Origin of the sequence: Clostridium muellerianum, assembly GCF_012926525.1 — a bacterium.
Classification (GTDB): Bacteria; Bacillota; Clostridia; order Clostridiales; family Clostridiaceae; genus Clostridium_AM; species Clostridium_AM muellerianum.
In genome coordinates, this window is record NZ_JABBNI010000016.1 from 1 (window position 1) to 57,671 (window position 57,671).

At 29.4% G+C, this 57,671-nt stretch carries 45 protein-coding genes, 1 pseudogene and 1 riboswitch (1 of these 47 running past the window's edge); of the genes and pseudogenes, 17 read left to right on the plus strand and 29 right to left on the minus strand.

The window, feature by feature from the left end:
* The first annotated feature begins 66 nt into the window (after positions 1 to 66).
* The 5 genes from HBE96_RS09505 (at position 67) to HBE96_RS09525 (ending at position 7,617) form a co-directional block, all read left to right on the plus strand.
* Complete coding sequence (locus HBE96_RS09505; protein ID WP_169297540.1) at positions 67 to 1,719, plus strand: BlaR1 family beta-lactam sensor/signal transducer; 1,653 nt, start codon at positions 67 to 69, stop codon at positions 1,717 to 1,719.
* 369 nt (positions 1,720 to 2,088) lie between these two features.
* On the plus strand, positions 2,089 to 2,250 hold the full coding sequence (gene rd, locus HBE96_RS09510) for a rubredoxin (RefSeq protein WP_169297541.1): 162 nt from the start codon (positions 2,089 to 2,091) through the stop codon (positions 2,248 to 2,250).
* Between the two features lie 430 nt (positions 2,251 to 2,680).
* Positions 2,681 to 4,381 carry a molecular chaperone HscC gene (locus tag HBE96_RS09515; protein WP_169297542.1) on the plus strand — a complete coding sequence of 567 codons (1,701 nt, stop codon included), beginning with the start codon at positions 2,681 to 2,683 and terminating at the stop codon, positions 4,379 to 4,381.
* Position 4,382: 1 nt separating this feature from the next.
* Entirely contained in the window at positions 4,383 to 6,959 is a 2,577-nt protein-coding gene (locus tag HBE96_RS09520; RefSeq protein ID WP_169297543.1) for a J domain-containing protein, read from the plus strand.
* Positions 6,943 to 7,617, plus strand: coding sequence for a DUF1266 domain-containing protein (locus HBE96_RS09525; protein ID WP_169297544.1), 675 nt, complete (start codon positions 6,943 to 6,945; stop codon positions 7,615 to 7,617). Before HBE96_RS09520 ends, HBE96_RS09525 begins: the two co-directional genes overlap by 17 nt.
* Positions 7,618 to 7,720: 103 nt before the next feature.
* Here HBE96_RS09525 and HBE96_RS09530 read toward each other — a convergent pair whose 3' ends face one another.
* From HBE96_RS09530 to HBE96_RS09560, 7 genes are all read right to left on the minus strand, one after another.
* The gene (locus HBE96_RS09530; RefSeq protein ID WP_206154879.1) at positions 7,721 to 8,071 is read right to left on the minus strand and encodes a PqqD family protein; all 351 of its coding nucleotides are present in this window, start codon (positions 8,069 to 8,071) and stop codon (positions 7,721 to 7,723) included.
* The gene (locus HBE96_RS09535; RefSeq protein WP_169297545.1) at positions 8,061 to 9,980 is read right to left on the minus strand and encodes an OPT/YSL family transporter; all 1,920 of its coding nucleotides are present in this window, start codon (positions 9,978 to 9,980) and stop codon (positions 8,061 to 8,063) included. The genes HBE96_RS09530 and HBE96_RS09535 overlap by 11 nt, the downstream gene beginning before the upstream one ends.
* Positions 9,981 to 10,425: 445 nt before the next feature.
* Positions 10,426 to 10,776: a PqqD family protein gene (locus tag HBE96_RS09540; protein WP_169297546.1), complete on the minus strand. Its 351-nt coding sequence runs from the start codon at positions 10,774 to 10,776 to the stop codon at positions 10,426 to 10,428.
* Complete coding sequence (locus HBE96_RS09545; RefSeq protein ID WP_169297547.1) at positions 10,766 to 12,685, minus strand: OPT family oligopeptide transporter; 1,920 nt, start codon at positions 12,683 to 12,685, stop codon at positions 10,766 to 10,768. Before HBE96_RS09545 ends, HBE96_RS09540 begins: the two co-directional genes overlap by 11 nt.
* A 406-nt stretch (positions 12,686 to 13,091) precedes the next feature.
* Complete coding sequence (locus HBE96_RS09550) at positions 13,092 to 13,442, minus strand: PqqD family protein (RefSeq protein WP_169297548.1); 351 nt, start codon at positions 13,440 to 13,442, stop codon at positions 13,092 to 13,094.
* Positions 13,432 to 15,351, minus strand: coding sequence for an OPT/YSL family transporter (locus HBE96_RS09555; RefSeq protein WP_169297549.1), 1,920 nt, complete (start codon positions 15,349 to 15,351; stop codon positions 13,432 to 13,434). Before HBE96_RS09555 ends, HBE96_RS09550 begins: the two co-directional genes overlap by 11 nt.
* Before the next feature lie 146 nt (positions 15,352 to 15,497).
* The gene (locus tag HBE96_RS09560; RefSeq protein ID WP_169297550.1) at positions 15,498 to 16,448 is read right to left on the minus strand and encodes an ROK family protein; all 951 of its coding nucleotides are present in this window, start codon (positions 16,446 to 16,448) and stop codon (positions 15,498 to 15,500) included.
* Positions 16,449 to 16,762: 314 nt separating this feature from the next.
* Between HBE96_RS09560 and HBE96_RS09565 the strand changes: the two genes are divergently transcribed.
* A complete protein-coding gene (locus HBE96_RS09565) occupies positions 16,763 to 17,755 on the plus strand; it encodes a DUF5050 domain-containing protein (protein WP_169297551.1) in 993 nt (330 codons plus the stop codon).
* A 768-nt stretch (positions 17,756 to 18,523) separates the two neighbouring features.
* Here HBE96_RS09565 and HBE96_RS09570 read toward each other — a convergent pair.
* The 3 genes and pseudogenes from HBE96_RS09570 to HBE96_RS09580 form a co-directional block, all read right to left on the minus strand.
* The gene (locus HBE96_RS09570; protein ID WP_169297552.1) at positions 18,524 to 19,120 is read right to left on the minus strand and encodes a dienelactone hydrolase family protein; all 597 of its coding nucleotides are present in this window, start codon (positions 19,118 to 19,120) and stop codon (positions 18,524 to 18,526) included.
* Positions 19,121 to 19,325: 205 nt separating this feature from the next.
* Positions 19,326 to 20,708: an MATE family efflux transporter gene (locus tag HBE96_RS09575; protein ID WP_169297553.1), complete on the minus strand. Its 1,383-nt coding sequence runs from the start codon at positions 20,706 to 20,708 to the stop codon at positions 19,326 to 19,328.
* Between the two features lie 260 nt (positions 20,709 to 20,968).
* Positions 20,969 to 21,325: pseudogene (locus tag HBE96_RS09580) on the minus strand (LysR substrate-binding domain-containing protein); the annotation flags it as partial.
* A 35-nt stretch (positions 21,326 to 21,360) separates the two neighbouring features.
* Between HBE96_RS09580 and HBE96_RS09585 the strand changes: the two are divergent.
* Positions 21,361 to 21,741, plus strand: coding sequence for an FAD-dependent oxidoreductase (locus HBE96_RS09585; RefSeq protein WP_169297554.1), 381 nt, complete (start codon positions 21,361 to 21,363; stop codon positions 21,739 to 21,741).
* Between the two features lie 458 nt (positions 21,742 to 22,199).
* Here HBE96_RS09585 and HBE96_RS09590 read toward each other — a convergent pair whose 3' ends face one another.
* Positions 22,200 to 23,348 carry a methyl-accepting chemotaxis protein gene (locus tag HBE96_RS09590; RefSeq protein ID WP_169297555.1) on the minus strand — a complete coding sequence of 383 codons (1,149 nt, stop codon included), beginning with the start codon at positions 23,346 to 23,348 and terminating at the stop codon, positions 22,200 to 22,202.
* Positions 23,349 to 23,775: 427 nt separating this feature from the next.
* Here HBE96_RS09590 and HBE96_RS09595 point away from each other — a divergent pair, with 427 nt between their 5' ends.
* From HBE96_RS09595 to HBE96_RS25975, 3 genes are all read left to right on the plus strand, one after another.
* Entirely contained in the window at positions 23,776 to 24,816 is a 1,041-nt protein-coding gene (locus HBE96_RS09595; protein ID WP_169297556.1) for a M42 family metallopeptidase, read from the plus strand.
* A 268-nt stretch (positions 24,817 to 25,084) separates the two neighbouring features.
* Positions 25,085 to 25,591, plus strand: coding sequence for a hypothetical protein (locus HBE96_RS09600; protein WP_169297557.1), 507 nt, complete (start codon positions 25,085 to 25,087; stop codon positions 25,589 to 25,591).
* 322 nt (positions 25,592 to 25,913) lie between these two features.
* On the plus strand, positions 25,914 to 26,447 hold the full coding sequence (locus HBE96_RS25975) for a hypothetical protein (protein ID WP_206154880.1): 534 nt from the start codon (positions 25,914 to 25,916) through the stop codon (positions 26,445 to 26,447).
* Positions 26,448 to 26,544: 97 nt separating this feature from the next.
* Here the strand turns inward: HBE96_RS25975 and thiM are convergent, their stop codons facing one another.
* The 7 genes from thiM to HBE96_RS09640 all read right to left on the minus strand — a co-directional run bounded on the left by thiM (position 26,545) and on the right by HBE96_RS09640 (position 36,715).
* Positions 26,545 to 27,366, minus strand: coding sequence for a hydroxyethylthiazole kinase (thiM, locus tag HBE96_RS09610; RefSeq protein ID WP_169297615.1), 822 nt, complete (start codon positions 27,364 to 27,366; stop codon positions 26,545 to 26,547).
* A complete protein-coding gene (gene thiW / locus HBE96_RS09615; RefSeq protein WP_169297558.1) occupies positions 27,344 to 27,913 on the minus strand; it encodes an energy coupling factor transporter S component ThiW in 570 nt (189 codons plus the stop codon). Before thiW ends, thiM begins: the two co-directional genes overlap by 23 nt.
* A gap of 307 nt (positions 27,914 to 28,220) precedes the next feature.
* Positions 28,221 to 28,327, minus strand: a riboswitch (TPP riboswitch).
* A 305-nt stretch (positions 28,328 to 28,632) separates the two neighbouring features.
* Positions 28,633 to 29,676, minus strand: coding sequence for a glycosyl hydrolase family 18 protein (locus HBE96_RS09620; RefSeq protein WP_169297559.1), 1,044 nt, complete (start codon positions 29,674 to 29,676; stop codon positions 28,633 to 28,635).
* A gap of 15 nt (positions 29,677 to 29,691) precedes the next feature.
* A complete protein-coding gene (locus HBE96_RS09625; protein WP_169297560.1) occupies positions 29,692 to 31,371 on the minus strand; it encodes a polysaccharide deacetylase family protein in 1,680 nt (559 codons plus the stop codon).
* Positions 31,361 to 33,238 carry a glycosyltransferase family 2 protein gene (locus tag HBE96_RS09630; RefSeq protein WP_169297561.1) on the minus strand — a complete coding sequence of 626 codons (1,878 nt, stop codon included), beginning with the start codon at positions 33,236 to 33,238 and terminating at the stop codon, positions 31,361 to 31,363. Before HBE96_RS09630 ends, HBE96_RS09625 begins: the two co-directional genes overlap by 11 nt.
* Before the next feature lie 185 nt (positions 33,239 to 33,423).
* A complete protein-coding gene (locus HBE96_RS09635; protein WP_169297562.1) occupies positions 33,424 to 36,042 on the minus strand; it encodes a polysaccharide deacetylase family protein in 2,619 nt (872 codons plus the stop codon).
* 511 nt (positions 36,043 to 36,553) lie between these two features.
* Positions 36,554 to 36,715 carry a hypothetical protein gene (locus tag HBE96_RS09640; protein ID WP_169297563.1) on the minus strand — a complete coding sequence of 54 codons (162 nt, stop codon included), beginning with the start codon at positions 36,713 to 36,715 and terminating at the stop codon, positions 36,554 to 36,556.
* A gap of 315 nt (positions 36,716 to 37,030) precedes the next feature.
* On the opposite strand from HBE96_RS09640, the gene HBE96_RS09645 reads away from it, so the two are divergent.
* Positions 37,031 to 37,873, plus strand: a complete 843-nt coding sequence (locus HBE96_RS09645; RefSeq protein ID WP_169297564.1) for a YihY/virulence factor BrkB family protein — start codon at positions 37,031 to 37,033, stop codon at positions 37,871 to 37,873.
* Here the strand turns inward: HBE96_RS09645 and HBE96_RS09650 are convergent.
* Entirely contained in the window at positions 37,870 to 38,205 is a 336-nt protein-coding gene (locus HBE96_RS09650; RefSeq protein ID WP_169297565.1) for a winged helix-turn-helix transcriptional regulator, read from the minus strand. The two genes, HBE96_RS09645 and HBE96_RS09650, sit on opposite strands and share 4 nt — an antisense overlap.
* A gap of 202 nt (positions 38,206 to 38,407) precedes the next feature.
* On the opposite strand from HBE96_RS09650, the gene HBE96_RS09655 reads away from it, so the two are divergent.
* Positions 38,408 to 39,205: a nitroreductase family protein gene (locus tag HBE96_RS09655; RefSeq protein ID WP_169297566.1), complete on the plus strand. Its 798-nt coding sequence runs from the start codon at positions 38,408 to 38,410 to the stop codon at positions 39,203 to 39,205.
* A gap of 168 nt (positions 39,206 to 39,373) precedes the next feature.
* On the plus strand, positions 39,374 to 40,600 hold the full coding sequence (locus tag HBE96_RS09660; RefSeq protein ID WP_169297567.1) for an aminopeptidase: 1,227 nt from the start codon (positions 39,374 to 39,376) through the stop codon (positions 40,598 to 40,600).
* Positions 40,601 to 41,091: 491 nt separating this feature from the next.
* Here the strand turns inward: HBE96_RS09660 and HBE96_RS09665 are convergent, their stop codons facing one another.
* The 9 genes from HBE96_RS09665 to HBE96_RS09705 all read right to left on the minus strand — a co-directional run bounded on the left by HBE96_RS09665 (position 41,092) and on the right by HBE96_RS09705 (position 49,483).
* Positions 41,092 to 41,709, minus strand: a complete 618-nt coding sequence (locus HBE96_RS09665) for a DUF2238 domain-containing protein (RefSeq protein ID WP_425350721.1) — start codon at positions 41,707 to 41,709, stop codon at positions 41,092 to 41,094.
* Positions 41,710 to 41,893: 184 nt separating this feature from the next.
* Complete coding sequence (locus HBE96_RS09670; RefSeq protein ID WP_169297568.1) at positions 41,894 to 42,796, minus strand: sensor histidine kinase; 903 nt, start codon at positions 42,794 to 42,796, stop codon at positions 41,894 to 41,896.
* 90 nt (positions 42,797 to 42,886) lie between these two features.
* Positions 42,887 to 44,155, minus strand: coding sequence for a S41 family peptidase (locus HBE96_RS09675; protein ID WP_243186882.1), 1,269 nt, complete (start codon positions 44,153 to 44,155; stop codon positions 42,887 to 42,889).
* Positions 44,156 to 44,175: 20 nt separating this feature from the next.
* On the minus strand, positions 44,176 to 44,955 hold the full coding sequence (locus HBE96_RS09680) for a hypothetical protein (protein ID WP_169297569.1): 780 nt from the start codon (positions 44,953 to 44,955) through the stop codon (positions 44,176 to 44,178).
* Positions 44,956 to 45,648, minus strand: coding sequence for an ABC transporter ATP-binding protein (locus HBE96_RS09685; RefSeq protein WP_169297570.1), 693 nt, complete (start codon positions 45,646 to 45,648; stop codon positions 44,956 to 44,958).
* Between the two features lie 337 nt (positions 45,649 to 45,985).
* Positions 45,986 to 46,774: an ABC transporter permease gene (locus HBE96_RS09690; protein WP_169297571.1), complete on the minus strand. Its 789-nt coding sequence runs from the start codon at positions 46,772 to 46,774 to the stop codon at positions 45,986 to 45,988.
* Positions 46,774 to 47,688: an ATP-binding cassette domain-containing protein gene (locus tag HBE96_RS09695; protein ID WP_169297572.1), complete on the minus strand. Its 915-nt coding sequence runs from the start codon at positions 47,686 to 47,688 to the stop codon at positions 46,774 to 46,776. Before HBE96_RS09695 ends, HBE96_RS09690 begins: the two co-directional genes overlap by 1 nt.
* Positions 47,689 to 47,777: 89 nt before the next feature.
* A complete protein-coding gene (locus tag HBE96_RS09700; protein ID WP_169297573.1) occupies positions 47,778 to 48,467 on the minus strand; it encodes a response regulator transcription factor in 690 nt (229 codons plus the stop codon).
* Positions 48,468 to 48,508: 41 nt separating this feature from the next.
* On the minus strand, positions 48,509 to 49,483 hold the full coding sequence (locus tag HBE96_RS09705; protein ID WP_169297574.1) for a tetratricopeptide repeat protein: 975 nt from the start codon (positions 49,481 to 49,483) through the stop codon (positions 48,509 to 48,511).
* A gap of 827 nt (positions 49,484 to 50,310) precedes the next feature.
* Here HBE96_RS09705 and HBE96_RS09710 point away from each other — a divergent pair.
* Complete coding sequence (locus tag HBE96_RS09710; RefSeq protein ID WP_169297575.1) at positions 50,311 to 52,197, plus strand: 5'-nucleotidase, lipoprotein e(P4) family; 1,887 nt, start codon at positions 50,311 to 50,313, stop codon at positions 52,195 to 52,197.
* 17 nt (positions 52,198 to 52,214) lie between these two features.
* Positions 52,215 to 52,508, plus strand: a complete 294-nt coding sequence (locus HBE96_RS09715; protein ID WP_206154882.1) for a hypothetical protein — start codon at positions 52,215 to 52,217, stop codon at positions 52,506 to 52,508.
* Positions 52,509 to 52,654: 146 nt separating this feature from the next.
* On the opposite strand, the gene HBE96_RS09720 is transcribed toward HBE96_RS09715, so the two are convergent.
* Positions 52,655 to 53,389 carry a hypothetical protein gene (locus HBE96_RS09720; protein WP_169297576.1) on the minus strand — a complete coding sequence of 245 codons (735 nt, stop codon included), beginning with the start codon at positions 53,387 to 53,389 and terminating at the stop codon, positions 52,655 to 52,657.
* Positions 53,390 to 53,604: 215 nt separating this feature from the next.
* On the opposite strand from HBE96_RS09720, the gene HBE96_RS09725 reads away from it, so the two are divergent.
* The gene (locus HBE96_RS09725) at positions 53,605 to 54,435 is read left to right on the plus strand and encodes a MerR family transcriptional regulator (protein WP_169297577.1); all 831 of its coding nucleotides are present in this window, start codon (positions 53,605 to 53,607) and stop codon (positions 54,433 to 54,435) included.
* 76 nt (positions 54,436 to 54,511) lie between these two features.
* Positions 54,512 to 57,671 carry the 5' portion of an excinuclease ABC subunit UvrA gene (gene uvrA / locus HBE96_RS09730; protein WP_169297578.1) on the plus strand. It continues 503 nt past the right edge of the window, so only the first 3,160 of its 3,663 coding nucleotides appear in the window; it begins with the start codon at positions 54,512 to 54,514; its stop codon lies beyond the right edge, outside the window.

The following is a 57,671-nucleotide window of genomic DNA, read 5'->3' on the forward strand; positions in this document are numbered from 1 at the left end:
GCATATTTATTACCTCCCGTGTGTGTATTTGTGTGGTAACTTTTATATAACACGGTGGTTAAAAATATGCCATATTTATTTTTTGGTAGTATTGCCAATTTAGGTTTTTATTTTGCAGAACTAAAGTTATTTAATAAAATTGCTCTAAACCATGATAATATAAAAAGCATATTTACTTTTAATCATACTACAAACGATATTATTCAGAGTTCAAATGGGTTGCAAGATTTTGCAATATCAGTAAATCATTCAATTCCTGAATGCCTAAATATTTTCTTTATGGTAATTTGGATAACAGGAATAGTAGTTCTTATAATTACTTCCCTTTGCTGTAATCGTAAGCTTAGTCATATAAAAAAATCAATACACCCATTAGAAAACCAAGAGATAAAAAAAACATTTCAACAATTTGCAAATAATATTAGAATAAATAGAAAATTGATACTAGGCAAATCGTCATTAGTTGAAACCCCCATTACTTTTGGTCTTTTCACTCCTCACATAGTATTACCTGCTAATGTCATTAGCCAATTGTCTGAAAATGATATAAAGTATATATTACTTCATGAATTAAATCATTATAAAAATAAAGACATATTAGTTAATTATACAATGCTTATTTTCCAAGCATTGTACTGGTTTAACCCTCTTATTTGGTTCTTATTTAATGAAATGCGTATAGATCGAGAAATTGCCTGTGATATTTCTGTTTTAAAAATGATTGATGAAAGCTGCTATATTGATTATGGTGAAGCTATTATTAATTTTGCTTATAAAACTTTACAAATACCTTCTTTAGCTGTCTCCTCCAGTATAGGAGGCTCTAAACATCAATTGAAAAAACGCATTCAAGAAATTTCAAATTTTGCTACAGAATCAAAATTATTAAATATAAAAAGCATACTTATTTTCATATTTATTGGATGTCTTATTTTAAGTCAAACCCCTATAATTTCTGCTGCAGCCTATGACAATAATTTGTATAATTTTAAAGAGCACTCAGTATCCTATGAAGATCTAAGTTCCTATTTTAATGGCTTTGATGGAAGCTTTGTACTTTATAATTTAAAGTCTAACCAATATAATATTTATAATAAAAATAAAAGTATTTTAAGAGTTTCACCAGATTCTACATATAAAATTTTTATTGGATTATTTGGATTAGAATCAGGTATTATACAAGTTAAAGATACTAATATGAATTGGGGTGGTATAAATTATCCCTATGTAACCTGGAATAAAAATCAGAATTTATACTCTGCAATGCAAAATTCAGTAACTTGGTATTTTCAAGAGATAGATGAACAGCTTGGTATGAAAAATTTGCAAACCTATTTTAATCAAACTCATTATGGCAATTGTAATTTTTCTGGCGGAATATCAAATTATTGGATTGAATCCTCTTTAAAAATATCACCAGTAGAACAAGTTCAACTGTTAAAAAATTTCTACACAAATAAATATAAATTTAAAGAAGAAAATATTAAGAGTATCAAAAATGCTATAAAAATATCTAAAAAAGATGGAAATGTTCTTTCTGGAAAAACTGGTACAGGTATTGTTAATGGTAAGAGTATAAATGGTTGGTTTATTGGATATGTAGAAAAAAATGATAATATTTATTTTTTTGCAACTAACATTCAAAATAGTAATTATGCTAGTGGAAGTACTGCAGCCAAAATTACATTGACTATTTTAAAGAATAAAAATATCTATTAAAATAACTTTGTTAGTAGAGAAATAATTTAAAACTTTCACATATTAATTACATCTGCATTAGACCTTCACTAAAAACCGTATTGGATTTCTCCAATGCGGTCATATACTATTATGAGTTTTTAATGGTATAGACAAAAATCCTTTATTCCTTATCTTGAGTCCTAGTGTGAATAATAATCGCTTCTATAAGATAATTGTTTAAATTAGAAATTTAATAAATATGACAAAAGCATACACTCATACCTAAAGCTGAAAATAATAAAAAAAGTGAATATGGAAACCATATTATAATACTATCAAATTTATTGTATTGTTTTGCTCAATTGTGAAACAATGTTAGTATTACAAATTAAACAAGGAGGTACTTCTATGCAAAAATATGTATGTGTTGTATGTGGATATGTTTATGATCCCGAAGAAGGTGACCCTGATAATGGTATATCTCCAGGCACATCTTTTGAAGATATCCCTGAAGATTGGGTATGTCCATTATGTGGTGTAGGCAAAGATCAATTTGAAACTACTGAATAAAAGAACTGATGAAGTGTATACAATCATCACTTCATCAGTTTTATTGTGTAACGAACAAAAAAGGAGCCTAAAATTATTTTAGACTCCTTTTTAATTATGGCATTACTATTGTAAAACAAAAAAATTTACTCTTATCTAGTTTGTTATCAATTACATTATAAACTAAGTATTTCCATAGCTTCAAAGACTTCTTTTCAATAAGCTCCAAATGAAACTTCTCTTGCCACAGAAATTCCACACCCTATTTATTTTTTGGTAAAATACTACTATAATTATATATGTTTCACAAAAATATAAAAATAAACAGTGAAAATTACAAAACTCAACTTTCTCAATTTAATCATAATGGACGCAATACTTTTAGTTAATGGTTATTGAAAATTTTATATGTACAAGAGTTGAGTTATAGAACAATTTAGGAGGACTTAACATGGCCATTTTAGGAATAGATTTAGGTACTACAAATAGTTTAATATCATATTTCACAGAAAATGCTCCCATAATAATACCCAATGCCCTAGGCAGCAAGTTAACACCTTCTGTTGTAAGTATTGATGATAATGGTGAAATATTAGTAGGGCAAGTTGCAAAGGAACGTTTAATCACCCATCCTCATTGCACTGTTGCTGCTTTTAAACGTTATATGGGAACCAATAAAACCTTTCATATAGGAGAGCATAAGTTTTTACCTGAAGAACTCTCCTCCTTTATTATACGCTCTTTAAAGATGGACGCTGAAGCATATCTAGGTGAACCTGTAGAAGAAGTCATAATTAGTGTGCCCGCATATTTCAATGATACTCAAAGAAAAGCTACTCAAAGAGCTGGTAGATTGGCTGGCCTAAAAGTAGAAAGATTAATAAACGAACCTACAGCTGCAGCAGTTGCTTATGGGCTTCACCAAAAGGAAACAGAATCAAATTTCTTAGTTTTTGATTTAGGTGGTGGAACCTTTGATGTTTCTATATTGGAATTGTTTGAAAATGTAATGGAAGTAAGAGCTGTATCTGGAAATAACTTTTTAGGTGGAGAAGACTTTACTGAAGTCCTTGTTAATCTATTTATTGAACATCATAAATTAAATAAAGAAGCTTTAGATCTCAAAGTATATGTTGCTTTAAGAAAGCAAGCAGAAATTTGCAAGAAAAATCTTAAAGAAAACAATTCTGCATTTATGAACTGCCACATAGATGGACAAGTTTTAGAATTCAACATAACTCGCCAGGAATTTGAAGCTTCCGCTAAACCACTTATTAATAAACTTAGAAGTCCTATTGAAAGAGCTTTAAAAGATGCTTCAATAAATCCAGATGAGCTTGATTCTATAATCCTAGTTGGTGGTGCTACTAGAATGCCTTTAATAAGCAGTTTTATAAGTAAACTCTTTGGTAGAATACCTTGCTGCAGCATCAATCCTGATGAAGCAGTTGCTTTAGGTGCAGGAATACAAGCTGCAATGAAAGAAAGAAATTCTGTATTAAAAGAAGTTGTACTTACAGATGTTTGTCCTTATACTCTCGGCACTGATGTAGTAGTTAGAGATACTTCCGGCAAATTTGAGTCGGGACATTTCTTTCCAATTATAGAACGTAACACTGTAATACCTGCAAGTAAGCAAGAACTTTTGTATACAATATACGATAACCAAAAATCCATAAATGTTGGAATATATCAAGGGGAAAGTCGGCTTACAGAAAACAATATTAAGCTTGGAGAACTAAACATTGATGTACCTCAAGCTCCAGCTGGCATGGAGGCTATTGCTGTAAGATATACCTATGATATTAATGGAATTTTGGAGGTAGAAGTAACTGCTGTTGAAACTGGATTAAAAAAGAGAATAGTTATCGAAGAAAATCCAGGTATGATGTCTGAGGAAGAAATTACAAAGAGGCTTAAAGCCTTGGAAAATATAAAAATACATCCAAGAGACAGAATGGAAAATAAACTGCTTATTGCTAGAGGTGAACGTCTTTATGAAGAATGTCTAGGAAACCACAGAATTTTAATTGACAACATGCTTCAAGATTTTGAATATATATTGAAGCGTCAAAATAATGATGAAATAAGAAAAGCTGCCAATGTATTAAAGAAAAAATTAGATCAAATAGAAAAATATCAGGAGTTTTAAAATGAATTATTGGAATATATTAGATATTGAACCTACAGTTGATATAAAAGCAATTAAACGAGCTTATGCTAGTAAATTAAAATTATATCACCCTGAGGATGACCCAGAAGGCTTTCAAAGGCTTAGAGAAGCCTATGAAGCCGTCTTAAAGGAAGCAAAGTATATAAAAGAAGTTAAATCTTCAAATATTGTTAAGGATGAAAAAATAGTTTTACAAAATGAAAATATAACATTAAAAGCTAAACTTTCTAACACTTATAATAATTTTAATGAAAATGAACCAGCAAATGTTTCTGAAAACTTAGTGGACAAGTTTATGAATAAAGTTGATGCAATATACAATGACTTCTTTAAGAGAATTGACATCAACAATTGGATACAGTTATTGGAAGATGAAACCTTTTGGGTATTAGATATAAAAAAAGCCTTAAGCTTTAATATGCTAGAATTTTTAATGGATAACTATAATCTTCCACATGATGTTTGGCTTTTATTAAATGAATACTTTTTCTGGACTGAAGAGGAAAATGATTTATATAAACAATTTGATGAATCTTTTATAAATTTCATTATGAGTCAGATTTATTCTCCATGCAGCTTACGTTATGAATTCTTTAAAAAGGATTATGAATGTAATTATGATGAATTTATATCTCTGCGTTTAACTGCTTTTAATGCACTAATAAATAATAATCTGGAAGTTTCTGAAAAATCTTTAAAAGCTGCTATGGAGATATTCTCCGATGATCCTGATTTACTTCGTATGATAGGTACATATTATTTGAGGGTTGACAACTTACAAAATTCTAAATCAACTTTTACTCATTTAATAGAGGTTGCTCCAAAGGAAATTGATGGATACTTAAATAGAGGTTATATATTCTTAAAGCTTAAAGAAATAAATAGTGCTTATTATGATTTTCAGCAAGCTCTTACTTTAATGCCTGACAATGTATCAGCTTTAAGAGGACTTGCAAAGTGTTATTTCCATTTTAATAACCTATTAGAATCAAAAATTTTATATGAACAAATATCTGAAACATGCCCTTATGATGTTGATTCTCGTGCATGCATACTTGAAGTAAATGCTAAATTAATTGATGAATATAGTGAAAAGTTAACTAATGCTCCTGAAAATATTAGCATATTATACGAATTAGCTAAAATCTATTTTGAAATGGATTATTTTGAACAATGCTACAATACTATTAAAAGACTGCCTAAAAATGTGGATGTAAATTCTGATATGTATTTATTATTAGCAAGAGCTTTATATAACATGAAAGAAGAGGAAAAATGCTTAAAATTCTTTGATAAAGCCCTAGCACTGTCATATGAAGAAGGTAAAAATGGTTATGAATCACTTTTCTACAGAGGAGTATTCTTCTTAGAATTAAAACAAGATTATAATGCAGCATTAAAGGATTTTAAAGCTGCTCTAAAGATAAATAGGTATGATGCTGAGCTCCTGTCTAACCTTGGTGATGCTTATAGATGCAATGGTGATCATCATAAGGCTGTAGAATTTTGTGATGAAGCTATTAAAATTAATCCATCTAAATGGATATATTATTCTATTAGAGGAATTTCTCACTATGCATTGAAAAATTTTAAAGAAGCAAGAGATGATCATGGTGTAGTTGTAGATCATAGATATTCTTTTTCTAACGCATGGTATAGAAAAGGTTATTGTCATCTTCAATTAGGAGAATATGAGGAGGCCGCAAATTCTTTTAAAGAAGCATTAGACTGGCATACATCTATTAAAGATATACATTTGCGTCTAGCTTTAACTCATTTTAAACTTAAAGATTTGAGAGCTGCTCTTAAGCATATAAAGCTTTATTGTGATGATAAGCCTAAAGATCCTTTTGGTTTCATACTAATGGGAGATATCCATAGAGCTAGTGGAGATGTATCAAGAGCCCTTAATGATTATCTTACAGCTTATGAATTAAAACCTGACAGCTGCAAAATACTTAAACTTCTATCCTATTGCTGTTCATATAAACAGGATTTCAAAAAGGCTTTTGAATATTATGAGAAAATACTAGAAATTAATAAAGAGGATGAGGATGCATATATTAACTCTATATGGCTTTGTGCTGAACTCAATGATTTTATAAACGGAGGAACTGCTTCTTCAGATTATGAAAACTTTGTGAAGAAAAATCATGATATTAAATTAAATCCATACACTGAATTCCATTATGGTGTAATTTTATACAAAAAGGGCTTATGCAGAATTGCTATTTACAATCTTGAAAATGCACTTGAATTAGGATTAAAAAGTGGTGATTTATTAAGTTATTTAAGTATGGTTTATTATGAATCAGGCAACAAGAAAAATGCACTTAAGTTTGCTAAAGAGGCATTAGATACTGATCCTTCTAATGAAGATTTTAAAATTCGTTATGAAGGTATTCTAAAATATCAGTGCAGAAAAGGCTTTTTAATGTTCAAAACAAATCCGTCTTCACAAAAAGCTTGGCCTTCTACTAAACCATTAGATCATTACCCTTTAAATTTACCTACTTTAAATATTAGTATAGGAGAAAATTATGAAGAAGATTTATAACCCAGATAACTTAAGTGAGGCTCAACTTTGGATGATAGCTTTAAGTTCAGTATTAGGTGGACAAAACTATCATCGTCATGATACTTTATGTGGCTGTGAAAAAACACCTGAATTAATAGAAGATATTGGACATATGATGAAACGTGATTGGGGCATATCAAATAAAGCTGACCTTTTAGGATCTCTTAACTGGCTCCTTAAGGATGGTCATGGAATTGATTTTTTAAAGGAAAGGTACTTTTTTTCCGCCCTTTCTGAAACTGCGCAAAACGCATATTTGAACAAGCTTGACAAAAATTCTTCAAAATACATTCAGTACAGTCTTATCAAAAATTATGACAAAATTACTCCTAATGCAGGAGTACTAGCATGGGATTATGGTAGATATGTATTTTTATGTAGATGTGGAGTTTTCCTTAATTATATATCCAGTGAAGAAGCCTGGAATCTTATGCTTAAAGTTGCTAAACTTGCACAAAAGGCTTACTCCAGCTGGAGGGAATATGGATTAGCTTACATTGCAGGAAGGCAAACCTGGTTAAAAAACATGTCTGCAGATTCCGCTGAGGAACAAGTTTCCAAGATTAAAAATTTAATTATAGATAAAGAAAGTCCTTGGAATAGATTAGACTGGAATACAAATTTAGAGCAAGTCTAAAAATCAATGAATCTTACCTAGTTAAAATACTACAGTAGATAATCAATAGAAATAGAACATATATAAAAAAGATGGCACCTATAACAAAGTGCCATCTTTTTTATTACAAATTTATTTTTTCTACATAGTGACAATTAACATCTATATGATTTAAAAATAACAATAGTCTTTCATAAATTGGATGAGCTTTATCACCATACTTTACTTCTAGATTTTCTCCAATGTTTTTTACTGTTTTCCTGCCATCTATTTGTAAAAACACATAACTTGCATATTCATCCAAAGTAATTTTTTTATATTCTGGAATCCTAAACCTAAGCTTTCTAAAGAACTTTTGAACCCTATGGTCTTGTTTTTCAAGTATAGTCACAATATTGTTTTTATCTACCTCATATTCTAAATTGTTAGAGATTTTAAATATTATATTTAAAACATCTTCGTTGTTATTTATCATTTTTCACTTTACTATTTAGTATAGGTATTATAGTAGCTATTATTAAGGCTATTAATATTATAAATGCCATTCCATTAGTAGCTGCAAATCCACCTGGCTCAGTTCCTTTTATGATACCTGATACTTGAAATATTATACCAATAAGTCCTATTATAGAACCACCAGCAACAAGTCCTGAAGATAAACTTATGCCATTAGAAACTCTAACTTCTTTTTCTCTTTCTGATTTAGAAGCTCTTTCTACAAACAGACGAACTATTGCACCTATTAATATTATAGAAGTTGTAGATATTGGTAAATAGAATCCTATAGCAACTGTCATTATAGGAAGATTTAATAAGAATAAAACTATTCCCATAACAGCACCAGCAATTATCATAACCCAAGGCAGTCTACCTGACATTATACCAGCAGTTAGTGTTGACATTAAGTTAGCTTGAGGTAATGCAAATGGTACTTTATCACCAGTCATTGCAAGCTGACTTGAAAGTAATAATATGGTACCGGTAACTACTGCAACACCAATTACACCAGCTACAGCAAAATATTTTTGCATTTCATTTTTATCTCCACCAATTACAAAAGTAACTTTTTGTGATTGACAATAGCCACCAGCTGTAGCTATAGCAGTAACTATAAATGTACCAAATAAAAGCAATGATCTATTGCTTCCAGGGTTTTTCCATCCCATTATAACAAATAGCAGTGTTACAAGAACTATAGAAGATATAGTCATACCAGACACAGGAAGGTTTGAAGTTCCTATAGTACCAGTTAAACGACCAGAAACTATAACAAATAGCATTGATAAGAATAATGACAAAATAGAGGCAGTTATTGCCATTACTATATTGCCACCTGATACTAAAAATCCACCTATGAAACCTACCACTATACCACCCAGTAATATTAAAGTTCCTGCAGATGAACTTCCCTCACCATTTGTTGACTTAGCATTAAGAGTTTCTTGTATAGAAGATACTATAGTTGGTATAAGCCTTATGGCACCTATTAATCCACCAGAAAGCATCATACCTGCTCCAATATATTTTACATAACTACCAGCTATATGTTTGACCTGCATAGCACTTATAGCTACACCTGGATTGTTCCATACATTAGCTCCTCCTTTTCCAAAACCTGCAAAATAGCCTATTAAAGGCAAAACAGCAAAGTTAGACAATATAGAACCAGCAAACATAGTTAATGAAACATCCATACCAACTATAAATCCTATACCAAGTAATAGAGGATTAACTTCAACTTCAAATCTCCACTTGTAAAAGGACTCGTTTATGTAGCTTATAACATTATTGGTTATATTTAAAAATGAGCTAGTTATAACAGTTATAATACCACCTATTACAAATCCAATTCCCATATACTTCATTGATTCTCCAGCACCTTCTGAAGCAACAAGTGTTTCAGATATAGCCATTGACTCAGGGTACATTAATTTTCCGTGTTCTTCAACAATGAGGTAATTATAGACAAGAGAAGCTATTCCTATACCAAATAAAACTCCACCTACCCCAACAGCAAATCCTTCTAAAAAAGAAACTTTAGAACCTATCAAAAATATTGCTGGCAAAACAAATATCATACCACTAGCAATTGATTCTCCACCACTTGACATACCTTGAAGTAAGTTTTTGCCAAGGATACCTTTTTGTTTTGCAAGTACAGCTATAAATGCAGAACCTATTATAGAACCAGGTATACCAGCAGCAACTGTAAGCCCTGATTTCATACCTGAATAGGCAGTGGATGCTGCAAATAGTGCAGCTAAAATAATACCAATTATTAGTACAGCACCATTCCCACCAGATCTAGATCCCTTTGAAATATAAGGGATATAGTCTTTACCCGATATTCCACCGTATGCATTTTTAGATAACTTATTATCCATAAAACGCACCTCCTTTTATGTTTTATGAGACAATTATTGCCAAAATAAATTTTATACTTAAGAAAATTAGTTCATTAAAAAATCCCTTCAAAAATATTGTCCTCAATTCTCAAACTTTCTATACATTTAATATGCTTTATTGGCTAAGATAATATAAATATACTGTGTATTAATTAAAAGGATGGTTTAATATGAAAATCGTTAAAAAAGATGCGATTGTTAAACTTTATAAGAACGACCTTGAAATAGAAAATATCAAGTGATTCTTAGACTCAGGTGGAGTTTGCTTGTGAGGAATACCTCTCTACATCTGAGTCTTAGAAGAACTTATCCAGGCGCATAGCAGTGCTTATCCCCCACTTTGAAGAAGATGGGGGTGTTAGCAATGATAGCGATCAGATATAAAAATAAAGATGGCACCTATATTACAGTGCCATCCTTTTCATTACAAATTTGTTCTTCCTATGTAGTGACAATTAACGTCGACATGGTTTAAAAATAGTAGTAATCTTTCATAAATCGGGTGAGCTTTATCACCATACCTTGCTTCTAAATTTTCTCCAATATCTTTTACAGTTTTCTTGCCATCTATTTGTAAAAACACATAACTTGCATATTCATCCAGAGTAATTTTTTTATATTCTGGAATTCTAAACTTAAGTTTTCTAAAGAACCTTTGAATCTTGTGATCTTGTTTTTCAAGTATAGTCACAATATTGTCCTTGTCCACTTCATATTCCAAGTTATCAACGATTTTAAATATTATATTTAAAACCTCTTCGTTGTTATTTAGCATCTTTTGCCTTACTACTTAGTATAGGTATTATAGTAGCTGCTATTAAAACTATTAATATTAAATACGCCATTCCATTAGTAGCACCAAATCCGCTTGGCCCACTTCCTTTAATAACACCTGTTACTTGAAGTATTATACCAATAAGCCCTATTATAGAACCACCAGCAACAAGTCCAGATGATAAACTTATACCATTAGAAACTCTAACTTCTTTTTCTTTTTCTGATTTAGAAGCTTTTTCTACAAATAAACGAATAAATGCACCTATTAATATTATAGTAGTTGTAGCTATTGGTAAATAGAATCCTATAGCAATTGTCATTACAGGAAGTCTTAATAAGAATAGAACAACTCCCATAACCACCCCAACAATTATCATAACCCAAGGTAATTTACCTGACATTATACCCGCAGTTAATGTTGACATTAAGTTAGCTTGAGGTAATGCAAATGGTACATTATCACCTGTCATTGCAAGTTGGCTAGAAAGTAACATTATAGTACCAGTAACTACTGCAGCACCAACTACACCAGCTACAGCAAAGTATTTTTGCATTTCGTTTTTGTCTCCACCTACTATGAAAGTAACCTTTTGTGATTGACAGTAACCACCAGCTGCAGATATAGCAGTAACTATAAATGTACCAAATAAAAGTAATGATTTGTTGTTTTCAGGAGTTTTCCATCCCATTGCAACAAATAATAATGTTACAATAACTATAGAAGCTATAGTCATTCCAGATACAGGAAGGTTTGAAGTTCCTATAGTACCAGTTAAACGACCAGAAACTATAACAAATAGTAATGATAAGAATAATGATAAAATAGAAGCAGTTATTGCCATTACTATATTACCACCTGATACCATAAATCCTCCTATAAAGCCTATAACTATACCACCAAGTATTATTAAGTTTCCAGCAGATGAACTACCATTACTATTTGAAGACTTAGCATTAAGAGTTTCCTTTATAGAAGATATTATAGTAGGTATAAGCTTTATAGCGCCTATAAAGCCACCGGAAAGCATCATACCAGCGCCTATATATTTTACATAACTACCAGCTATATGTTTAACTTGCATTGCGTTTATAGCAACATCAGGATTATTCCATACAGTTGCACTGCCTTGTCCAAGAGAAACAAAATAGCCTATTAAAGGCATGATAGCAAAATTAGATAATATAGCACCAGCAAACATAGTTAATGAAACATCCATACCAACTATGAATCCTATACCTAATAGTAGAGGATTAACTTCAACTTCAAATTTCCACTTGTAGAAAGATTCGTTTACATAACTTATAACGTTGTTAGCTACATTTAAAAATGAACTAGTTATAACAGTTATAACACCACCTATTCCGAATCCAATTCCCATATACTTCATTGATTCTCCAGCACCTTCTGAAGCAACAAGTGTTTCAGATATAGCCATTGATTCAGGGTACATTAATTTTCCGTGTTCTTCAATCATTAAATAATTGTGAACAAGAGAAGCTATTCCTATACCGAATAAAACTCCACCTACACCAACGACAAAACCTTCTAAGAAAGAAACTTTTGAACCTATTAAAAGTATTGCTGGTAAAACAAATATCATACCACTAGCAATAGATTCTCCACCACTTGACATACCTTGTACTAAATTTTTGCCAAGGATACCCTTTTGTTTAGCAAATATAGCTATAAATGCAGAACCTATTATAGAACCAGGTATACCAGCAGCAACTGTAAGCCCTGATTTCATACCTGAATAGGCAGTGGATGCTGCAAATAGTGCAGCCAAAATAATACCAATTATTAATACAGCAACATTTCCACCGGATTTAGAACCACTAGAAATGTAAGGAACGTAGTCTTTACCAGCTACGCCACCATATGCATCTTTAGATAACTTATTATCCATAAGACGTACCTCCTTTTATATTTTTTGCAAATATAATTATATCACGAATAATGTTGAAATGCATTTTTTATTCAGAATTTTGTAATTTAAGTATTAAATATCCCTAATTTTTGCACAAATGTTAGCTTTTAAAACATTCTTCGATCACATTACTTCATTTACAAATATTTTAGTTTGGTTTTAAATTACTTATTTAAATTTGCAATTAATAAGATTAATTAATCAAACCAATAATAGCTTATAAAATTCAGTAGTATCCATTAATCCGGTTTAGAAATCTTTTCCTTTTATTTGCTGCATATTCTAAAATAATAAAGACCATGTTATACTAACTTTCAGTTAATAAAACATGGTCTTATATTGTGCTTAATAATCTATGTTGATAACTTATTATTAATATTTTATATTAGATATTTGTTTTTTCTACGTAGTGACAATTAACATCCATATGGTTTAAGAATAACAATAATCTTTCATAAAGTGGGTGAGATTTATCACCATACTTTACTTCTAAATTTTCTCCAATATCTTTTACTGTTTTCTTGCCATCTATTTGTAAAAACACATAACTTGCATATTCATCCAAAGTGATTTTTTTATATTCTGGGATTCTAAACTTAAATTTTCTAAAGACCCTTTGAACCTTGTGATCTTGTTTTTCAAGTATAATCACAGTATCATCTTTATCTACTTCATATTCTAAGGCATCGGAGATTTTAAATATTATATTTAAAATCTCTTCATTGTTATTCAGCATTTTTTACCTTACTCTTTAGTATAGGTACTATAGATGCTATTATTAGAACTATTAATATTACAAATGCCATTCCATTAGAAGCAGAGAATCCACTTGGACCATTTCCTTTTATAAGACCTGTCACCTGGAATATTATGCCGATAAGTCCTATTATGGAACCACCAGCAACAAGTCCTGATGATAAGCTTATACCATTAGAAATTCTAACTTCTTTTTCCTTTTCTGACTTCGAAAACTTTTCTACAAATACACGAAGAAGTGCACCTATTAATATTATAGAAGTTGTAGCTATTGGTAAGTAAAATCCTATTGCAACTGTCATTATAGGAAGGTCTAATAAGAATAAAACAACTCCCATAACAGCACCAACAATTATCATAGCCCATGGTAATTCACCTGACATTATACCAGCAGTTAATGTTGACATTAAATTAGCTTGAGGTAGTGCAAATTGAACATTATCACCAGTCATTACAAGCTTACTTGAAAGTAATAATATAACGCCAATAACTACTGCAACACCAACTACACCAGCTGCAGCAAAGTATTTTTGCATTTCATTTTTGTCGCCGCCTATTATGAAGGTAACTTTTTGTGATTGACAGTAGCCTCCAGCTGCAGATATAGCTACAATCATAAATGTACCAAATAAAAGTAGAGATCTGTTACATTGAAGATTTTTCCACCCCATTGCAACAAATAACGATGTTACAACAACTATACAAGCTATAGTCATACCCGACACAGGAAGGTTTGAAGTTCCTATAGTACCAGTTAAGCGGCCAGAAACTATAACAAATAATAATGCTAAGAATAATGATAATATAGATGCTATTATTGCCATTAATATATTACCGCGAGATACCATAAAGCCACCTATAAAACCTATTACTATGCCGCCAAGTAATATTAGGTTTTCAGCAGATAAACTCCCCTTACTATTTGAGGATTTAGCATTAAGAGTTTCTTTTATAGAGGATATTATAGTCGGAATAAGTCTTATTGCACCTATTAAACCACCAGAAAGCATCATACCAGCACCAATATATTTTACATAACTGCCAGCTATATGTTTAACCTGCATAGCATTTATAGCAACGTCTGGATTATTCCATACATTTGTACCATTTTGTCCAAGAGCAGCAAAATAACCTATTAAAGGCATAATGCCGAAGTTAGCTAGTATAGAACCAGCAAACATAGTTAAAGAAACATCTAGTCCTACTATAAATCCTATACCTAATAATAGTGGGTTAACTTCAACTTCAAATCTCCACTTGTAGAAAGACTCGTTTACATAGCTTATAACATTATTAGCTACATTTAAAAATGAATTAGTTATAAAAGTTATAATACCACCTATTGAGAATCCAATTCCCATATACTTAATTGATTCTCCAGCACCTTCTGAAGCAACAAGTGTTTCAGATATAGCCATTGATTCAGGATACATTAATTTACCATGTTCTTCAACTATTAAGTAATTGTAAACAAGAGTAGCTATTCCTATACCGAATAAAACTCCACCTGCACCAACAATAAAGCCTTCTAAGAAAGAAACCTTTGATCCTATTAAAAGAACTGCTGGTAAAACATATATCATACCACTGGCAATGGATTCTCCACCACTTGACATACCTTGAAGTAAGTTTTTGCCAAGGATACCCTTTTGTTTAGCAAATATAGCTATGAATGCGGAACCTATTATAGAACCAGGTATACCAGCAGCAACTGTAAGTCCTGACTTCATACCCGAATAGGCAGTAGATGCTGCAAATAGTGCAGCCATAATAATACCAATTATTAGTACAACAGTATTTCCACCAGATTTGGAACCATTTGAAATGTATGGAACATAGTCTTTACCAGCTATACCTCCATATGCATTTTTAGATAATTTATTATCCATAAGACATCCCCCCTTTATATATTATAGATACAATCATATAGTAATTATTACAAAAAATGGATTTTTGTTTCCTTAAAATAAAAAAATTTATTAAACGAATTTTATATAAAAACATAAAAAAAGAATGTGGACATCCACACTCTTCTTTACTTACTCTCCATTATAGCAAGTGCAACTGCACCCATTACCCCTGCATCTGTTCCTAAGACCGCTGGCACTATTTTAGTGTTTTCCCACATAGCTTTAAAACACCTCTGCTCCACCACCTCTTTTACTTTATCAAATACTATAGATCCTCCTTTTGAAACTCCTCCTCCAATTATAACCATCTCCGGGTCAAAGGAAGTTATTATGTTAGAAATGCATATTCCAAGATAATTTAAGGCTTGATTCAATATATTTTGCGCTACAAGATCACCTTTTTCTGCTTCTTTAAACACTTCATAGGCTGTTATTTTCTCAAAATTTGATAGAGATGTCTTCTCTCCTTTTTCTACTGCTTCTTTTGCAAATTTTGCTATAGCAGTACCTGAAGCTAAAGCCTCTGCACATCCATAGTTTCCACAATTACAACGTGGACCATTTTTCTCTATAGTCATATGTCCTATTTCCAAAGCATTACAAGTATTTCCCCTATATATTTTTCCATTTAAAATAGCACCACCACCTATTCCAGTAGAAACTGTTACAAAAATCATATTATCCGTTCCTTTTCCTGCGCCAAAAATATATTCACCTATAGCTGCTGCATTTGCATCATTATCTAAATATACAGGTATATTAAATTTATTTTTTACAGGCTTTACTATATTAAAATTTTTAAAAGGAAGATTTGGTGTAGTTATAATTTTCCCTTTCTTTGCATCTAAAGGTCCTGGAGAACCAATCCCTATAGATACTATTTCCTTTTCATCTACCTTAGATTCATAAATTGCCTTTTCTATAACAGTTATTATTCTTTCTAATACTGCCTCTTCACCTTCTTCTGCTCTTGTAGGCATTGTATACTTTGAAATCATCTCTCCCGAAAAGCTTGCAACAGCTCCACATATCTTCGTTCCACCTAAATCAACACCTATTACATATTTATTTTTCAAAACAAAATCCTCCTTATTTTACATGGAATATGTGTACTTACATTTATTATACTCTATAAGCTTCACCTTAATAATAATTTAATAGTATATTTGTAAATTTCTATGCTATATAAATAACTTTTTTCAAAACCAATATAAAGGCACATCTACAGTCCATTATTTCGCATTTTTTAATATTAAAATTGTATTACATAAGACTAGCGAATTATGGAAAAGATAATAATATTTAATGCTGAAAAAAATCCGCAATTAACATATTAATATTTCGCTAAACCTAAAACTTTAATTAATAAATGGAAAATGAGGGGATTGCTGTGAAAAGTTCAAATAAAACACTTTCAACTGTAAATGATTCAGACAGTATAGCTTCTATTTATGATAAAGTTAATATAAACTCTTATATAGATACAGAAGAATTTATTTATTATATTGATGCTTCAAAGGACTGTAAATTATATAGAGTATCTAAACATGATGAAAAAAAAGAGTTAGTAGTAGATTTTAAAGTAGAAAATGCTGTAATAGTAGAAAATAATATATTCTATACTATAAAGCATGAAAATCAGATTATGTTAATTAAATGCAATTTAGAAGGAAAAGACACTTATATTGTATATAAAGATTTATCTTACATTGACGCTTACTGTATTTACAATGAAGTTATATATTATTGTGAAAATCACAATTTTAGAAGTTATATAAAATCTATGAAATTATCAAACAAAAACAGCTCTGTATTATATGAGTCCACTGGATGTATTTCTAATTTGCATTATTTTAAAGATAATATATATTACAAAAGAAAAGACCATCCTTATGAAGATGTGGAAATTTTAAAAAAATTTAATATATATGATAAGAAGAAAGACTACGTTGTTGGAACTTTCTATAATGACGTTTATTTTTACAATAATTATATTATATATAAGGATAAGAATTTTAGTTCAGCAATTATAAAAGATTTAGAAACTGAAAAAAAGGTTTATGAAACCAAACAATGTAACAATATATTAGGTGTATTTAACAACTACGTATTGTTTACTTATGAGGGCTTTACAGATATAGAAGCTAAATATGTAGAAGATATGCTTTATATGCTTAATATAGAAACATTAAATATAAAAAAATTAACAGATTGTAATGTTTCAAAAGCTCAAATGATAGACAATTATATATATTATAAAGTTAAGGATAAAGATTCTGGAATTTACAGACAGGACATAAATGGTGAAAATAAAAAAATTATTAATGATTCAAGTAGTAGTGGTATAAAAGTATTGAATAAATTATTCTTTATGATGAAATAATAAACTAATTTAGCTCATGGCAGACACATATGAAAATTCAATTGTCTGCTCTTTTGTTTTTCCTTTATTTTAATATTATCATGAAACAACTTTATATCTATATTTAATTTTAAGTCTATGTTTTAATATAATATTGAAATATAGCTTTAAAGAGTTATAAGCAGGATTGTCTTTTGTTATTATTTTTGCTCTTAAATAGAATATAAATAAAAAGAACTATAAACAGATTTATAATTAAATCCACTTATAGTTCTTCTATATAAGAGCATGTAATAATTTAAGTTACACCATTATAGATAACATTCACTACCTTACCATAATGTTCCCACCATAATAAAGCAGTTCATTACCTATAACAATGGTTTCTTCGACTATATAAAATATTTACACAACTATACACAACCTCTCGGCTATATATAACCATCTCAAAACTTTATATAATCTTAACTCGACCTTATATTATAAGTTGGAACCTTAACATAATCAATTTTGTCGACTATATTAAAGCTTTTCCCCACAATATAAAATCTTCCCTCCGACTATATACAAACTATCATTCAATAGCCTATATATAATCGTTGGCTGACCTATATATACCTCTAAGTGAAGCACATATAAATCTTGGTTCAACTGTTACATACCCTATGCTATTATAGTAACCTTTTTGCGTTTATTATATGCTGGTAACTTTTAACTTAGTATTGGTTAATTATGAAAAGAACATTCATGTTTATCTAACTATTTCTTATCTGACCATTATATATTCCATTAACAATTCTTCTCTAAAAAATTATCTACTAATGTTTCTGCTTCTTCAAATGACTTTTCATTATAATTCTCACAAAATGGATCACTAAACCCATGTTTTCCATTTAACATATAAACATCACTATTTAACTTTTTCAAAGATATAACTAATTGCTGTACATTAAATGACTTTTCTTTTTCAGCGAAAATTAGTAAGGCTGGACATTTAGGCATAATATCCAAATAATCTCTAATTCGTGAACCATAATATGCTATAATGCCATCACACACATTTTCTTCAACACTACATAACCATGCAATTGTTGCACCTATACTGTAACCTAGTAAGTATATATGATCATATTGTTGTTTTGCTTTCTTAACAATCTGCTTTACCTGGTGAACCGCTGAATCAAATCCAACATTTCTCATGAAATATTTATAAGCTTCTTCTTGAAAATTATAATTAAAAGGCTTTCTTAAATTAATTAAGTTTGGACAAATAATATCATATCCTTTTAAAGAAAATTTCTCACAAACCTTCTGTATATGATGATTAATTCCATATATTTCATGTAATACTATTATTACAGAAGGCGAATTGTTTATAATTTCCATATAATCCTCCTTTAAATAATTAACTCAACTTTCCTACATACTAAATTTTAACTTAATATAATAAAAATAATACTATGCATTATTTTTAAACCGGAAAATTTGAGTTAATATAAAAAGTAAATATAAATTCAAAATTTCCTTATAATGCACATTAAGGAAAGCTAAAAGCTTCCCTTAAGTTTCTTAAATTTATTTGTATGATTAACTACTGAATTGTATCTGATACTGCTCTATTTTCAGTCATTTTATGTGAATGTCCCAATGTTTTCATTTGCTTTACTGCAAGAATCAATGTAATTACTGTACTTAATACATCTGCTATAGGTTGAGCCATCCATACACCATCTAATTTGAAAAATGGTGGAAGTATAATAAGCAGTGGTATAATCATTATAACTTGTCTTAAAAGACTCAATATTGTAGATAATTTAGCTTTAGCTATTGCTTGAAAATAATTCGTACAAACTATCGAACTACCTACAATTGGAAAAAACAGAAGATCTATTCTAAGTCCTTTAGCTCCTATACTTATTAAACGTTGATCACTTGTATTAAAAATACTTATTATTTGTACCGGGAATAACTGAACCACTATAAATCCTAAAGTAGTTATTACTGTAGCTGCTACTGATGCATAAAATACAGTCTTTTTAACTCTGTCATATTGTTTATCTCCATAGTTGTAACCAATTATAGGCTGAGCACCTTGATTAATTCCAAAAATAGGCATAAGTATTAGCATAGTTACACTCGTTATAAGAGAAAATGCTCCTATGGCAATATCTCCTCCATATATAGCAAGACTTTTATTAAAGGTAATAGTAACTAAACTTGCAGCCATCTGCATTGCAAATGGTGACATACCAATAGATACTATTTCTTTTACTACAATTTTATCCAACTTCATATTTTTCTTGGTTAATTTCAATAAACTTTTTCCACCTGTAAAATATTGCAATGTCCAAATTACAGTAATACTTTGTGAAACAATAGTTGCAAGAGCAGAACCTTTTACTCCTAAATGAAGTACAAATATAAATATTGGATTTGCTATAAAATTAAGTACTGCACCTATTAACATTGTAAGCATGGCAATTTTAGGATTGCCCTCTGCACGAATAATATTATTAAGTCCCATACTTACACTTTGAAGTATTACACCTAAAAGAATTATAAAACTAAAGTCTCTAGCATAAGATAAAGTTTCACTGCTTGCTCCAAGCACCTTGAGAATTGGATCTAGAAATGTTATTCCAAAAATAGTTATACATAATGAAAATATAACAAGTAAGGTAAATGCATTTCCTAATACTTTCTCAGCATCTTCTTTTTTATGCTGGCCAAGTTTTATTGAAATTACAGCAGCTGCACCGATTCCAGCTAGCATTGCAAACCCCATTATTACGTTAACTATTGGAAATGTTACTGCGACCCCTGAAAGTGCTATAGAACCTACTCCTCTGCCAACAAATATTCTATCTACTATGTTATAAAGCATATTAACCATCATTCCAATTACCGAAGGAATTGAAAATTTTAGCAAAAGTTTTCCAACACTTTCTGTACCTAATTCGTTTGTTTTGTTCATATATTTCCTCCCATATAATGTTATGAATCAGCATAGCTGCACATACAACTATATCAATGCATAACTATTATTATATAATATACTGGTTTTATATGCAACAACAATTTTTTGATGATAAATTCCTACAAAAACATTAAAAATACTTTCATGGCTGAAACTTGACATTCTCAGCTTTCAATATAGGTATAAAAAAATCTCTGCATTTAATATAGTATAGAGATTTTTTACAAAATGTCCTTGTCCAAATTGCCAGTTTTTTATCATTTTTTAAACCATTCTAAGGTATATTTTTTAAAAGCTCTTATGCCAGGCGCTGAATTCTTTTCTTTTGGTATAGCCAAAGCTATTGTAACATTAATTTTTTCATTTAAATTTACTATTTTAATGTTGTTTCCTTTGATAAACTTTTTAGCGATTTGCGATGTTAACAAGGATACACCTAATCCACCAGATACAAAGCCCAAAATCATATCAATATGATCACTTTCATATACAATATCAGGGGTAACCCCTGCTTTTTTGCAAACATTAATAAATATTTCAGTTGCAAGTGAATTATTAGTCATAGAAACAAATTTTTCACTTACAATATCTTTAAAATCCCCAGATTTATATGCAGCTAAGGAATGATAAACCTAATAGTTCCGTTGTTATGATTAGACCTGAATCATTTAAATATGCACTAGATAAAGTATTAAGTGATGCAAAAGTAGATGTGCTGCTGTATACTCAAGTAATAGAAGCAAATAAAATTAATGGAAATATTGAATCTATAACTTGTATAGATGACAGAGGTAAATTTACAATAACAAGTTCTTCTTTTGTAGACGCTAATGGTGATGCAAATCTTACTGCAATGGCTGGACGAACTATTGATTGTGATACTTTAACTTTTGTATCAATTAGGGTTACTGGAACAGCAATGGCTACAGGACATACTGCAGGAGCTGCAGCTGCAATTTACAGTAATACAAATTCAGCATCTCCTGATGAAGTAAGGCATGAATTAATTAAGCAAAATGCACTTATATAATTTCAAGGAACATAAACAGGCTTTAACTTGCAATCCTATTTATGTTTCCTTTAATTAATTTTCTTTGCCAATAAACCTAAAGTATAAAATAATATGAATTTTTAAGATATTTTTCATTATATTTAACTGTCATTTTCAATAACTTATTCTTAATCACATTAATAATTAGCTAAATTGTTTCTTATTATTCTTAGCGAAAAGTTTGTGAAAGCCTTAGAACTTTAGTCTTGTTTGAGGAAACTGAGTTTGACAAAGTTCTTAGGTTTTCACAAAATTTGAGCTTTATTTTAAACTTAGTTGGAAACTCCTCTTCGTTTTCCCAGAGGAGTAAGCGATTCGCACAAAGTCATAGATTTTGGCTCTCTGCTTAACATTTAGCAGTGATGAAACACTTATCATATATCATGAAGTAAAAATTAAAATCTAAACTTCCACTGCACTCTTGCGTCACATTATTTTTAAAGTTTGTTAGCAATTTTATTTAATTCTTCTGCCATAGAAGTTATTTCTTGTATACTTGCTGTTACTTCTTCAGTAGCCGCCACCTGTTCTTGAATTGAAGATAAAGACTCCTGACTATTCTCACTAGATTCACTTACTTTAACATTAATTTCATCAGTTAATTTTTTAATTTTAGGAACTGTACTTTTAGATTCTTCAGATAGCTTTCTGATTTGTTGAGCTACAACTCCAAAACCTTTTCCTACTTCACCTGCTCTTGCCGCTTCTATAGCAGCATTTAATCCAAGCATTTTAGTTTCATCCGCTATTTCCTTTATAAAAGAAGATACTTCATTTATGTTTTTCGATAGATCGGTTATTCCATTTATATTATTATTAAGTTTCTGTTCATTCATATGTATTTTGGATGCTGATGATGCTAATTGTTCAATAGTAGAAGCTATTTCTTCAAGATTATTCTCCAAACTTTGAGATATCTCTGTTAAACTTTTAGCTACAACCTTAGGAATAATTAAACCAAAAGTTGCAACAACTTCACTGCCGCTTTCGTTAAATAATGGGTGACAATTTATTAATACTGGTACACCAGTTCTTTCAGAATCAATTTTTATTGAAACAGATTTCTTAGTTCTAATTGCCTCTGCACAAACAGTATCATCCTTAAAATTTTCTCCAACCTCTATTGTAGGCATCTGAAACTTTTCTGAATTTTGAACACAAACATATTTATTTAAATCCGTAGCAAATATTACAGCTCCATCTGGAAACATTCCAGCTAAAACTGGCGCAAAGTCATTAAATGATTTTAATACAGGATTGGTTATTGGAAATACTGTAGAAAATACCCCCACAGCCTGCCCTTCATCATTAACTATTGGTTCTGCAACAATTCTTAGTCTAACTCCATATAAGGATCTTGGAACAGTTTCTATACTAAGCCTATTCTCCCTCATAACCTTACTAGTAACACCTTTAGAATTTACTTTTTCACCAACTTGAAAAATATCTAAATCAAATTCTTTGGATGGCTTTCTCCAATTATACACAGCTCCATCACTAACTAAATAAATAGCTCCTCCTGGTATCATATCAGCCTGAGTTTCACACATAGCCTTTATGTACTCTACTCCATTTACATGAATCATAACTTGTCTCCTTCCTAGTCACTCAATTTGAAATTTATTTTTATATTATTAGCATTAGTAGAACAACTACAAAATGTATAACGACGTTTACAAAAACGCTACACATAAATCCCATTTTATTACACGTTTCAACAAAACGTGATATTTTAATAGTAAGTTCTTCCATCTATAAAGTCAATATTAAATTTTCCTAAATGTTATACACTTCTGTGATTTATTTATGGTAAAATATTTCCAAGTAATCATAAATAATTTCAATTCTTTATTTTATTTTTGTCTAACATTTCATATATCGCATCTAATACATAATTAACCATTTTTACTCATGTATGCCTCTATATACTTATATTGACTTATAGGAATTATAATCTTAGAATAAATATAAGACCTGTTAGATAAAATATATTTATTTTGGAGGATTAAAATTATGAACTACGACAAAAATTCTATTTTAAATACCCTAAAAACTATTCTTTCCATACCAAGTCCTACAGGATATACTCAGTCAGTAATTAACTATCTAAAAGCCGAACTTAATAAAATGAACATACCTTACAAAACAACCAATAAAGGTGCTCTTATTGTATCTCTTCCTGGAACAAATAATGAATATCAAAGAACTTTTACATCTCACATTGATACATTAGGTGCAATGGTTAAAGGTATAAAAGAAAATGGAGCTCTTTCTTTTTTACCTATTGGTGGTTATATGATGTCGACACTTGAAGGTGAAAATTGTACTGTAACTACTTTAGATGGTACAAGCTACTCCGGTACTATTCAAACTACAAAACCTTCCGTTCATATAAGTGGTGATGATGCTCGTAACCTTAAAAGAACTCCTGAAAACATGGAAGTAATACTAGACGAAAAGGTTTTCTCAAAAGCTGATGTAGAAGCTCTTGGTATTGATGTAGGAGATTATATATGCATAGATACAAGAACAACTGTAACTGAAAAGGAATTTATAAAAAGCAGATACCTTGATGATAAAGCTAGTGCGTCTGTTCTTATGTATGTAATCAAATATCTTCATGAAAACAATGTAAAACTTCCTTACACAACTAACTTTTATATAAGTAATTATGAAGAAGTTGGACATGGCTCCAGTGCTGCTTTACCTGAAAATACTAAAGAATTTATAGCTGTTGATATGGGGGCTCCTGGATGTGATCAAAATTCTTCAGAATATACTGTATGTATTTGTGCTAAGGATTCTTCCGGTCCTTATGATTATGATCTTAGAAAAAAACTAGTGAATACATGTAAGAAAAATAATATTCCATATAAAATTGATATATATCCTCACTATGGCTCAGATGCTTCTGCAGCACTATCTGCAGGTTGGGATGTTAGAGCGGCACTTATAGGTCCAGGGGTGTTTGCATCTCATGCATATGAAAGGACTCATATAGATGCGTTATTATCTACAGTTGACCTTATGGTAAAATACATTTCTGAAACTTAAAATGAGGCTGCTGCACTAAGTGCAGTGGCTTCTTATTTAAAATAAAAACGCAGCTTACATACCTTTTCTAAGCTTATTTTTCCAAAGATGTTATCTAAAGATATAAATACTAAAAAAACATAGGAGGTGAACTGCTGCAATTAATCTAAAAAAATATATCAAAATCTCATCAGCGTGTTATAACCTCTATATAAAAATCAAACACCTTGATCAGAAAATTAAATAATGCATATTATTTTTATAGATTTTTGTAAGCAGCATTACTATTATGAAGAAAAAAGCAATAATATCATCATTAATATTAGTATTAGTTGTTTTATTAATAGGTGTTTTTTACTATATAAAAAGTTCAAAACTAAATATTAGTATACCTGCACCGAATAGGATTATAACCTATAATCACGGGCAAAGTAAAATACTAACTTCTAATGATAAAAATTTTAATGACATTGTTAAACTTATAAATGATAGATTCGAAAAAAGTAACAGTTACAATCTAAAACACAGCTCTAAAAATGTATCATCCTTATATAAAAATAAATTGTCCTGGGAATGTTTAGAGTTTATTTATGATGGAGATAAAAGTCTTAAATTAAAAAATAAAAATATTAAATATAGAAAGCTATTTTTTACTATACGTTCCGAAAATAATTCAGATTATGGAACCGATTTTGCTTATGGTGATAAGGAATATATTGCTGAAGTATTCGGGTTATATAATAATAAAGAAGTAATGACTAACTTATTAGATATTATAGACAAAGAAATGAAGTAATAATTAATCTATTTATAATTAAAGTTATATAGTTATGTAACATAAAAGCAACATCATTACAAGCTTTAAAATTCATCCTCAAATATTTTAATTTATTTATGTGTTTTTTGCCAAATTTTGAATGTTTTATTCATAAAAAGAATATACATATATTGTATTATAGATATTCAACTTGAAAATCTTAATTTGGTTACAAAATCAAAATTAAATTTTAGTATTTATTGAAGCAATACTATTTAATTGTAATATCGTATATCTATAATCAAATGGAGACCTTGAAAAAAAGTTATAAGTTTTATTAATTTATAAAGGATGGTTTTATATGAAAATTACAAAAAAAGATCAAATCATTCAGCTTTATAAGAAAGGACTTGAAATAGAGAGTATCGTTAAGAAAGGCTTTAATAGAAAATATGTTAACCAGGTTTTAAAAAATATTAAAGCTCAAATCCCCACTTCTCCACATAATAAAGAAGTAAATATAAACAGTGCAAATGATCTGAAACAATTAGCATCAATACTTGAAGATCTCCAAAGCAAATGCGACAATGTAATCGTAAACATTGATATTTCAATTAAAGTAGAAAGCTGCACTTCTTCCTCAAATGACATTAAAATACCTCTATTAAATCCAATCACTGTTTTCAGAGATATAGGACAGGATAGGTTAAAGGAACAATTAAAATTATTTAAATTGGAAGACTTAATGAAAATAATTAAAACATATATTCCTGACTTAAATGGTAAAATATATAAGCAAAAAAATATTAATTCAGTTATAGATTATATAATTGAAAGTGTCTCCAAACTTTCAAAAGTTAGCCAGGTATTTAAAACTGAAACTAAACTTGAATAAGGCAGGGGAATATTTAAACTCCCCTGTTTTACTTTTGTGAAAAATTTAGTCTTTCTGTTGAGTGTTAAATTTTTCAACATTTTTACATTATTTTAACTTAAATTTTATCCATACTATAATCACTAACGACAACACATTTCATTTTCTCTATTATGGTATCATCAGAAATTGTAAATATATTATCTATAAGCTCAGTTCTAAAGCTTCCTATACCATTAGCATTCTCTGAAAGTTCTCCACATATTCCCATAAGCGACACTGCTAGAGTAGTACCACCTAATATATCTAGTGAGGAAATGTAGCTAGCTATAAGTGCCGTAACCATACAACCTGTACCTGTTATCATTGAAAGCATTTCACAACCATTTTTTATTAAGTGTGTCTTATCACCATTAGTTATTATGTCTACTACACCTGTTGCTACAATAACAGCACCAGTTTCCAGTGATAATTTCTTCATCATTTTTATATTTTCATTAAAGCTTTCATCTGTTATCCTATCACATTCTCCCACATCTATCCCTTTTGCATTACTTTCTATACCACAAATTGCCTTTATTTCAGACATATTGCCCTTAATAACACTTGGATGACACTCTGAAATAAACTTTTTTGCATAATTTAATCTTAATTTACTGCAGCCTACACCTACAAGATCAATTATCTGAGGAATTTTCTTTTTGAAAGCTGTTTTACCTGAAATTAACATAGACTCCATTCTAACATCTGTTATATTTCCAAGATTAACTCCCAGTGATTTAGAAACAGATGTAATTTCTGAAATCTCTAATGGATGTTCAGCCATAATAGGTTTTGCACCAACCGCAAGCACTATATTTGCACAATCATTTATTGAAATTGGATTTGTAATACAGTGAATAAGAGGCTTTTTTAATTTAACACTGTGTTTTATTTGCAATAGGTTGCTTATTGATATTTCTTGATTTGTCATAAACTTTTACCCCCAAGCTATTTTGAATCTTTATAAGCATTCCATTCTTAATTAATGCTCCCAAGAAAATAAATGCAATTGTTCCCCCAATAATGGTAGCAGTAAAAAATAAAGGTACATAAAACATAAATGTAAGTCCTTTTTTACCCCAAAAATATGTCATAATAGGAGCTGAAACAATGGCTCCTATTATACCTGTTCCTATAACTTCACCTATAACTGCAAACAACAAATTATTCTTAGATACTCTGTACAAAATTCCTGACAAAAATGCTCCAAAAACAGCTCCAGTTAAAGCTAAAGGTGGAATTCCCATAAGAAACATTCTAATAATTCCAATCAAAGTAGCACAGAGCAGAGCATACCATGGTCCAAGAATAACTGCACATGTAATATTAATAACAGAAGACATGGGGCACATTCCTTCTATACGAAGAATTGGTGAAACTACAACTCCCATTGCCACCATCATTGCCAGCATAAGTTTTTTTAATAGTTTTGAGTTTGTTTCCATAATAAGATACCTCCATGATAATATTTATTTTCTAAATATGTCCTATAGGAAATAAACACCATTACTTAGGTATAATTTTAGAATAACTAAATAGCAATCCCCTATATGACATAATAAAGGACAAATCATATTGATCGGTCGAAACTCAAAAGCTTCCTCTCACCTTGAAACACAAGTTCCCTCGCTATTTAGTTGTATTTTTTATTATAAAGCTTCGGGCGCTCCCCCGCTGCTTTCTAGATAAAATAAAAAATGGAATACACCTGCAAGGCGTATCCCATTTATACTCGTAAAATATATAAAATCCAGCATAAATTAAATATTTCCTTACGTCGGCATTATCCGAATCAAGTTATGGGTCGAAGTATACAACTTCCTCTCAGCCTACTTGAGCAAGCTCCCCTTTTAAAAAAATTATACCATATCCCCTTTTTAATTTCAACATCCCCACTTATTCCCTAGAATAGATTGTAAATTTAAAACAAAACTAATTGTATATTCAATAACAGGACGAAGCTGTTCAAACAGGTTTAATCAAACTAAAAGAAGCTATGGCTAAACAAAATATAGATGCAGCTGATACAACATTTTATGATATGATAACTGTCTCTCATACTGTTAAATTTTAAAATTAAATTTGAAAAAGGCAAGTTGTATTCTAAAACACATCTTGCCTTATTTATTATGATATTGCTTAATCAACTTTCGTATTGTGCTTATTAGAATAAGTTTCCACCTAACCTCCAAATACTAATGTCATAACCTTTTTCACTTATAACCTTAATCCATGAATTCAAGGTGATTTTATCTGCATACCATATCTCATGCTTCAAATTATTCTCATCCTTGTAACTAAAATATAAACACTTACTGTCATTATCACGTTGTACTTTAGTCTTGTACTTCTTTAATATGCCGTTAGCTTCCTCTTCTGTAACAGAAGTAGTTTTTCTATTGGATGACCAGTTAAACCCTCCTGTAGCAATGGCAAAATCCTTCTTTCCTGGAACTTTGCTCATTTTTTCTATTGAGCTTCTAATAAATTTATCATCTGCTTTTCCACCTGGTTTACTGAAACTGCCATGCAGATTATAACACATAAGTACATAAGTTGGACCTTCCGCAAAATTCAATTTATCAAATGGAGTATTACTTTCCAAGACAACCCTAAGTTTTAAACCTTTGTTTTCAGCTTTTTCATATAATTCATTTATAAACAATATGTAATTGTTCCAAAGCTCCATATCATTTTTTATTTGTTCATAATCAATTTCTACACCATTAAAACCATACTTAACTGCCAGGTTCACAATGTCTTCAATATGGCTGTTTCTTGAAGCTTCATTACCTAATAAATTTTTTAACAGGCTTGTATCCTTTAATGAATAGCTTCCATCACCTTTTGCCTTATCATTGACAATAGTTATATATTTATTGTACTTAAAACTCTTTGTTTCATTATAATAGTTAATTAATTCTTCTGGCATCACTAGTTTGCTGTTTGAGTCAAAGTTAGCTGAAAAATAGGAAACATTTTTTAACTTATTATTTAAAGCCTTAATTTCCTTATCAACACTTAAATCCCAATATACAATCCAGACGGATAGACTATTTACATCACCACCAAATACTTTTGAGCCTCCATCTGCTACTGCCTTATTGTCCTTAGAATCAGCCTCTTTTGAATTAACACCTTTATATATAACTGGTGCTAATAATACTAACAATACTATAGGTACGATCCAAAACAACTTTTTTTTCATATTAATCCTCTCAAACTATAAATTCTTGATGAACCAATTTACAACTTCATTAAAATAATTTTTAATATTATAAATTACATTTTCCATTCCTTTTAATGATGAATCATACAAAATCCTATCACTTGTATTAGTTACTCTAAAACTTTTAAATACTGCATCATATACATCATCTGCAATATTTCTTTGACTATAGCCATAGTTTCCCCATGCAGACTCAAGAAGAATACTCCCTTCCTTTTCCTTACTCACCTTTAAATCTTCTACTATCTTATTTCCATCAATGATTAAAGTTAATTCTTTGCCAGCTAATGTTATATCCACTTTTTTACTTCCAGATTCCTTTATATCAATTTCTCTATTGTTTTTACTTAAAGTTGATGAATACAACATATTTTTAGTTCCATTTGAATTTTCAATAACATTAATTGTGTTGTTAATAAGCTGAACACATATACTGCTACTTCCATCATTATTGGATCTTAAATATATAGACTGGGATCCTATTATATTCCCATTAAGCATTGTTGATACTTTAATGTCTTTATAATTTTGGCTGTTTGCAAGCTTAATGAGTCCTTTTTCCTTTGGCTTGGATGTCAATATAATTTTATCGTCTACAAACTCTGCCTGTCCTTTTATCTTCTCAAACTTTTCAGCTTTTTCTCTATCGCCTACTACAAACTTAACATCTTTTTTGGTATCATCCCAAATTCTCATTAATAAATGATTGGTACTCCAATAAGCCTGTGGTTGAACTCTTGTTAAATCATAAATAGAACTGTCTGGTAAATTTAATGAGTATCCTTCCCTATTAAAATTCATACTAAAAACTTTTTTAATCCATTTACTATTTATTTCACTGACTTTATCGTTAGTTCCAAACTTTCCTGTATTTGAATGCATCAGTGCATATAAAGTTGGTACATATCCTATATCTTTACTGTATATATTGGATAAGCTTTTATAATCATTATCAATACGCTGCTCCATTTCATCATGACTTTCCAAAGGTATGCCATTTTCATCCCTAATATAATCCATAAGGTAATGATTATATTTTCTATTGATTTTAGAAGCCTCCTTTGAAAATTGAACTGAATTTAAATTTCCTAAGTAATTTGAATTTCTATCAAAGACATTTATAAATTCTAATCTATATCCATTAGTGCCAAGTTCCCAATAAGAACTATTTTTCAGTTTCAGCAAATCTTTAGGCATTAAAAATTTGGGATCATTTTTTGCAAATTTATCTGCATAGGTCAGCATCGTGGCTTTATAGTTATATTTCTCTAAAATTTTTTGAGAAAATATCGCTGTATCTGTTCTTCCATCCTCAAACAACAGAAATAAAGATTTTTCTGGCAGCGCCTTTCCTTTTTTATAATAATTGAATATATCATTTTGAGTTACAGTAACATATCCATTTTCCTTTAATGCTTTTAATTGTTTTTCTAAAGCAGCAGTGCTTATTAGTGTGTCATCACCAGTTCTATCTACACCAAAATAGGATATTGAAATAAAACCACTCTTTCTACTTTGAGGAATAGTATTTGAACTGTAGTCTTTGTATGTTGAAATGGTAAACAGAGCTTTTCCAATACATATTAACACTAAACATAAAATTATTCCTTGAAATACACTTCTTATTTTCTTAACTCTATCTTTTATTTCCGAGGAGAATTCTTTACTTTTCAACTACATTCCCCTCCTTTTTTCTTAAAATATTAAATGCTTTTCTCTTTTTTCTTTCAGCTTCTATATCACTTGGAGTCATTCTTGTTCCCCAGGTGGATTTCCAGAAAGTTACCCAAGCTATAGGCATTTGCCAGAGCAGCACAGCTTCATAATAAATACAAAATAGCATTCCAAAAATCCAGGTGGTACTTTTTCTAAAGAACATTTGTGCAAAGCTCATCATAAGTGACATCATTAAAAGTCCCAAAAGAAATGTGGTAGGAAATATTTTATGTACAATAGGTACATATATTAAATTGTAAATAACTATTACAGGTGCAGCAATAGGAACAAATACTCCCATGTAAAAGAAGACAGCCATAAAAGGTTCTTTTTTCCACATAAACTTTCCTGCAATAATTGACTCTCTTAGCCAGGACCTTTTCCATCTCATTTGTTGCTTAAGAAATACCTTATAGTTGTTAGGTACAATAGTGGAACAAATTGCTGTATCCTGATAACTAGTCCTATGTCCATTCAATACAAAATTTGTCATAGCTCTATCATCACCAAATGTTGCCTTTTGTCCTAAAAATTTTTGGTTTATCCATTCCTCCATGTTATCCATAACTATTTGTTTTCTATAGCATGAAAGTGGTCCTGATAAACATGTAGCTGCATCAAAATAAGCCTCTGCTGCTTTCATAATTCTAAAAGCAATATAATATCTAACAGACTGCATCTTAGTCAAAGTGTTTGTAAAAGTATTTGCAACATCTGTTCTACCTGATACTCCACCCATTTTAGGATCTTTAAAGGGTTGAACCAGATTTCTTATTGCAAAGGGATCTAAAAAGCTATCTGAATCAACAAATACAACTAAATCATGCTTTGCGTTTAAAACACCTCTGCAAAGAGCCTCTCTTTTCCCCATATTTTTTTCTTGAACAAAATATTTTACTCTATTTGCAGCATCAAATCTTTCTGCTTCATTATTTAGCTTGTTCAAGGTATTTCTTATTTTTTCCACAGATTTATCACTTGAACAATCATCTACAACTATAACTTCAAGCTTGTCAATAGGATAATCTTGATTAATGCAGCTTAAAATTGTATTTTCTATCCATTCTTCTTCATTAAAACAAGGAATAATAATGGTTACACCTGGAGTATAGTCAATATCCATAGGCATAGGCTTGTACAAAACTCCAAATAAATACCTACTTAATAAAAATACAGCTGCAATAATACTATATAGATATATCCACTTATTAAATTCAAAGTAAACAATACTTTCTGCTCTCATTAGTATGATAAATATGCTTATAAACAATAATAACAGACTAGAAGAGGCTAATATATATCTGTCCTTTTTTCTACCAGAATACTCAGATAAACTTTCCAAAAATTCTATACCACACATTATCTTCCCATCTGCATTAATAGCATCTCTAACCTTTTTGCCCTTAATGTTAACATCCATTTCATACCCTTCCGGCATAGAACCTGGCAGTACTTTGAATTTTAATTTAATAGTATCAGCCTCACTGATTATATTTAATTGTCCCCTGTCCTTTACTTCTAATAAAATTCCCGTAGTTGAAACATCTATGGATTTAATTTTGAAGCTGCTAATTGCCTTGTGTTTCTCACATTTTACTTTAACATCAGTTTTCATTACATATCTTATTCCAGCTTTTTTACTTTTTATAAACAGGTTAGGGTCATCACTGTAATCTTCTATTACCTTTTTTCCTCTTCTGTCAACTGTGGTTCTTATAGCTTCTTTATCTGGGACATTTGCTAATAATCTTCTATCCTTACGGGGGTTTAAAAGGACATCAGTTTCTTCACTTTCATCTTTTTTTAATTTCTTTTTTGTAATCATTTTTAAAACTCCTAATTTGATAAGGCATCTTCAAAAAATAATAAGTCCACCTGCTAGTCTATTTTGCGTCATTCTACGTCGGCAGAACCCTTAAATAGGGCTCACTATTTGCAGAACCTGCCCCCTTGCCTAACGCAAAATATCCGTCGCATCTGAACTAATTATTTTCTTTCAGATGCCTAAAATTACTTTCCTAAATAATCACTTAATTTTGCAATTTTATATTTTTCTTTGTATACTCCTTTTTCATTGTTAGTTAAAAATGTGTCTAAAGCTTCTGCAGTATAATAAGTTTGATCATTCATATGCATTACCACTACATTTCCCTTATTTTTAACCAGGCCTTGCTGTATATAATCAACAATATTTTGTGCCGAAGGTCTCTCATAGTCATGAGTTGTTATATTTCCACTAACACAATACTTATAACCACTTTCAAATACAGCTGCCAATCCCTCTTTGCTTAAAAGCAAGGTAGGTGGTCTAAAATATGGTTTAAGTGAATTTAAATCTCCTATTACACTTTCCATAACATCATAAGATTTGACTAAAGACTCTTCAAGCTCTTGCCTGTTAGTTCCTAAAAGTTCATGGTTATAATTATGGCTTCCAATATCATTACCATTTAGAGCAATTGTTCTAAGCAAATTTGGATTAGCGTTTGATATTCCTGAATTAATATCTGCATATTTTGATATTGCAAAGAAGGTTGCATGAACCTTATGTTTATTTAACACATCTATTAAAGCATTTACTACAGGGTCTCCTCCCCAATCATCAAAGGTAAAGAATATAACACTTTCTCCCTTTGTATCAATAGTTCCACTTTTATCAAGAAATGTTTTTTCTTCTTCAGTAAAGTCACTTAAATCTACATATTCATTTCCTATATAATTAGTTTTCATCATTGATAAAGCTTCTTCGTAAGCTCTCTTTTTCATGGAAACTTGATTTTTTATAATATTGTACCTTCCATATTGTGATGGGGTCTCAATAGTTTTTTGCAAGTTGCCTAAGGTTACTAGTGAATATCCTAATGGCTTTTGAGCTAAATCATAATCTTTGGTTTTTTCATTATATTTGCTCACATAACCATTTTGAACATAATTTTTAGTTAATATGCCAACCATATTGGCAATAACATTATCATTTTTAAACAAATTTGAATCTAATCTAAAATAAACTATCTCTCCCTTTCTAAGTGATAAATATGAATCTACATTAAAGTAACTATGTACAATGTCTTCGGCACTCATACCTTTGTATTTATTAGTAATAGGTGCCTTTGTGTAAGTAAACAATTCATAATTTTTAAGAGAAGGAATGTTATTTACTGCTGATAATGCTTCCTGAATTTTAGGATTTACATATCCATATCCAGACATATATGCATTTGTAGCTATTCCTCTTTCCTTTAATAATTTATCTACTTCATATATTTCTCTGCAAATTTCTTCTGGTGATTTATTTAGTAAATTCAAATTAGTTGTTATTCCACCATTGCCAATTTCATGCCCTTTACTCAATATCCTATTTATTCTATCAGGATACTTTAATATCTCATCCTTTGTTACAAAGAATGTACCCTTAGCATTAACTCTATCAAGTTCTGTAAGTACATTATTCAAGCTAGCTTCATTACTTAATCCTCTAAAGGTATAAGCCAACGCTTTTTGAGTAGTATAAAACTGTGATACAACAGGAGCTTGTCTCTTATTATTTTTCTCTACTAATTCCTTAAAATTTACTAAGTCTATATTATCCTTAGTGTTATTGCTGTCCTTAGTTTTACTACCTTCTGCCTTATTTCCCAATGTATTATTTTTATTATTTTTAGTCTTCAGTGTATCTTTTTTAACATACTTACTAGCTATTGTATCCTTTATTCTCTGAAGCTTATTATATCTTTCAACATTTGACAGCTCAGATACTTTATAAGCAGTCCTTTTCTGTTCATCCATTGATTTTAAAAGCCATTCTACAGTTTGTACAATACTGTCCTCTTTTTGCTTTTCACTTTTTTCATCACTCATACCAATCTTATTGTCTATATCCACATTAGCCTGTTTATCTACTGCAGGCTTCTCTTCCTTTCCTTTATATTCAGTACCATCAAGAACCCCTTCTAATTTTATAGAAATTATTGTTCCTCTTTTTAAACTATTCACATACCTATACGCTTGATCATAGTTTTTAAAACTTTGATAGTTTAAATAATGATTGCTGTCAACCACATATTTATTTCCTGCTGCATAAGCTGCCTTCAATATGCTGTCATTGTAAACTGTGGAATTGCACTTTAGTAAAACAGGCTCTCTTCCAGTTATAGTTTTTAAAATCTTATTAGTTCTGCAAAAATCCGTAACTAATTCCTTTGAGGACAGCTTTTCCATATTTTTAGTGGAAGATAGAGTTCCACTTCCTATATCATGTCCCGATTTTTGAATCACTTTCACTATACTGGAATCCTCAGCTGCTTCAATTCCAGGAACAAAAAATGTTGCTTTAATTCCATGCCCATCTAGCATAGTTACTATTTTATTTATAGTATCCTTATTACTAAGACCTTCAAATGATAAACTTACCACATTTGCTGATGCATCTACATTCGTTATAAAGTCTGCCTTTTTACTGTTATTTAATGAACCTAATGCTTTTTTTATTTCCTCTGATGCATCATACTTACCCTTTTTACTTATAATCATTTTTCCTGAACTTGTATCAACCTTATAATTTTTATATGTATAAGCACCTATACAAATACTTCCTAGCAAAATTATAATAAGGATATTCTTTCTTTTCATAATCCACCTCCTAGCTATAGGTATCTTAGAAAAAGTTTATAACTTTTCAAACCTTTATGATCATACTTTTTTAAATCTAATTTTTTCATATCTTACTTTACACTATCTATTACTTATTATTATACTAAATAATTATTACAAATGTATTACATTTTATTTCAATTCACTAACATTTTTATCCATTATTCAATTAAGATAAAGAACATAAGCATCCTCTAGGACGTCTTTTTTTCATAAATCCCACTTACAATCTTCTACCTGTAATATTTTCCTTAAGCCTGAAAATCATTTGTTTGGAAAGTCTCATGACATGCTTCTTTGTTCAAAAAAATAAAAAAGTCCTATATAACAAAAAAACGCTCTGCATTCTCAATTTGAGAAACTACAGAGCATTTTTATCCATAAAAAATCGAAACGATACTATACCAAATTACTCTTATCGTTTTTTATATTAAAATTTTGATCTATAACAATACCTATATTTAAATTTCATAGGTTTTGTATTATGGTATTACTTATTTTTACGGAATTTATGATTATTAGATTTAAACCGGCTTTTAACTTTTGAAACCATCAGACCTCCTACTATAGCACCAATTATAATACCCAATATAAAAACAACAAAAAAATACTTAGTTAACTGAGATACTGACATAAATATTTTTGCCTCCATAAAACCCCTTCTAAGGAAAATTGATAACCACTAATATAATATTCATAATACTTATAATTTATCAATACATACTCAGCTTAAATATACTGAATTCATAGTTAAATACACTAAAAAACAACTCATAATTATAGATATATAACATCTATAATTAAATCTTACCTTGCTTCAATGAATACTAAAGCTTAATTTTAATTTTAAAGTTGAATATCTATAAGTCATGTTAATTTATCAAACTGCCATTATACTGTTATTCAATCATATAATGTAAACCTATGCAATATAATAAGAAGGAGTATTGAAAAGGATTGTTATACTATGAAGAGATTGTTATTAGATTTAATTTATAGATTCAACAATGATGATATTCCTGCTTTAGGTTCCCAGCTTGCATATAATTTAGTTTTATCATTTTTTCCTTTTATAATTTTTCTTATGACCCTTATAGGACATACTTCTTTAAACAATAATGAAATACTACTTGCTTTAAGCAAAATTATGCCATCAAGTGCCTTTAACCTTATAAGTACCACAGTTTCTGAAGTAATTACCACCAAACACAGCCAGCTTATGTCTTTTAGTTTAATACTTACTATTTGGTCTGCATCTTCTGGTTTTACAGGAATTATAAAAGGTCTCAATAAAGCTTATGGAGTTTCTGAATCCAGAAACTTTATTAAAGTTAGGCTTATTTCCATACTTTGTACTATTGGAATGGCTTTTATAATATTAATTATGATGTTTTTATTAATACTAGGACGTATTATCTGGAAGTATGCAACTTATAAATTAGGCTTTGCTCATAAGTTAATTATTTTATGGACAGTAACCAGATATTTTATATTTATATCTACTACTGTATTTATATTTACTGCTCTTTACCGTTATGCTCCATGCAAAAAACTTACATGGATAGAGGTTTTGCCAGGCTCTCTATTTGCAATTCTCCAACTTATACTTGTGTCTACTGCCTTTGCATATTATGTAAACAATTTTGCTAATTATTCTGTTATATATGGCAGTATTGGAGCTATAATTATTCTTCTTACCTGGCTTTTTCTCGTGTCTGTTATTGTTATACTAGGTGGAGAATTTAATGCTTCACTATATAATGAAAGTAATACTACAAATTTAAAACGTTCAAATACTTTAAAAAGTTAATTAGCACCTAAAGAATTAGCATATTCATTAGCCCATTTACATAAAATTGATAAAACAGGTAAAAGAGTCTTTCCCCTTTCTGTAAGTGAGTATTCTACTTTAGGTGGCACCTCTGCATAAACAAATCTATTCACTAATTGATCTTCCTCCAATGCTCTAAGCTGCTGAGTAAGCATTTTCTGAGTGATATTTGGCAAAGTTCTCTTTAAATCGCTGAATCTCAAAGTTTTCTCACCTAAGTGCCATATAATAAGTGGTTTCCATTTTCCTCCTATAATATCTAAAGTTAATTCCATAGAACAGCTGTATTCATTACCTTTAAATTTCATCACTAAAATTCACCTATTTCCTTTCTATAAATAATCAGTTATGTATAGTATACAAATAGATACTATACTACTTAAAAGTATCTACTTCCCAAAAATAATAGTACAGTATATAATATCTCTTGTAAAATATTTTACAATATTAATTAAAAATTGCAACAAAAATGCCAAGCATTTGTAAAACATAAAATTTAAGGAGTGAATATTAATGGATTTTATTAAAATAGATAGATCATCATGTGTAAAATGTGGAGCTTGTACAAAAGTTTGTCCAACTACAGCTTTGTATATGGAAGAAGATGGTCCAAAAAACAATAATAATTCTTGTATTGCCTGTGGACAATGCGTTGCTGTATGTCCTTGTGGTGCACTTGATAATGTTAAAACACCACTAAATAATCAGGTAGAAATAGAAAATTTTAAAGGTTTGGATCCAAAAACTGCTGAATATTTTCTTAGATCTCGTAGGTCAATAAGATGTTACAAAAATACTTCTGTACCTTATGAAGAACTATTAAAATTAGTCAATATTGCACGTTTTGCTCCTACTGCCAGCAATTCACAGGGATTATCCTATATTATCGTAAAAGATAAAAAAATATTAGAAAAATCTACTGAAATAATAGTTAAATGGATGGAAGATAACATTGAACTTCACTGGAGTTTTTCAAGACATATAAATAATTATAGAAAAAATGGCATAGATTCAATTCTACGTGATGCTCCTCATATTATACTTGCAACTGCGTCAAAGGATTTTAAAAATGGAAGAGAAAACAGCATTTCTGCATTATCCTATGTTGAATTATTTGCACCTACATTAGGATTAGGTTCCTGCTGGGCTGGATTATTTGAATTTTGTGTATTTTTAAATTATAGGCCATTATTAGATTTATTCAATATTCCTAAGGATAAAGTAATCACAGGTGCTCTTATGGTTGGATATCCTAAATACAAATATAAAAGATTAGTAGATCGTAATAAATCAGATGTTACATGTATATAATAAATTTGAAATAAAATAATTTTGTAAAATATAACCATATTGATTATAATTATAATATACTCAATTATCCTCTCAAAAAAGTTGCTTCGCATTATGCTTACCATATTAATTTAAAGTTTTGTATGTGCGAAAATTGAGTAATATATAATAACGAAAGGATGTCTTAAGATGAATAAAGATTACTTGAAAAAATATTCCCAAATTATTGTAAAGACAGGACTTAATATACAGAATAATCAAACCTTGGTTATAAATTCTCCTATAGAATGTGCTGACTTTACTAGAATAATTTCTGAAATAGCTTACAAGGAAGGTGCTAGAGAAGTAATAATAAATTGGAGAGATGAACTTTCCACTAAAATAAAATACTTACATGGAAAAGATGAGATATTTGATGAAGTTCACAGCTGGCAAAAAGATTTATTTGTATCCTGCGCTAAAAAAGGTGCTGCATTTCTTAGTATTTCTGCTTCAGATCCAGAACTTATGAAGGATGTAAATCCTGAAAGAATAATGAGAGCTAATAAAGCTAATAGTGCCGCCTTATCTGAATATAGAGAAAGACTTATGGCAGATAAAAATGTGTGGTGTGTTGCTTCTGTTCCCACAAAAGCTTGGGCAAAAAAAGTATTTAAGAATGCTTCAGAAGATGAAGCAGTAGAAAAACTTTGGAATGCCATATTTAAAGCAGTAAGAGCTGATGAAGCTAATCCTGTAGAAGCCTGGAATAATCATCAGAATAATTTAAAGAAGTCTATGAATTTTCTTAATAAAAATAATTTTAAGTACCTTGTTTATAAAAATTCCATTGGTACTGACTTAAAAATAGAACTTCCTGAAAATCATTTATGGCTTGGTGGTTCATCTTTTTCACCAGAAGGCACCGAATTTATGGCTAACATACCTACGGAAGAAGTATTTACTTTACCTTATAAATTTGGCGTAAATGGCAATGTTGTAAGTTCTAAGCCTTTAAATTATAATGGTAATCTTGTAGAAAACTTTACTCTTACCTTTAAGGATGGAAAAATTGTAGATTTTACTTGTGAAAAAGGCTATGATACATTAAAAAACTTGATAGCTACAGATGAAGGTACTCATTACCTTGGAGAAGTTGCCCTTGTACCTTTTGATTCCCCAATTTCTAATTCAAATATATTATTCTACAATACCTTATTTGATGAAAATGCTTCCTGCCACCTAGCTATAGGTGAAGCTTATCCTACTTGTTTAAAAAATAGTGAGAATATGAGCAAGGAAGATTTAAAAAATGCAGGAGTAAATGATTCTTTTGAACATGTAGACTTTATGATTGGTACAAAAGATTTAAATATTACAGGTATCACCAAAGAAGGTAAAGAAATACCTGTATTTGTAAATGGAAACTTTGCATAGCTTTTTCTAAAATTGATGATCTCAAGATAGATATAATATACAACAAGTTTTATTTTAAACTTTACAACTCTATATGTTATTTTCAGAATACAAAATAAAATTTTTAGTTATAAAATTTAAAAGGGAATGTCTAAAATACATACTTGTATATTTTAACACAATCCCTTTTAAATTTATTTTCTCAACTTAAAATTTTCATTAATGCTTTTTCATAATTAGCACTGAATTGAATTACATTTCCATTTCCGGCATATAAGGCATATTCAAAAAAATAACAAGTCAGTATGTTAGTATATTTTGCGTCATACTGCGTCAACAGAACCCTTTGATAGAACAACTATCAGCGGAACCTGTTTCCTTGTCCATCGCAAAATATACTAACATCTTTGACTTGCTATTTTCTTTCATATGCCTAAACTCTTTTATAGCCAACGAATTCACTTTAGTCAATTTTATAAATTCTTTGATACTTACCATGTTATACTCATATTTTATTTCAATTTTTCTATACACTTATCATGAATTTTAGAAAACATAAATACAGCTGACATTGAACCTATTAAAGCTAAAAACATATCCCATTGAGTATCCCACACATCTCCTTGAGTCCCTAAAAAAGCATCTGCTGCAGAACCTGTTACTTCTGCTACCAACCATTCTATAAGTTCGTAAGCTGCACTTATTGCCAAACAAATACATATAACAATAAATAATAACATCTTACCTTTTTTTAAATAAGATTTTCTAATTAATACCTCTCTAGAAATAAAAGCTGGTATAAACCCTTGGGCAAAATGCCCCAAACGATCATAGTAATTTCTACTTAAATGGAAACTATCTTTTATCCAATTAAATAAAGGCATTTCTGCATAAGTGTAATGTCCACCTATTAACAATATAATTGCATGAATTAGAATCAAGCCATAAACAAAAGTGGTAAATCTAAATTTTTTATACGTAAACATTATAACTATAATACCTATAACTGCTGGCAAAACTTCTAAAACCCAAGTAAAAGAATCTTTAGGGTAAATAGCAGACCAAATAAATGCTATAAAAAATATTGCCAAGAATGTACTGTGTATTTTACTTATTTCTTTCATATTCATATCCATTACCTTTTCTTAGCTCAAGGCACAAAACATAATAAAAAAATGTAGCCTAGAGCAAACTTTTTTTATATTATAATTTAATCACGTACTCTTATATTAGCTAAATTTACTTTCTTTTTCAATATAGTTATCTCTAAAATAAAAAATATTTCTTTTTAAAAATTTCATTTGATTTTAGTGACTACTTAATTGTCCATTTGCAAAATATGAATAATGTATTTTCATGAAGCCTGGCATAAATTACTGCATTCATCTTTTCCATAAGACTTTTAGCAATAGGCAACCCCAATCCAGTATTACTGCTATTAGTTCTAGAGTCATCTGCCTTATAAAATCTATTAAACATTAAATCTACATCATTATTCGTAAAATTTTTAACTGTATTTTTAGTAATTATAACTGCTTCATTTTTATCTTCTTTTAAAGTAATTGAAACTTCTCCTTCAGTATGTTTTATTATGTTTACAATTAAATTTTCTATTACACGTCTTACAGCTGATTCATTTCCTATTACAATTAAACCTTTCTCTGGCAAATTTATTTCTGGTGTTATATTTTTATGCACAAAATCCTCATAAAAAGAAGTGATAACTTCACACAATATATTATTTAAATTTACATGTTCAATTTTCAATTCATACTCTGGAGATTCTATAACGGACAATTGAAAAAAATCACTTAACAAAGTTTTCAGTGCCTTAGCTCTGTTAAGTGCTATATCTATGTATTCGCTTTCCTTTTCTTTTGATAACTTTTTTGATTTTATCATTTGTATATATCCAACTACGGAAGTTAATGGTGTACGTAAATCGTGTGATATATTTGCTATGGATCTTTTAATTTCATCTTCTGCTTGTCTTTCTTTTGCAACATTTTCAATGTTTATATCAATATGTTTATTTATACTACTAGCCAGTTTTTCAATATCTTTATCAAAAAGTTTAACATCTATTTTCTTACCTGACTTTAAATTATTATAATCATTTAATTGATTTGTAATATTTTTAATTTCTTTCTTAATAGAGATTAAATAAGTGAGCAAAAAGACAAAACAAGTTATTAAACTTATTACAATCCAATTCATTTTACTCACCCTTTCTAATTAAATTCTTCCTATTAATTGTGCATAAAACACCATGTATATCAATAAAACATTGTATGAAGTTTTCACCATCTACTTTTTAAGTATAAAATCTAATACAGGATCTTTTTTAGCTGCATAATCATCTATTGATAATTCTATTATTTTATCAGGAATAAAAGCTGGTGTATCTACCTTTGATTCTTTAAACTCTTTTGTAGAATAATAAACATCAATTTTAGAATTAGGCAACTTAAAACTTCTCACTTCTCCAAAAGCATTAGGCTTTCCTCCAGTTTCTTCTCCAACAAAAGTTGCATTAGTTTCATTCTTTAAATATATTGAATTTAAAACAGCTGAAGAAAAAGTTTCTCTTCCAACTATTACAAAAAGTTTATTTTTGCTATTTATGCTCTTTTCCTTTATTTTATTAATAAAAGGTTCTAATATGGAAGAATTTCCTCCTCCATTATTTCTTAAATCAATGACTAATTTATTCACAGTATGTGTATCCATAATATTTAACATTTCTCTGCTAAAAGCATTAAAAGGTTTTTTCGTGTCTTCTCTACAATTATTATACTTAAAATACAAAACTTTTTCATCCTCTAAATATTTATACCAATAATCCATATCTGAATTTCTTCTGTACAAAGGTTTAATACTATCATCTGACCTGTCCACAAGTGACTTTTTAAGAAGCTTTTTAGAATTTTCATCTAAAACAATAGAATCCATTTGTACATCATATAAATGCTTTTCTTTATCTTCAAAAGTAAAATTAACTTTATCCTCATTAGAAACTATTTTAAGTCCATGAAGAGCCTCCGGAAGGCCTAAATATTGCGGAAGAATATTTTTTATTTGACTATAATTTTCATGAGATATTATTGGAATTATAGAATCTTCAACTTCTTTTATATCTTTACCATTTACTTTTACTAATTTACAATACTGAGTATTCTTATATTTATCTATAGTACTTTTCACATAGATGCCCTCCTTAAACCAATATAGATCTACTGGATATACTTTTTTTGTTGTATTAAAACTACAGCATGTATGAGAATCACCTACAGATGCCACTATCTTGTGTATACCAATTTTAATTTCATCATCATTCATATTTGGTACTTCTTTTTTTAAGTTATTAATCTCACTATTAAATTTCTCCTTTGTTATTTTAGAAAATAAATTTTTATGTTTTTCAGGAAGAACTTTACCTAAATAATCTATATCTTTTGTCCATTTAGAATTTCTATCCTTACCTATATACCTGGAAGCACAACCACTGAAAATACATGTAGTAACAAGCAAAACAATAGAAACATAAAATTTCATGCTTCTTTTTATAAATTTCATTTTAATTCCTCTTTCCAAAATTATTTTCCAATTATCTCGTATTTTCTAGAATTAAATATTGAAGATACAATTCCATAGCCTAATACAGCCACTAAAGCATTAAAAATAACATTATTCCAATGTATAGTTTGAGCAATATCTGTTATATCTTTATCTGATGTCACTAATATAGAAACCATTCCTGCATACTGCTTAAATACCTCTTTTGAGGTGGTTCCTATTGCCCAGCCTATATGCTCCTGACCAGCTAAGTTTGATTTCATTACTAAATACAGACCTACAGTAGTGACTGTGATAGTAATAACAATTATAGCTGCACTTAAAATTTTGTTTTTTACAAGTTTGCTTAAAGCTAAAGCCATTCCTATGATAATTGGTCCAGCAATAAATCCAATAAATCTTGCTAATATAAAATAAATAACGCCCACTTTGGGATTACTTGAATCCATTATTTTTGAATAGTAAATTCCATTTAAGCTAAAAAGTTCATATATCAAACAAGTTGACCATATAATCATCAATCCTAAAGAAAAAATTAATGATTTCACTAAAAATTTAGCGGAAGTTTTTATTGGTATCATATGTGTTATAACTTCTTTTCCCTTATAAAATTCATTGTATAAATCAATGAAAATATATACTGGAATTACTATCCATGTAACATTACTTACTAAAAAAGCTGCACTTCTATAATCATAATTTATTAATACAGCTATACCACAAATCAATTCTATTAACGTAAAGATACTAAATATGAGAAAGTGCTTTTTCATTTCAAATTTAAATAAGTTTAAAATCATTTAAATCATCTCCTTAAATAAGTCTTCAATAGATTCTTTATGTTTTTCTTTAAGAGTTTCCACATTATCATGAAGCAAAACTTTTCCCTCATTAATAAATACAACTTCATCAAATAGTCCTTCCACATCATTTATCAAGTGAGTACTTATAAGGATTGAACTATCCTTGTCAAAATTGTTAAGTATAATCTTAATTATCTTATCTCTCATAGATGGATCAACTGCAGCAAGAGGTTCATCAAATAAAAAAAGTTTTGCTTTTCTTGAAAAGATTAAAGATATATTTAATTTTTCTTCCATACCTTTTGACAGGGAATTTATCTTTGAATTTAAATCGAGTTCTAAATCATATACTATTTTAAGAGCTTTTTCATAATCAAAATCTTCAAAGAAGTTTTTAAAAAATTTTAAGGCTTCCTTTATAGTCATCCATCCATATAAAAAGTCTTTATCAGGCAAATAAGCAACTATTTTTTTCGTTTTTACACTAGGTGCCTCACCATCAATTAAAATGCTACCATCATTATAGCTTAAGAGTGAAGCAGCAGTTTTTATAAGCGTAGTCTTACCAGCTCCATTTGGCCCTAAAAGTCCAACTATCTTTCCTTTTTTTATTTTTAAATTTAAATTGTTTAAAGCTTTTTTTCTTCCATATTTTTTAACTAAATTTTCGCATTGCAATAAATATTCCATAGATACACTCTCCTGTTCTTTAACTGCAATTGATAATATAAATATTTATTCTTTTTCTATGATTAGCATCTTAAAAAAACTTAAAATCACATTATTCCATTTAGGAATCTTTAATATAGACTTCAAATTACCAATTGCAGTTTCTTTAAATTTCAATTTAATTTTAATAATCAGTTTCTAAGCAGTTATAAAGAAAATATTAAGAAAGTCTTAAGTTGAAAAATAGTAGTTATTTAGATAATTTTTTATAAATAAAAACCATGCATACAAGGAAATTTGCTTTCCTATTTATGCATGGTTTTTATTTAGAGGATCTATTGACTTTACATCATTATCCTTATTTTAGTTCTAAATTTTTAAATATAAATGCTCCTACTAATGTTGTAATTATAATTAATATACTGCAATTTAATATAATACTATACAAATTTATTTGTAACATACATATTTCTATAAACATAAACATAGGCATATGTTTAAAAAAATCGTTAAACTGAAATAAGTAACTAACTTCTATTATCATACCTATTATAGATAATACTGCAAATATAGATTTATTTCTTATGATTACAGCTAAACATATATAAATACTTGCCAAACTAAAATATACTAATGTTATTGAAATTGTGACTTTCATCATTTGTATAAAAAGGTTAAAACTAAAGGTTCCATTCCATCCACTTATAAAACTCCCCATAATTGCTGTACCAAATAGTAATAAGATTATTAAAATAAATATACTTAAACATATTATTATTAATTTTGATATATATATTTTTACTCTTTTATGACCATATGCAGCTATGTTTTTTATTGTACCTTCAGTATATTCATCAATAACAATACTTCCTACTAAAAATATAACTAATATTGATATAACAGGACAAAATCCAAAGGCAGAATAAAAATATTCTATAAACTTAGGATGAACTCTATCCTGAAAATTGTTAATCAAAATTCCAAATTCTCTTCCTTGAAAATAATCATTTATCTCCTTAATAGTGTGATTATTATACAAAGATAAATAAATACACCAAATAATTGAAAATGCTGTAACTATAACTGAGCTTATAAATGTTTTATTATATTTTAATTTATACATTTCAAATTTTAATAAGTTATACATTAATATGTACCCCCTATTAAACTTTTAAAATAATCCTCAAGATTATCTCCACTTGGCATTATCTGCTCAATTACAATACCTTCCTTAAAAATTTCAGTTGAAACTACTCCTGGCTTATCTACATATTCATAAATTCTTATAGTTCCATCTGGCAAAACTTTAAAATTACTTATGTTTAATTTTCTTTCTAGAACCGTTAAAGCTTTATTTAAATTATCAACTTTTATATTTAAGCTTCTTCTGCATTTTTCATTTAATTGTTTTAATGTAAGTTCTTCTAAAAGCTTCCCCTTATGAAGTATTCCATAAGAAGTTGCAATCTCATATAATTCTCTTAAAATATGGCTTGAAATGAGAATAGTTGTATTTCTTTCTCTATTTAATCTTTTTAAAGCTTCCCTTACCTCCGCTATTCCTATTGGATCTAATGCATTTATAGGTTCATCTAGTATTAAAAATTCTGGATCTTTGAGTAGTGCTAAAGCAATTCCTAACCTTTGTTTCATTCCAAGTGAAAGGTCTTTTACTTTTTTATTTCTTATATCATGAATTTTTAAAAGTTCTAAAACTTTTTCTACACTCTCCTCTCCTGGAATTCCCTTTTGCAATCTAGAAGCTTGTAAATTTTGACAAACCGTCATATTGATATATAAAGCAGGCTTTTCCACTAAAACTCCTATTCTCTTTCTAAGCTTTTCTAGTTCATTTTCTCTATTTTTACCAAATAGTTCAATTGAACCGTTTGAAGGTGATGTAAGTCCTGCTATCATACGAAAAGTTGTAGTCTTTCCAGCTCCATTTTCTCCAATAATGCCATAGATTTCTCCCTGTTTTATGTTAATATTTACACCATCAACTACTAAATTATTTTTATATTTTTTGCTCAAATTTATAGTCTTTAAAACATATTCCACATTAACTCTCCCCTAATTAAAGTATCTTTGGCAATTATATAATTTAATTAATAAGCAATTATAAAGTAAATATTAAGAAAGTCTTAATTTTAACTATCAAGCTTGTACCCTATACCCCAAACAGTTTGTATATAGTCTCCTGCACCTGCTTTTGATAATTTATTTCTTAAATTACTTATATGAACAGTAATTGTATTATCATCACATATATATTCATTTCCCCATACACTTTCAAATACATTTGACTTTGAAAAAACCTTTTTAGGATAACTCATGAAAAGCTGTAAAATATCAAATTCCCTAGTTGTCAAAATAACATTAGTGTTATTTACAAGTACTTCTCTAGTATCTTTATTAAGAGAAATTTCCCTATAACTCAATATGTTTTCATATGTATCCTCTGAAAACTCTTTATACCTTCTTAGATGTGAATCTATTCTAGCTGACACTTCATCTATATCAAAAGGTTTAGTAATAAAATCATCTGCTCCTATTCTCAAAGTTTCTATTTTTACATTTGTTTCTTCCTTAGCTGAAATTATTACTACAGGCATATGACTAATTTCTCTTATTTTAACCAAAAGCTCTTCCCCATTCATACCCGGCAGCATTAAATCCAGCAAAACCATATCCCAATTTCCCTGTTCTAAATATATTAATGCTTCTGTTCCAGAGTAAGCAGACTTAGTGCTATATCCACTCATGTTAAGCATATCACACAATAATTTATTTATATCATTGTCATCTTCTACTACTAATGTTTTTATATCTTTTTTCATATATTTTAATCCTTCTCCTATATTAAAAAACATTATATGAATTATTTTTTTATTAATTCCCTGTATTTCTTATTTTCTTTTCCTCTAAACATTCTTCCGCTAGATTTACTATTTGTTATATAAAATAATTGCTTAGCTAAGCTCATTTCCCCTTGCTCATAAGCTAATCTACCTGCTATAAATTCTCTTGTGCCATCATCTACTCTTTTTAAACCTGCAACAAACAGTAAACTAATATATTTATTTGCTAAATCAAATTTTTTAGTTTCAATATATATGTTTATTAAGTCCTCAACTAATAGATAAAATAAGTCCTGTTCAACTTTAGGTTCTGGAAACCACTCCCACACTTCCCAAAGTAATTTTAAAGCTCCATCAATATCTCCCTCTTCAAACATATCCATATACTTAAATTTATTCTTAAAAAATTGATCTTCCATTTGTTTTAACAACTTATTATTTTTAACAAGCTTGTCTTTTGATTCCTTAACTCCCTTTTCATTTTCAATAGACTTGTCTTCCACTTCTTTTAATGACTTATTATTTTCAATAAGAGCATCATCTTTTGTTTCTTCAGCTGAGTTTAATTTAACATGTTCCGATACTAATTCTTCTATTAAATCAAAGTATTTGTTGTCATCATTATAAAATAAATCCATACCATCTAACATATAAGTTTTTATAAGATATTCTTTAGCTTTTTCAAAGTTATTCTCCATATAAAAACATTTTCCTATACTAAATAATATATATGGATTACCTATTCCACCAACACAATTTAACGCATCAAAGTAATAATTTCGCGCTTGCTTATGATCGTCTTCTATAAACATCAAATCTCCCATGGATACAAGAATTAGTGATGATATTTCATATTCCTCTATATCCCCCGGTATTAAATCTAATGCTTCTTCATATTTATCAAATGCTTTTTCATTCTCACATCTTTCTTCATATTCTTCTGCTTCATTACACAATTTTACTATTTCATCATATATGTTTTCATCTAAATCCATATCCTATTACCACCTTATATTATTTTAAAATCACATTTGCGTATTGTTAGCTAGAAATAGTCTATTTACTATTTCAACTGAATTTTGTAGGTTTTATTATATTTCACTACAATATTCTAGAAGTTTTTCATTACAATTTTTTCACCAAAAGACCAAATTTTAAAAATAAACATTCATCCAAAAATACTTTATTTATATGTACTGCATTTCGAAGATATACTTCAAAACCAATAATAGTACCTAATTATGTGCCTAATATAAAATTCAATTTTCTAATATCATTCTCCTGCAAGTAATTTGTTATTTTATCAACTTTACCATCAATAAATAAAAAATTTGAATTTTTCTTTGCAAAATATCCATCTGTGAAAAAATTTATATAAAAAATTAGTTTTTCCGTTATACATGTACATCATCTTATATTATACCAATATTATTAATACATTTCACTATTATACAATAAAATTTATTATATAATAATTAATAAATTCTAAAAAACCAAATGTAAAATACATTACTAACTTTTTAACCTTTCTTGTTATTTTATAAGGAAGATACCTTATATTCTCTACTTCCATTGCCTTATAAAAATCTTTTCCTTCAACTTCAATATCATATAAGCAAGTTTAAAATACAATAAATTTATTAACTTTAATAAACTCTGTCATAATATACTTTTTCAATAACTATTTCTTCTTAATAAATAAGTTGTATTTACAATTAACCATATTTTCAATATAATTATAATATTACATAAACTAGGCAAACTAACTATTAGAAAGTCAGTTTAGCTGTTAATTACAAAATTTTAAGGGGGACTAGACATTATGTTAAAAAAGAAAATTAGTATTCTATTATCTATCGCTTTAAGTACTTCTATCATGCTTTCACCTGTTGTTACTTTTGCCGCAGCTCCACAAACACAAGTAGTTGCAACATCCCAAGTCACATCAAACTATACTCAGAAGGACTTAAATGAACAGGATGTAATGGCATTACTTTGGATGCAAACTTCCGCAGAATATAGGGAGCTTTGTTATCAAGCTTATAATGCTGGAAAAATGCAGGTAGACGCAGCCCTAAAAAATCATAAAAGCGGAGATAAACCTTTAGCTATAATTACAGACTGCGATGAATCAGTTATAGACAATACCGCTTATGATGCAGGTCACACAGGTCATAATACTGCTTATGCCAGCGATAGTTGGGCAAAGTGGGTTGATGCAGCAAAAGCTGATGCCATGCCTGGCTCTAAAGAATTTTTACAATACCTTTCCAGCAAAGGTGTAGATGTATTTTATGTTACTAATAGGGATGCAAAACATGGAATGCAAGGTACCATGAAAAACTTAAAAGATTTAGGATTCCCTAATGCAGACGAAAAACATCTTCTCCTTCAAACAGATAAAGGTAATAAGCAGGGTAGATTTGATGCTGTTGCCAAAGACTATAATGTAGTATTTTATATGGGTGATAATGAAAATGATCTACCTATAGGTACTTATGGTGTCAGTCTCGATCAAAGAAATGCTGCTGCTGATAAAAATAAAGATTCCTTTGGAACAAAATTTATTGCTCTTCCAAATCCATCCTATGGTGACTTTGAATCTGCTGTAGCTTCTGGTTATTGGGGACTTAGTGCGGCTAAAAAAGATGAAGCTAGAAAAGCTCCTTTTAAAACTTGGAGAGCTGACGGTGCTCCAGCTATAAAAAGTGCTTCAGATTCAAAGACTACTCAAGCTCCAGCTGCTCCAATAACAACAACTACTACTACTCAAGATACTTATACTGTTAAACCTGGCGATAATTTATTTAGAATAGGTTTAAAATTCTCTATGGATTTTAAAGCACTAGCTAAAATCAACAATATTTCCAATGTTAATTTAATCTATGTTGGACAGACAATAAAATTATTACCAAAAACAGTTCAAACAACTACTCAACCACAAACAACTCCTGCACCTTATTCTCAAAAAGATTTAAATGAACAAAATGTAATGGCCATATTATGGATGCAAACTGCTGCAGAATATAGAGAATTGTGCTATCAAGCTTACAATTTAACTAAAATGCAAGTAGATGAAGCTCTTAAAAATCATAAATCAGGTGATAAACCTTTAGCTATAATTACAGACTGCGATGAATCAGTTATAGATAACTCTGCTTATGAAGCAGGTCATACAGGCTACAATTCTGCTTATTCTAGTGACAGCTGGGGAAAATGGGTAGATGCAGCAAAAGCTGATGCTATGCCTGGAGCTAAAGACATGTTGCAATATCTTTCCAGCAAAGGAGTACATGTATTTTATGTTACTAACAGAGACGCTAAAAAAGGATTACAGGGTACTATGAAAAATTTAAAAGATTTAGGATTCCCTAATGTAGATGAAAAACATGTTCTTCTTCAAACAGATAAAGGCAATAAGCAAGCTAGATTTGACGCTGTTGCAAAAGATTATAATGTTGTAGCTTATATGGGTGATAACGAAAATGATTTACCTATAGGCACTTACGGTGTAAGTCTACAGCAGAGAAATGCTACTGCAGACAAAAACAAAGATTCCTTTGGAACAAAATTTATTGCTCTTCCAAATCCATCTTACGGCGACTTTGAACCAGCTGTTGCCTCTGGCTATTGGGGACTTAGCCCTCAGCAAAAAGATGCTGCAAGAAAAGCTCTGCTTAGAACTTGGAGAGCAGATGGAAACAACTAAAGAAATGAGGAATTTTTATGAGTTTTTTAGAAACAAAAAAGTTATACAGAATTGAAATAACAGAAATATGCTATTATTATCCGCCTCTATATGGAACAGGTACTGCAATGCCATCCTTTGAATCAGTTGAAAAAAACGGTAATTGGGGTTCAATCCCTAAAGGTATTACAGGATGGGTAGTTGAAAAATTCGGTAAAAAATATTTTAGACCAGATGAAAATCAAGAAGGAATAGAATTATTTACACCTGCCGATCAGCCAATTGTTTTAGTTCCTTATATCAAAATAGATGGACATTATAAAAAAATATAGAAACTAAGTAGTTATATTAAAACCAATTGTAAAGACATTGTATTTGCAATTGGTTTTAATATTATATGTTTCTAATGGTGCTAAAATTAAAAATGATATATAACCCATCATCAAAAATAACCTATAAAACCTGAAACTTTTCTATATTACATTGATACTACTAACCTAGTTACTAAAGATATGAATTTATCCTTATCCCATTTTAAAATGGATTCTACATAACCTAATGTGTCTGCATTATAAATTCCTATTATCCTTTGATTCGTTAAAAGTTTAAAAACCTCAGATCCATTTATGCTTAAAGGTGAAAGATTAGAAAGAAACAATACTCCTGCTGCTGTAGGCTCTTTAAGAGTTCCATCTTTATTATAGAGCTTGGATAAATACTCCTCATCTCTTATGGATTTAAGATCTATTATACCTTTCAAATCTTTATTTTCTGATTTTACACTTACTCTATAAAAATTTTCATATACAGCGTTATATACATTTTCAATACTAAATTTATCATAATCAAAAACAAGTTCTGCTACATTTCTTTTGAAAGAATAAATATAATTAAAATAATATCCTCCACTGCCTCCTGAAGCTATAGATAAAAATACATATGGTATGCTACTTTTTTCATCAAACCTTCCTATAAATAAGTTAGGCTCATAACCTGAATTTTCTTTTGGCTTTACTTTTATATTTAATCCTGTTTTTTCATTTTTTACAGTAAGCGTTATATCTTCTATAAAACCATTTTCTCCATAAGGTTTCTTTCCTGTAATTATTAAAGTTTCAATATAACCATCATTATTCACATCTGCAAATTTTTTATCTATAATGTATACTTTATCTTTATTTTGTATCAAATTTTCAGGAAATCTAAAAAACATATATTAAGCTCCGTAATTATTAATTTAATATTATTTTATTAATAATTTAATCTGTTGTGCTTGTTAAATTTCAAAGTCATTAAAAAATCTATAACACCTTGTAGTAATTATTTATTTAATTTTAAAATTCCTATATACTATTAATTCTATATGGTACTAAAATTAAAAATGATATATAATTTGTACTATATATTTTTGAAATGGAGTGAAAAAGCATGTTCAAAATTGGAGAGTTCTCAAAACTCACTCAAGTATCTGTAAGAATGCTGCGTTATTACGATGAAACTGGCCTTTTGAAGCCTGCTGAAGTAAACAAATACACTGGATACCGACTGTATTGTTCAAAACAAATACCAACCTTAAATAAAATATTATTTTTAAGAGATACTGGTTTTACTGTTTTGGAAATTGACAATGCACTTAAACACTGGGATGCTAATTATATTAAAGAACAATTAAAAATAAAAGAAAAGGAAACTAAAGAAAATATAAACTTAGAAAATCAAAAATTGACAAAAATACGTACTGCAATGAGTGATATAAATAAAAAGCAAATAGCAATTCACTGCAATGTAACATTAAAATCGATCTCCAGTTATGATGTTCTTTCTTTAAGGAAAATCATTCCGAATTACTTTTGCGAAGGAGACCTATGGAAGGAATTATGTGATTACATAAAAGTGGAAAAACTAAACATTTCAGAAGATAACTACAGCTTTGCCATTTACCATGATACGGAATTTAAAGATAAAAATGTGGATGTAGAAGTGTGCATTATAACAAATCAAAAAGGACTAAATAAAGGTAACTTTATCTTTCACCAAACAGAGCCTTTAGAAAAAGCAGCTTGCTCAATGGTTTATGGCCCTTATGAAAATATATCACCCGCTTATAAGTCTTTTGTACATTGGCTCGAAGAAAATAATCAATACGAAATCACAGGAATTAGCCGACAAGTATGTCATAAGGGTCCTTGGAATGAAACTGATCCTAGCAAATACCTTACTGAAATACAAATTCCTGTTAAACTAAAAGAAAAATTCTAACCTTTTTATATTGACTCTCACACCGTGGTAGGTATTATTATTAATTCCAACGACATAAAAAAAGAGGTGTATTTATATGAATAATAAAAATTACTATAATTTATTTCCTATTGGCAAGATAACAAAGCAAATTGATAAAAATGTAATATCAATTTATAAAAATTATTCAGATGGACTTAAATTTTTATCCTTATTCAGTCATGCAATAATTTTTTATTCTAAAATCAGAAAACCTAATGTACCCTTTTCCAATAAAATTATAAAAATAACTAATGTAGATGAAAAGTCTGGTTTAATCCTTTTTTACGATAATCCTTGTTTTTCTGAAGGTGATTTTATTTATGATATTAAGCCTTACTTTCCCTGTGAAGACAGGGTAAAAGACTGCTCTATACCAAAAGATTTTACCAAGCTTGAAAATGAAAAACTCCAAAGTAACCTAACAAGCGAAGAACCTTCAATTCTATCTAACAAAATTCAATCTATAGGAAGTATTAAGAAGCTACAAGGTGAGTTTATTATACAATTATTTGATGACAACTCACTTTTTGAAAAATTTGAAGGCTATTCTCATATAAAAATTTTTTGGTGGTTTAATAATTTTGATAAGGATAAGTACCGTAGAATAACACAGTGTCAGCCTCCTTATGAAAACGCTCCTAAAACTGGCGTATTTGCTTCCCGCTCTCCAGTTAGACCTAATCCCATTGCACTTACTACTGCAAAAATTATTGATTTTAATAAAAGCCTAAGACAAATTAAAGTAAGTACTCTGGATTGTTTTGACAATACACCTGTAATTGATATTTCACCTTACATACCATCAAATGATCGTATTTTAGATTGTAGGGTTCCAGACTGGCTTTCTCATTGGCCAAAATGGTTAGATGATTCAACTTTAGATTTTTCTCAAAGTAAAGTTGAATTGAAAATACCCCCTATTTTTAATTACATATATAAATATTCAAAATCAAATAATAAAACTACAGATTTTTTTAAAGAAGATAAAAATAATAAAATTAAGCAAAGTAATAAAATTATTATAAAAGGTGCAAGACAAAATAATTTAAAAAATATAGATGTGACCATTCCATATAATAAAATAACTGTAATTACTGGAGTAAGTGGCAGTGGTAAATCCAGCCTCGCCTTTGATACTATTTTTGCTGAAAGCCAAAGAAGATTTATGGATAGCCTTTCTACCTCCAAACGATCACTTTATGAACAAATGGAAAAACCTGATTTTGATAAAATCTCTGGTCTGCCACCTGCAATTTCAATATCACAAAAAAACATTGCACGAAACCCACGTTCTACAGTAGGAACCATTACAGACATACATGACTGCTTACGTACACTATTTTCAATTATTGGTGTACGACACTGTCCAAATTGTGGAAATGCAATAATCCCTTTAAATACAGATGAAATTATCCAAACACTCCTTAAGCTTGTTCCAGGCACCTTAATAAAAATAGAACCCTTTAAAGCTAATACTCCTTGTTATGAATACTTATTACCTGAAAACAATAATTCAAATGATCTTTTATCAAACTACATAAAAGAAAGCTTAAAAGTAGGTAAAGGTGCAATTTATGTAACAATTAATAACAAAGATAAAATTTTATTTCAAACAACGCAAATGTGCTATCATTGTGATCATATACTATTTGAATTAACTCCATCTACCTTCAGCTTTAATAATGTCGAAAGCATGTGTCCTGTTTGCAATGGACTAGGTATCAAAATGGAGGTATCCCCCAATTTAATTATATGTAATCCCAATTTATCAATACTTGATGGTGCTTCAAATTGGTGGGGAACTTTAAGAAAGTTTAGAGACAATCCAAACGCAAACTGGATGAAAGGAGAAATACTAGCACTAGCAGAAGATATGAATGTTGATTTAGAAAATCCCTGGATTGAGCTTCCAAAAGATTTTAAATACCAAACCCTTTGGGGATCTAATGGAAGAAAAGTCACTTTTACCTACGAAAATAAAAATGGAAGAACCGGACATATTACAAGACCAGTAGAAGGTGCTTGTAATTGTATTAAACGTATTGTTTCTTCTAATAACGGTGAAGCTTCAAAAAAAATTGCAAAGGAATTTATGGAACAGTCCACTTGTGATTACTGTCATGGTGAACGTCTTGCAAAAGAAGGGAGAATGGTAGATATTGCAGGCACTCGTTTTCCTGAAGCTGCATCAATGACAATAACTGCATTAAAAGAATGGTTAGAAATTCTTCCATGCAAATTATCAGATTTCCAATTATCTACATCATCTTCTATAATAAAAGAGCTCCATAGAAAACTATGTAATTATATTAAGATTGGTGTTTCCTATCTTAACTTAAATCGTTCTGTTACAACACTATCTGGTGGAGAATTACAAAGATTAAAGCTTATAAAGCAGTTAGAAAGTGGCATTAGCAACATACTTTATGTATTAGATGAACCTTCTACCGGACTTCACATAAAAGATCAAAAAAAACTCATAGAAATTATAAAAGAGCTTAGAGATTATGGTAACACAATAATTATTGTTGAACATAATGCCAATCTTATATCTATGGCAGATTATATTATAGATGTTGGCCCCCACGCTGGTACCTTTGGTGGTCAAATAGTAGCGCAAGATACTCCATTAAAAATTATGGAAAATGTTAATTCAGAAACAGGTAAATATCTTTCAGGCAAAAAACGTGTATATATAGAAAAATCACACATATCAGATGAATGTAATTATGTTAAATTAACTGGTGCTAACTGCAATAATCTTAAAAATATCCATATTGCTTTTCCTACTGGCTCAATTACCTGCATAACAGGGGTCAGCGGTTCAGGAAAAAGCAGCCTTATTTCAAAGTGTTTATATCCTGCCATAGAAAACCGAATTCATGGAAAAAAAGATGTAAGCAGATATTGCCGCAGCCTAAGTGGTGATGAGTATTTTGATAAAATTATATATGCAAGTCAAAATGCTATTGGCCGTACTCCACGTTCAACTCCTGCCACTTATACTGGAATAATGGATGAAATAAGAAACATATTTGCATCTATAAAAATATCAAAAGAAAAAGGCTATAAATCAAATAATTTCAGTTTTAATAGTAAAGAAGGTCAATGTGATACCTGCCATGGTGAAGGTAACATATGTACCCCTGTATCATTTATGGCAGATATATGGTCCAAATGTCCTGTTTGTGAAGGTAAAAGATATAAAAAAAATA

What these genes read in the sequence shown, in the direction of transcription:
- HBE96_RS09710 (WP_169297575.1), top strand. Translation starts at nt 50,311, where the DNA reads ATGTTAAAAAAGAAAATTAGTATTCTATTATCTATCGCTTTAAGTACT.
- HBE96_RS09525 (WP_169297544.1), top strand. Translation starts at nt 6,943, where the DNA reads ATGAAGAAGATTTATAACCCAGATAACTTAAGTGAGGCTCAACTTTGG.
- HBE96_RS09515 (WP_169297542.1), top strand. Translation starts at nt 2,681, where the DNA reads ATGGCCATTTTAGGAATAGATTTAGGTACTACAAATAGTTTAATATCA.
- HBE96_RS09520 (WP_169297543.1), top strand. Translation starts at nt 4,383, where the DNA reads ATGAATTATTGGAATATATTAGATATTGAACCTACAGTTGATATAAAA.
- HBE96_RS09640 (WP_169297563.1), bottom strand. Translation starts at nt 36,715, where the DNA reads ATGGAGGCAAAAATATTTATGTCAGTATCTCAGTTAACTAAGTATTTT.
- HBE96_RS09545 (WP_169297547.1), bottom strand. Translation starts at nt 12,685, where the DNA reads ATGGATAATAAGTTATCTAAAGATGCATATGGTGGCGTAGCTGGTAAA.
- HBE96_RS09505 (WP_169297540.1), top strand. Translation starts at nt 67, where the DNA reads ATGCCATATTTATTTTTTGGTAGTATTGCCAATTTAGGTTTTTATTTT.
- HBE96_RS09685 (WP_169297570.1), bottom strand. Translation starts at nt 45,648, where the DNA reads ATGGAATATTTATTGCAATGCGAAAATTTAGTTAAAAAATATGGAAGA.
- HBE96_RS09585 (WP_169297554.1), top strand. Translation starts at nt 21,361, where the DNA reads ATGATTAGACCTGAATCATTTAAATATGCACTAGATAAAGTATTAAGT.
- HBE96_RS09575 (WP_169297553.1), bottom strand. Translation starts at nt 20,708, where the DNA reads ATGAACAAAACAAACGAATTAGGTACAGAAAGTGTTGGAAAACTTTTG.
- HBE96_RS09720 (WP_169297576.1), bottom strand. Translation starts at nt 53,389, where the DNA reads ATGTTTTTTAGATTTCCTGAAAATTTGATACAAAATAAAGATAAAGTA.
- HBE96_RS09690 (WP_169297571.1), bottom strand. Translation starts at nt 46,774, where the DNA reads ATGTATAACTTATTAAAATTTGAAATGTATAAATTAAAATATAATAAA.
- HBE96_RS09590 (WP_169297555.1), bottom strand. Translation starts at nt 23,348, where the DNA reads ATGATTCATGTAAATGGAGTAGAGTACATAAAGGCTATGTGTGAAACT.
- HBE96_RS25975 (WP_206154880.1), top strand. Translation starts at nt 25,914, where the DNA reads ATGAAAATTACAAAAAAAGATCAAATCATTCAGCTTTATAAGAAAGGA.
- HBE96_RS09705 (WP_169297574.1), bottom strand. Translation starts at nt 49,483, where the DNA reads ATGGATTTAGATGAAAACATATATGATGAAATAGTAAAATTGTGTAAT.
- HBE96_RS09715 (WP_206154882.1), top strand. Translation starts at nt 52,215, where the DNA reads ATGAGTTTTTTAGAAACAAAAAAGTTATACAGAATTGAAATAACAGAA.
- HBE96_RS09540 (WP_169297546.1), bottom strand. Translation starts at nt 10,776, where the DNA reads ATGCTAAATAACAACGAAGAGGTTTTAAATATAATATTTAAAATCGTT.
- HBE96_RS09675 (WP_243186882.1), bottom strand. Translation starts at nt 44,155, where the DNA reads ATGAAATTTATAAAAAGAAGCATGAAATTTTATGTTTCTATTGTTTTG.
- HBE96_RS09550 (WP_169297548.1), bottom strand. Translation starts at nt 13,442, where the DNA reads ATGCTGAATAACAATGAAGAGATTTTAAATATAATATTTAAAATCTCC.
- HBE96_RS09645 (WP_169297564.1), top strand. Translation starts at nt 37,031, where the DNA reads ATGAAGAGATTGTTATTAGATTTAATTTATAGATTCAACAATGATGAT.
- HBE96_RS09630 (WP_169297561.1), bottom strand. Translation starts at nt 33,238, where the DNA reads ATGATTACAAAAAAGAAATTAAAAAAAGATGAAAGTGAAGAAACTGAT.
- HBE96_RS09725 (WP_169297577.1), top strand. Translation starts at nt 53,605, where the DNA reads ATGTTCAAAATTGGAGAGTTCTCAAAACTCACTCAAGTATCTGTAAGA.
- HBE96_RS09670 (WP_169297568.1), bottom strand. Translation starts at nt 42,796, where the DNA reads ATGAATTGGATTGTAATAAGTTTAATAACTTGTTTTGTCTTTTTGCTC.
- HBE96_RS09555 (WP_169297549.1), bottom strand. Translation starts at nt 15,351, where the DNA reads ATGGATAATAAATTATCTAAAAATGCATATGGAGGTATAGCTGGTAAA.
- HBE96_RS09535 (WP_169297545.1), bottom strand. Translation starts at nt 9,980, where the DNA reads ATGGATAATAAGTTATCTAAAAATGCATACGGTGGAATATCGGGTAAA.
- HBE96_RS09635 (WP_169297562.1), bottom strand. Translation starts at nt 36,042, where the DNA reads ATGAAAAGAAAGAATATCCTTATTATAATTTTGCTAGGAAGTATTTGT.
- HBE96_RS09595 (WP_169297556.1), top strand. Translation starts at nt 23,776, where the DNA reads ATGAACTACGACAAAAATTCTATTTTAAATACCCTAAAAACTATTCTT.
- HBE96_RS09660 (WP_169297567.1), top strand. Translation starts at nt 39,374, where the DNA reads ATGAATAAAGATTACTTGAAAAAATATTCCCAAATTATTGTAAAGACA.
- HBE96_RS09665 (WP_425350721.1), bottom strand. Translation starts at nt 41,709, where the DNA reads ATGAATATGAAAGAAATAAGTAAAATACACAGTACATTCTTGGCAATA.
- HBE96_RS09570 (WP_169297552.1), bottom strand. Translation starts at nt 19,120, where the DNA reads ATGGAAATTATAAACAATTCGCCTTCTGTAATAATAGTATTACATGAA.
- thiW (WP_169297558.1), bottom strand. Translation starts at nt 27,913, where the DNA reads ATGGAAACAAACTCAAAACTATTAAAAAAACTTATGCTGGCAATGATG.
- HBE96_RS09600 (WP_169297557.1), top strand. Translation starts at nt 25,085, where the DNA reads ATGAAGAAAAAAGCAATAATATCATCATTAATATTAGTATTAGTTGTT.
- HBE96_RS09620 (WP_169297559.1), bottom strand. Translation starts at nt 29,676, where the DNA reads ATGAAAAAAAAGTTGTTTTGGATCGTACCTATAGTATTGTTAGTATTA.
- HBE96_RS09655 (WP_169297566.1), top strand. Translation starts at nt 38,408, where the DNA reads ATGGATTTTATTAAAATAGATAGATCATCATGTGTAAAATGTGGAGCT.
- HBE96_RS09700 (WP_169297573.1), bottom strand. Translation starts at nt 48,467, where the DNA reads ATGAAAAAAGATATAAAAACATTAGTAGTAGAAGATGACAATGATATA.
- HBE96_RS09530 (WP_206154879.1), bottom strand. Translation starts at nt 8,071, where the DNA reads ATGATAAATAACAACGAAGATGTTTTAAATATAATATTTAAAATCTCT.
- rd (WP_169297541.1), top strand. Translation starts at nt 2,089, where the DNA reads ATGCAAAAATATGTATGTGTTGTATGTGGATATGTTTATGATCCCGAA.
- HBE96_RS09680 (WP_169297569.1), bottom strand. Translation starts at nt 44,955, where the DNA reads ATGATTTTAAACTTATTTAAATTTGAAATGAAAAAGCACTTTCTCATA.